This is a genomic window from Phycicoccus sp. DTK01 (assembly GCF_017312765.1).
Lineage (GTDB): Bacteria > Actinomycetota > Actinomycetes > Actinomycetales > Dermatophilaceae > Phycicoccus > Phycicoccus jejuensis.
In genome coordinates, this window is sequence record NZ_BOPU01000005.1 from 278211 (window position 1) to 330722 (window position 52512).

Below are 52512 nucleotides of genomic sequence, written 5' to 3' on the forward strand. Positions count from 1 at the left end.
TGATGAGGTGGATCTCGTACTCGGGGTGCGCCCCCCATCCGCAGATCTCGCTCGGGAAGTCGTGGGTGAGCACGCGCAGGGCGTGCTGGGGGTGCGGCGGGATGATCTCGCGCCGCGGGGCGTCGGGGTAGGGGCCGCGCACCAGGGGGGTGTCGGGCTCGGTGCCCTCGACGGCCAAGGAGGGGAAACCCGCGAGCTTGAGCCGGGGCGTGCCGGTGGACTGATACGAAATCGTCACCACTCCTCGTTGACATCCTCGTCAGGACCCCGCTCACGGTGCCGCGTGCAGCGGTGCCGCTCAGCCGTACGGTCGCCCGCACGGGTGAGCGCGGAAAAATAGTACCGAAACGACGAGGCGCATGGTCCTTGTCGCCCGGCGCGCCCGCCTTCTACGTTGCCGGTGTTCCACCGCGGCAAGGCGACGCGGAACGCTCCCCGGGCTCGGGGACCTCCTCCCGGGGACGGGTGGGGGAAAGACCTACCAAAGGAGTTAGGCATGCTCACCACGAAGCGCGCCCTGACCTTCGGCGCCGGTGCGCTGGCTTCGGCCCTCGCCCTGGCCGCCTGCTCGTCGGGGAACGTCTCCACGGACTCGGGCTCCGCCGGTGGCGGCGGGGGCGGGAACGTCACCCTCAACGTGGCCACCGTGAACAACGGCCAGATGAAGGACATGGAGAAGCTCAAGTCCGAGTACGAGAAGGCCAACCCCGGCACGACCGTCAACTTCCAGGTCATGGAGGAGGGCGACCTGCGCGCCGCCGTGACCGCGGACGTCGCGAGCGGCGCCGGCCAGTACGACATCGTCACCATCGGCGCGTACGAGACGCCGCAGTGGGGCGCCAACGGCTGGCTCGTCGACCTCACGCCGGACCTGCAGTCCGACTCGGCCTACGACGTCGACGACCTGCTCCCGCCGGTGCGCGACGTCAACACCTACGACGGCAAGCTGTTCGCGGTCCCGTTCTACGGCGAGTCCTCCATCCTCATGTACAACAAGGAGGTCCTCGACAAGGCGGGCGTCACGCTGGGCGACACCCCCACCTGGCAGCAGGTCGCGGACGCGGCCAAGAAGGTCAACTCCGCCGACATGGCCGGCATCTGCATGCGCGGCAAGCCCGGCTGGGGTGACCTCTTCGCCCCGCTGACGACGGTCGTGCAGACCTTCGGCGGCAACTGGTACGACGAGCAGTGGAACGCGACGGTCGACACCCCGGAGTGGAAGCAGGCCGTCACCTTCTACAAGACGATGCTCGACGAGTCCGGCGAGAAGGACCCGGTGTCGTACAGCTTCAACGAGTGCCTCACCGCGCTCAAGGAGGGCAAGGCCGCGATGTGGGCCGACGCCTCCGTCGCCGCGTCGATGCTCGAGGCCGACGACTCGCCGGTCAAGGGCAAGATGGGCTACGCGCACATGCCGGTCGAGAAGACCCAGCAGTCCGGCTGGCTCTGGAGCTGGAACCTCGCCATCCCGTCCTCGACCAAGCAGAAGGACGCCGCGCTGAAGTTCGTCAAGTGGGCGACGAGCAAGGACTACATCAAGCTCGTCGGTCAGCAGATCGGCTGGTCCAACGTGCCCCCGGGCTCGCGCACCTCGACCTACGAGATCCCGGAGTACAAGGAGGCCGCGGCCGCCTACGCCCCGATCACGCTCGACGTCATGAGCTCGGTCAACCCGAAGCAGCCGGGCGTCAACCCGCAGCCGTGGGTCGGCATCCAGTACGTCTCGATCCCCGAGTTCCAGGACGTCGGCAACCAGTGCGCCCAGCTCGTGGCGGACTACCTCGCCGGCCGCTCGTCGGTCGACGACGCCCTCGCCAAGTGCCAGTCGCTCGCCCAGGCCGCCGGCGACAAGCACAAGAGCTGACCCGCAGCACCCCGTGAGCGACGGGTGCCGAGGCCGGTCCACCCGGCCGGCCTCGACACCCGTCGCCACATCCCCGCCAGACCGCTCGCACAAGGGAGTGCCCAGATGACCGTGACCGAGCTCGACACGGTGGAGGCCGAGACCGCCACCGAACCCAGGCGGGTGAACAAGAAGGAGCTGCGGACCGCGCGCGGGCTGCTGCTGCCCGCCGTCATCTTCCTGATCCTCCTGACGCAGGTCCCGTTCGTCGTGACCATCGTCTACTCGCTGCTCCGCTGGAACCTGCTGTACCCCAACGACCGCGGGTTCACGGGTCTGTCCAACTACGCGTCGGCGCTGACCTCGGGGGACCTCTGGCCCTCGGTGCTGGCGACCGTCCTCATCACGGCCTTCTCGGTCATCCTCTCGGTGGCCCTCGGGATGATCTTCGCGATCCTCCTCGACCGGCCCTTCCGCGGCCGGGCCATCGCCCGCACGCTGATGATCACGCCGTTCCTCGTCATGCCGGCGGCGGCCTCGCTCATCTGGAAGTACTCGATGTTCGACACGAACATCGGCATCCTCAACTGGCTCTCCCGCACGCTGGGCCTGCCCGTCGTGTCGTGGTCGACCGAGCACCCGATGCTCTCGGTCGTCATCGTCCTCACGTGGCAGTTCACCCCGTTCATGATGCTCATCCTCCTGGCCGGGCTGCAGGGCCAGGACAAGGGCATCCTCGAGGCGGCGCAGGTCGACGGCGCCGGCACGTGGCGCACCTTCACGTGGATCACGCTGCCCCACCTGCGGATGTACGTCGAGATCGGCGTCCTCCTGGGGGCGGTCATCATCCTCCAGGTCTTCGACCCCATCGCCATCCTCACCAAGGGCACCGGCGGCACGAAGACGCTGGCCTACCTGCTCTACGAGCGGGCCTTCATCGGCCTGGACGTCGGGCAGGCCGCGGCCTACGGCGTCGTCACGGTGATCCTCACGATCATCGTCGCGACCGTGGCGCTGCGCACCCTCTTCAGGGTCTTCATGGCAGGAGGCAGCCGATGAACCGCTCGCTCCGTGGCTCCCTGGTCACCGCGCTCACGTGGGTGCTCGTGCTCGCGTTCTTCTTCCCCGTCTTCTGGATGATCCTCAACGGCTTCAAGCCCGAGTCGGTCGCCTCGTCGGTCAACCCGAAGCTGTTCTTCTCGCCGTCGACCGAGGGCTACCAGCTCGCGATGGACCGCGGGATGAAGGGCTACCTGCTCAACTCGGTGACCGCGGCGGTGACGGCGACGATCATCGCGGTCGTCCTCGCCATCCCGGCGGCCTACGCCCTGTCGATCCGCCGGGTCAAGAACGTCGAGAACGCGCTGTCGTTCTTCATCTCGACGCGGTTCATGCCGCTGGCCGCCGTCGTGCTGCCGCTGTTCATGATCCTCAAGACGCTCGGGCTGCTCGACAACATCTACATGCTCGCCGTCGTCTACGGCGCGGTGAACCTGCCCGTGGCGGTGTGGATGATGCGCTCGTTCTTCCTCGAGGTGCCGTTCGAGATCATCGAGGCCTGCCGCGTCGACGGCGCCGGCCTCGGCCGCGAGATCTTCCGGGTCGCGCTGCCGCTCGTGCTGCCCGGCGTCGCGTCGGCCGCGCTCATCACGTTCATCTTCAGCTGGAACGAGTACTTCCTCGCGACGCTGCTCACCTCGTCGGCCGCCCGCACGACGCCGCCGTTCCTCGGCTCGTTCGTCGACGGCCGCGGGCAGTTCCTCGCGGTCCTCTCGGCGGCGGCGACCATCGCCGCTCTGCCGGTCATCGTCGCGGGCTGGGTCGCCCAGAAGCAGCTCGTCCGCGGCCTGTCGATGGGAGCCATCAAGTGACCCGAACGTCGTCCCCTGCTCGTCGGGTCGTGGTCTGATGCCCGCGCCGAGCCGCGACCTGACCGGCACGGTCGTCGCCGTCACCGGAGCCGGCGGGGGCATCGGTGGCGCGACGGTCCGGCTGGCCGTCGAGGCCGGGGCCCGTGTCGTCGCCGGGGACCTGCGTCCCGAGGGCCTGGACCGGCTCGTCGAGGAGCTGGGGTCGGACCACGTCGTCCCCGTCGTCGGCGACGTCCGCCACGAGGGGACCGCCGACCGGCTGGTCGCCGCCGGGGTGGAGGCGTGGGGCCGGGTCGACTCGGTCGTCGCCAACGCCGCCGTCGGCTTCTACGGCGGGGTGCTCGACCAGAGCGCCGACGAGGTCGAGCTGATGGTCGACGTCACGCTCAAGGGCACCATCTGGACCACGCGGGCCGCGGTGCGGCAGTTCCGCGCCCAGGGCGACGGTGGCGACCTCGTCGTCCTCGCCTCGGTCGCGGGCCTGCTCATCGGCGGTGGCAAGGAGGCGGTCTACGCCGCGACCAAGGGCGCCCAGGTGAACCTCGGCTACGCCCTCGACCGCGAGCTGCGCGGCGAGGGCATCCGGACGACGGTCATCGCGCCCGCGGGGGTCAACACCCCGTTCGCCGCGGCCGACGGACGCTTCGGCGACGGCGACCCGTCGCAGGGGCCGTTCATGGAGCCGGCCGACATCGGCGGCGCCGTCGTCCACGTGCTCCAGCAGCCGCGGCGGATGCGCACCGAGCTCTGGACGATGTGGAGCCTCGCCGAGCAGCACTGAGGCATCCCCCGAGCGACCGCCGGCCGGCGACCCTGCCCGGCCGGCCGGCGGTGCCGTCACGGGGCCCCCGGGAGTGACTGGGCCTTCCCGGGGGCCTCGTCATGCTCCTGCTCCGCGCCTGCTCCGCGCCTGCTCCGCGCCCGTCCCGCTGTCGGTACCCCGTCGAGTGAACAGGACACGCCGTGTGCGCCGGGGTGCCGGCGGCGCGTCCTGTTCACTCGACGGGTGAGGGGCGTCGGGAGACAGCGAAGTCCCCCGGGGGCGCAAGCTTCCCCGGGGGACTTCTTCGTGCGGAGGCGGAGGGATTTGAACCCTCGATGGGCGGTTAGCCCAAACCGCATTAGCAGTGCGGCGCCATAGACCGGACTAGGCGACGCCTCCAACGCTTGCACAGGGTATCCGGCACGGGACCTGCGGGCAAAAGCGCCCCGCCCGGTGACCGGCGACCCATCGGACGGACGGCCCGGGGTCGGCCGGATCGCGGGACGGAGCCCGCGGACGGCTGCCACACTGCCGCCGTGTCGAGTGCCCCGTTCCCGCAGCCGCCGTCCCCGCAGCCGGTCCATCCGCACCTCGCGGGCCCGGACCCGATGGCGCCGCCCGTGGCGCCCGCGCACGCCTCGACCGGGGGTGGCGCCGCCGTCGGGTGGGCCGTGGGGGCCGCCGTCGCGTCGGGCGTCGCGGTGGTCCTCTCCGTGGTGGCGCTGCTCCTCGCCGGCAGCGGGTTCTTCGCCGGCGCGGTCGACGACGGCGGCGGATGGGCGGAGTCGGTGCGCGGTCAGGTGACCGCCCTCCCGGACGGTGCGGCGCTGAGCGGCGACCGGCTCGAGTGGGCGGTCGGCGCCGCCGAGAGCGACTTCGGCTGGACCATCGACGACCTCAGCTGCCCCGACACCCCGGCCGTCACCACGTCGACGGTCGTCGTGTGCACGGGGACCTACGAGGACGCGGACTGGACCGGGGCCGTGCTGTTCGAGGACTCCGTCGGCGGGTTCGTCGTCGCCGAGTTCTGAGGCCCGCGCGGCGCGAAGACCCACCAGCGCATCGCGGCGTACTTGACCGCCGTCGCGGCGACGGTGGTCACGGCGACCACGCCGGTCTCGACCCACGTCGGTGCGTCCGGCGCGACGTGGGCCAGCAGCGCCAGCCCGCCCGAGGTCATCGCGAGCGTGAGGGCCAGCACGAGCAGCCCCTGCAGCTGGTGGCGTGCGACCCCCTCGCGGCCGCGGATGCCGAACGTCCAGCGCCGGTTGGCCCAGGTGTTCGCGACGGCGGCGACGAGCAGGGCGACGGCGTTGGCCACCTGGGGCGTCCCGAGGAGCGTCCGCAGGACGACGAAGCCGCCGAGGTGCAGGACGGTGCTCGCGACCCCGATGACGGCGAAGACGAGCAGCTCGCGGGGTACCGACCCCCGCGAGCGCACCGGGGCGGCGCTCGCAGGGGTCCGCACGACGGTCACTGCCCCGAGCCCGTCGTCGTCCGGGTCAGGTCGTAGAACGTCTGCCCGCCGATGGTCTGCGCGGTGAAGTGCTGCGAGACCCAGGTCGCGATCTCGCTCGAGGCGCTCGAGCCGCCCTGCTGCCCACCGAACCCACCGCCGGCGAGGAACCAGTGGATGCGTCCGTCCGCCACGTACTGCTGGAACTGCGCGAGGGTCGGGGAGGGGTCCGAGCCGTTGAACCCGCCGACGGCCATGACCGGCAGCTCGGTGGCCAGCTGCAGACCGGCCGCGTTCTGCGACCCGACGGCGGCCGCGACCCACGTGTAGCTCGACGCGTCGGCGGTGAGGGCCTCGACGACCGCGCTGTCGGGGGTGGTGGCGTCGAGCAGGCCGCCCATCCCGCCGCCTCGGGACGTCCCGCCCTGCGTGGTGCCGCCCTGTGCGGTGCCGTTGCCGAAGGGCGCGGTGCCGCCGTTGGGGTTGGTGGTGGTGCCGCCGGGTGCCTGACCGGGCGTCCCGCCCTGCCCGCCACCGGGGCCGCCCTGCGGCATGCCCCCCGGCATCCCGCCACCGCCGGGTCCGCCACGGCTGCCGGCCGGTCCGGCCGTGACGATCGACCCGCTGTGCCCGGTCGCGAGCGTCGAGGCGGAGTACGCCGCGGGCCCGGCGAGCCCGGCGACGACCGCGAGGGCGGCCACGGCGGCGAGGCCCCGGCGGTGCAGCCGACCGACGACGAGGAACAGCAGGGTCGCCGCGAGACCGAGCGCGAGGACGGTGAAGCGCAGCCACCCGCCGTACGAGGTCGTGCGGGAGAGGAGGACGAAGCCCCAGACCGACGCGGCCGCGGTGCCGGCGGCGAGGGTGAGGGCGCCGAGGGCGTCGTGCCGTCGCTCCCACGCCTCGCCGGCGCCCATCCCGACGAGCGCGGCGATCGCCGGCGCCAGGGCGACCGTGTAGTACTCGTGGAAGATCCCCTGCATGAGCGAGAACACGAGCGCCGTGACGGCGAGCCACAGGCCCATCGCGAGGTAGGCGGCGCGCCGGCCGTCGGTGCGTGGCGCCCGGCCGCGCAGCGCGAGCCCGGCGACGAGCAGGACCAGCGCGGCGGGCAGCAGCCACGAGATCTGGCCGCCGACCGCGGAGCCGAACATCCGGAGGAGGCCGACGCCGTCGGAGAAGCCGCCGGCGCCCCCGCCGCCACCGCCGACCCGGCCGACCTCGGAGCCGTCGAGCCGTCCGAGGCCGTTGTAGCCGAAGGTCAGCTCGAGGAAGGAGTTGGTCTGGCTGCCACCGATGTACGGGCGCATCGAGGCCGGCGTGAGCTCGACGACGGCCACCCACCAGCCGGCGCTCACGAGGAACGCCGCCGCCGACAGCAGGCCGCCGACGAGTCGCCGGCGGACGGGGGTGTCCGCGCAGACGAGCCAGACGATCGCCACGGCCGGCACGACGAGCAGCACCTGGAGGCTCTTCGTGAGGAAGCCGAGGCCGGTGAAGACACCGGCGAGGGCGATCCAGCGGTACGAGCCCGCCTCGACGGCCCGCAGCGTCGCCCAGATCGCAAGAGCCATGAGCAGGGTCAGGAGGGCGTCCGGGTTGTTGAACCGGAACATGAGGACGGCCACCGGGGTCAGGGCGAGCGCGACGCCGGCCAGCAGCGCCGCGCCGTGGCCGAAGCGCCGGCGCACGGTCGCATGCGTGACCCAGACGGTGCCGACGCCCATGAGCACCTGCGGCAGGAGCATCGCGAACGAGGAGAGGCCGAGCAGGCGCACCGAGAGGGCCATGACCCAGAGCGACGCCGGCGGCTTGTCGACGGTGATCGAGCTCCCGGCGTCCGAGCTGCCGAAGAGGAAGGCCTTCCACGAGACGCTGCCGGCCTGGACCGCGGCGGAGTAGAAGCTGTTCGCCCAGCCGCTCGCCGTGAGGTTCCAGAGGTAGGCGGCGGCCGTGACGACGAGGAGGGCCACGAGTGCCGGCCGGGCCCACGCGGGGTCCTCGGCCGGCCCCCGGAGGGTGCGGGCCAGGCGGCCGGTCCTCGGGGTCGTCGTGGTGGGGTGCGTCGCGAGGTCGGGGGTCCCGGGGCCGGAGGCCGTGCGCAGGGTGGCGGTGTCCATGCGTCCACGGTCCGGTCCGGGGCTGTGGCGTTCCTGTGGTCGCCCTGTCGCCGGTGGATGACCCGGTGCGAGGATCGGGAGGTGACCGTCACCGTGCGCCCCGCCCGCCCCGACGAGCTCGCCGCGGTCGGCGAGCTGACCCTCGCCGCCTACGCCGCCGACAGCGGCATGACGCGCGAGCACCCGTACGCCGCATCGCTGCTCGATGCCGAGGCGCGCCTGCGCGACGCCGAGCTGCTCGTGGCCGAGCAGGGGGGTGCGGTCGTCGGCACCGTCACCTACGTCCGCCCCGGCACGCCGTTCGCGGAGGTCGGCGGGGAGGGCGAGGCCGAGGTGCGGATGCTCGCCGTGTCGCCCTCGGCCCGGGGCGCCGGCGTCGGCCGGGTCCTCAGCGAGGCGTGCGTCGAGCGGGCGCGCGCCGAGGGGTGCCGGGCCGTCGTCCTGTCGAGCGCCTCGTGGATGCTCGCCGCCCACCGGCTCTACGGGCGGCTCGGCTTCCGGCGCCGGCCGGAGCGCGACTGGTCGCCGCGGCCCGACATCGACCTGCTCGCCTTCCGCCTCGACCTCTGACAACCCCCGCCGCTCCTCGACCCCACTGATTGCCCATCCGCCACCTCCCGGGCCGCGTCGGAGCGCTCCCGAGGTGGCGGATGGGCAAGAAGTCGGGTGGGGAGGTGGGTCAGGAGGCGGGGAGGAGGACCGAGAAGGTCGTCGCGCCCGGCTCCGAGGTCACCTCGACCCGCCCGCCGTGGGCCTGCCCGACCGCGGCGACGATGGACAGCCCGAGCCCGGTCGACCCCTGTGCACGGCTGCGCGAGTCGTCGCCGCGCACGAAGCGCTCGAACACGGTGGGCTGCAGGTCGCGAGGGATGCCGGGCCCGTTGTCCGACACCGAGATGCGCACCATGTCGGCCTCGGGTCGCAGCCTGGTGACCACCCGCGTCCCGGACGGGGTGTGGGTGCGGGCGTTGGCGAGGAGGTTCGCGAGGATCTGGTGCAGGCGCGCGCCGTCGCCGGTGACCTCGACGGGCTCCTCGGGGAGGTCGAGCTCCCAGCTGTGGTCGGGCGACGCGGCGTGCGCGTCGCTCACCGCGTTGACGGCGAGCAGTGACAGGTCCACCGGCTCGCGCTCGAGGGGGCGACCGGAGTCGAGGCGGGCCAGCAGGAGGAGGTCCTCGACGAGCTCTTGCATCCGCAGGGCCTCGGACTCGACCCGGCCGAGGGCGTGGGTGACGGTCTCGGGCACCGGTTCCCGCTCGCGCCGGGTCAGCTCGGCGTAGCCGCGGATGGACGCGAGCGGGGTGCGGAGCTCGTGCGAGGCGTCGGCGACGAAGCGGCGCACCCGCATCTCGCTCTCCTGCCTCGACTGCAGCGCCTGCTCGACGTCGTCGAGCATCGTGTTGAGGGCGAGGCCGACCTGGCCGACCTCGGTCCGGGGGTCGGCGTCCCGCTCCGGGACGCGGACGGCCAGCGACACGTCGCCGGAGTCGAGCTGGAGGGTCGAGACCCGGCGGGCCGTCGCGGCGACCCGGTCCAGCGGGGCGAGGCTGCGGCGCACCACCACCGCGCCGCCCACGCCGACGAGGACGAGCCCGACGACGGTCCCGCCGACGACGAGGGCCAGCAGCTTGCCGAGCAGCTCGTCGACCGGACGGGTCGAGACGCCGACGACGAAGGTGCCGCCGTCGCCGATGCTGCGCGAGGTCACGAGGTAGTCGCCGAGGTCGTTGCCGAGGGAGATGCGCACGGGCTCGCCGCCCTCGACGGCGCTCGCGAGGCGGCGGATCTCGTCCGCGCTCAGCGTGCCGTCGGTGTTGGAGCGGGTGACCACCTGGTTGAGCGGGTAGCCGCGCGGGTCGGTGGCCACGGCGCCGGAGGCGGTCAGCCCGAGGACGAGGGTGCGGTCGCTGCCGGGGGCCCCGGGTGGCTGGCCGTCGCCGAAGCCGCGCCCGTCGTTGTCGTCGTCGAACACGCCGCGCCGGTCGCCGGCGCGGAACAGCGCGCTCTGGAGGTCCTGGCTCAGCTGGCCGTCGAGGTAGCGCCGGGTCTCGACGACGGTCAGCGCGCTCGTCGCGAGCATGACGAGGGTGAACAGGACGAGGACGCCCGCGAGCAGCTGCGTGCGCAGGGTCCAGCGCGAGGGCCGCGCGAGGGCCGCGGGCCGGCGCAGGGCAGGTGTCATCGGCTCACTCGGCCGGCTTGAGGACGTACCCGACGCCGCGCATGGTGTGGATCATCGGGGCGCGGCCGACGTCGATCTTCTTGCGCAGGTAGGAGATGTAGAGCTCGACGACGTTGGCCTGGCCGCCGAAGTCGTAGTTCCACACCCGGTCGAGGATCTGCGCCTTGGACAGGACGCGCTTGGGGTTGCGCATGAGGTAGCGCAGCAGCTCGAACTCGGTGGCGGTCAGCTGGACCTCGACCCCGCCGCGCGTCACCTCGTGGCTGTCCTCGTCGAGCGTGAGGTCGCCGACGACGAGCACCGAGTCGCTGTCGGCGGCGGCGATCGCGGTGCGCCGCATGAGGGCCCGCAGCCGCGCGACGACCTCCTCGAGGCTGAACGGCTTGGTCACGTAGTCGTCGCCGCCGGCGGTCAGGCCGGCGACGCGGTCCTCGACGGCGTCCTTCGCGGTGAGGAAGAGGACGGGGACGTTGGGGTCGTCGGCGCGCATCCGCCGCAGGACCTCCATCCCGTCGAAGTCGGGGAGCATCATGTCGAGGACGACGGCGTCGGGCCCGAACTCCTTCGCCGCCCGCACCGCCTGGATGCCGCTCGCGGCGCTGCGGACCTCCCAGCCCTCGTAGCGCAGCGCCATCGAGAGCAGCTCGGTGAGGTTCTGCTCGTCGTCGACGACGAGGACGCGCACCGGGCTGCCGTCGAGGCGGGTCAGGGCGGGCGCAGGGGCGGGCTGCTGGCGGGTCGGCATGCGCCCACTCTGCGGCGGCCGGCTTGGCCCTCCCGATGCGTCACCTGTGCGCTTCCTGTGTGCCACCCCTTCAATCTGCCAGCCGGGTGCTGGATGCGCCACAGGTTCGTGACAGCCGCGGGTGTGAGGGTGCACGCAGCCATCCGCCCGACGAAGGAGACCCTCGATGAGCGAGCGCCGCGACGAGCACGACCCCGTGACGCCCGGTTCCCCTGCCGCACAGCCCACCCCGGCCGACCAGACCGCCGCACTGCCGGTCGCGGGCGAGACGCACGAGATGGCGCCCGCGACGGGTGCCTCCGAGCCCGTCGCGCCGGCCTGGGCAGCGCCCGGTCCGGAGGCGGCGCGACCGGTCCCGGCGAGCGGGGGACCGGGCGCGGCGTACGGCGTGCCCGCCGCGGCGGCGGCCGCTCCGGCGCCGGCGCCCGCCGCGGGCGACGGCTTCACGTGGCGTCGGCCGTGGGCCGGCTGGGGCACGCCGTCGCGGTGGTCCGGTCCCCGGACCGTCGCGTCGCTCGTCGTGGCCCTCGTCGTCGGCGCCCTCGGGGCGGCCGGTGCGACGGCGGCCATCACGCAGTCCGACGCCGGGCGCGGCGGGTTCGGGCAGGGGCGCTTCCCCGGCGGTGGCCCGGGCCAGCAGCAGGGCGGGCAGGGGTTCGGCGACCGGCACGGGTTCGGTGACCGCGATGGCGACCACGACGGTGGCCGTGGCTTCGGCGACGGCGACGGCGACCGCGGCGGCCTGCCGGGCCTCCCCGGTCAGCAGCCCGGCGCGCCGGGCCAGCAGGGCGGGACCTCCCCCGATCCGGGCGACGCGAACGGCACCTCGCCCTCCACCTGACGGCACGGCAGGGCCCCGCCGGAGCGCATGCCGGCGGGGCCCTGTCGTGTGCTGCGGCTCAGGCCTTCTCGAGGCGCTCCTCGAGGGCGGTGAGCTCGTCGGCGAGCGCGGCCGGCAGCCGGTCGCCGATGGTGTCGAACCACTCGTGGACGAGCGGGACCTCGGCCTTCCAGTCCTCGGGGTCGACGCGCAGGGCCTTGGTCACCTTCGCGGCGGCGGCGGGGTCCATCCCCGTCGTGTCGATCGCCCCGGGCGCCGGGACGAGACCGACCGGTGTCTGCACCGCGTCGGCGGTCCCGTCGAGGCGCTCGACGACCCACTTGAGCACGCGGGCGTTGTCGCCGTACCCCGGCCAGAGGAACGAGCCGTCCTCGTCGTCGCGGCGGAACCAGTTGACCTGGAAGATCTTCGGCAGCTTCGTCGGGTCGGCCTTGGCACCGATGTCGAGCCAGTGCTGCATGTAGTCGCCGGCGTGGTAGCCGATGAAGGGCAGCATCGCCATCGGGTCGCGCCGCACGACGCCGACGGCACCGGTGGCGGCGGCGGTCGTCTCGGACGAGAGGGTGGCGCCGACGAAGACGCCGTGGGCCCAGTCGCGGGACTCGTAGACGAGCGGGACGGTGGTCTTGCGGCGGCCGCCGAAGAGGATCGCGTCGATCGGCACGCCGTCCGGGTTGTCGTACTCGGCGGCCATCATCGGGGTCTGCCTCGCGGGAGTCGTGAAGCGGCTGTTCGGGTGGCTGCTCGGCACGCCGGACTCGGGCGTCCAGTCGTTGCCCTTCCAGTCGGTCAGGTGCGAGGGCGGCGCCTCGGTCAGGCCCTCCCACCAGACGTCGCCGTCGTCGGTGAGGGCGACGTTGGTGAAGATCGAGTTGCCCTTCTCGACGGTCCGGACGGCCTGGGGGTTGGTGTGCATGCCCGTCCCGGGTGCGACGCCGAAGAGGCCGAACTCCGGGTTGACGGCGTAGAGCCGGCCGTCGGGCCCGAAGCGCATCCAGGCGATGTCGTCACCGACCATCTCGGCGGACCAGCCGGCGAGCGCCGGTTCGATCATCGCGAGGTTGGTCTTGCCGCACTGGCTGGGGAAGGCGCCGGCGACGTAGTGGACTCGTCCCTCGGGCGAGGTGAGCTTGAGGATGAGCATGTGCTCGGCCATCCAGCCCTCGTCGCGGGCCATCGCCGAGGCGATGCGCAGCGCGTAGCACTTCTTGCCGAGCAGGGCGTTGCCGCCGTACCCGCTGCCGTAGGACCAGATCTCGCGGGCTTCGGGGAAGTGGGCGATGTACTTCGTCGTGCTGCAGGGCCACGGGACGTCCTGCTGCCCGGGCTCGAGCGGTGCTCCGACCGAGTGCAGGCCCTTGACGAAGGGCGCCCGCCGCTCCTCCATCGCGCGCAGCACGGGGGTGCCGATGCGCGCCATGATCCGCATGTTCGTCACGACGTACGCGGAGTCGGTGATCTCGACGCCGAACATCGGCACGGTCGCGTCGAGGTGGCCCATGACGAACGGGATGACGTACATCGTGCGACCGCGCATCGAGCCGCGGTACAGCTCGGTCATCGTCGCCCGGAGCTCGGCGGGGGCGACCCAGTTGTTCGTCGGGCCGGCGTCCTCCTCGCGCTCGGAGGCGATGAAGGTGCGGTCCTCGACGCGTGCGACGTCGGTCGGGTCCGACTGGCAGAGGAAGGAGTTGGGCTTCTTGCGCTCGTCGAGGCGGACGAACGTGCCGCCGTCGACGAGCTGCGTCGTGAGGCGGTCCCACTCCTCGCGCGAGCCGTCGCACCACACCACCTCGGCCGGTTGCGTGAGGGCGGCCACCTCGTCGACCCAGGACTGCAGGTCGGGATGGGTGGTCCGGGGGAGGGTGCTGGTCGTGGTCGTCATCGCGGGGTCCTTCCGCCGCTACCGGGTGGGGTCGGTCACCGGGCGACGGGCTCTCGACGCTGTCGGGAAGGAACCTCGGCGGCCCATCGCTCAGGGCCTCACCCCCACCGTAGGACCGTCGTCCGCGGGGGTCGAGAGGCCGCGGGGCGGCGCGCTTGTGAAACTCTTCACAAGGTCTCGGGCTTGCACCGGCGGGCGCCGAGGGGGCCGATTTCTGATGCGCCCCGGAGGTCCGGTAGTCTGCTCTCTCGTTGCGCCTCGGCGTGACGGGCGCCCGTAGCTCAACGGATAGAGCATCTGACTACGGATCAGAAGGTTAGGGGTTCGAATCCCTTCGGGCGCGCACTGTGTTGAGACAGTGAAACGGGCCCCGGCCGGCGGAAACGCGGCCGGGGCCCTGCTCTGTCCACGGGCTGGAACGGCCCTGACAGGGCTCTGGGCCCCAAAATGGGCCCCAAAAATCGCCATGGGAGGCACCCGTCGCGTCGGGTGACACTGAGGTCGTGAGCAGGACTCGTCAGGTCGCACACGACCACCGGGGCGCCGGTCGAGGCCCTTGGGCGGTATGACGATGACACCGCAGCCCCAGCCCACCCTCCTGCTCGACCTGAACGAGGTCGCGGCGCAGCTGCGCTGGACGCGCCGCAGCGTCGAGCGCCAGATCGCCGGCCACCGGCTCCGCGTCGTCCACCTCGGGCGCTCCGTACGCGTCGAACGGGTCGAGCTCGACCGCTTCATCTCCTCGCTGAGGGACGCGGATGCGGGGTAGGCCGCGCGAGTCGCCCACCGACAGCGCGACCACCAGGTACCGAGGCGCCGACGGCCGGTGGCACGCGCGGGTCACCGTCGGGCGGCGTCTCGACGGCGAGCGCGACCGGCGGCACATCAGCCGCCGGACCAAGCGCGAGCTCGACGCGGCCATCCGGGACCTCGAGAACGCGCGCGACTCGGGCCAGCAGCCGTGGCTGCTCGACAACGTCACCGTCGAGCAGTGGGTCGAGCACTGGCTCGACGAGATCCTCCCGCTCGCCGTCCGCTGGAAGACGCGCTCCGGGTACACCAGCCATCTCCGGGTCCACGTTCTCCCGTTCATCGGGGCCGTCCGGCTGACGGACCTACGTCCGGAGACGCTCGAGCGGCTCTACCGCGAGCTGCTCGACCGGGGCCGCTCCACCCAGGTGGTCCACGGCGTGCACCGCACCCTGCGGTCCTGTCTGGCCGAGGCCGTGCGGCGGCAGCGGATCCTCAGCAACCCGGCGGCGCTGGCGCGCCCTCCCCGCGTCGAGAGGACCGAGATCGAGCCGCTCAACGTCGAGGAGTGCCGGGCCGTGCTCGCTGCAGCCCAGGGTCGCTTCAACGGCGCACGATGGTCGGTGGCCCTGTCGCTCGGCCTGCGGCAGGGCGAGGCCCTCGGTCTGCTCTGGGACGATGTCGACCTCGACGCCGGAATCCTCCGGGTGCGGCGGGCGCTCCAACGGCGCACGTGGATGCACGGCTGCAGCCCTCGAACGCGCAAGGAGCCGATCTGCGGCACCAAGCGCGGCGCCGACTGCCCACAGCGCCGCGACGGCGGCCTTGTCCTGGTCGAGCCCAAGACGCGCGCGTCACGCCGCTCCGTGGCCCTGCCCGCGCCTCTCGTGGCCGAGCTACGCGCTCATCGAGCGGCGCAGAACCGCATCAAGCTCGAGCGGGCGAACGTTTGGAACCACACCCTCGACCTCGTCTTCAGCACCGACTGGGGGATCCCCGTCGACCCCGCTGCCGACCAGCGCGAGTGGAAGCAGCTGCTCCGCGACGCCGGCGTGCGGGAGGTGAGGCTGCACGACGCGCGCCACACCGCCGCCACCCTGCTGTTGTTGCAGGGCGTCGACATCCGCACCGTCATGGCCATCATGGGCTGGACCGAGATGGCCACCGCGCAGCGCTACGTCCACGCCGTCGACGAGCTCCGCCACGAAGCGGCCCGTCGGATGGGCATGACCCTTTGGACCAGCCCGAACGTTCGTTCCACGGTGCATGGTCCTCAACGCCTGACGACGGAGAAATAAGGCTTGAAGGCAACCGACTCATGGGCAGGAACCTGTTGCAGTTCGCGTTCGTACGGTTAGATCGACGAGGTTAGGGGCGCGAAGGCGATCACCGGGGTCCGGGGACAGATGGACGGATCGAGGTGCTCGAAATGCCCAGTGGAACGCGCGGGAAAAAGGGGTAGATCTACATGAATCATCTCAGCGCTTGGCCTTGCACTCGTACTTGGATTCTCCTGACGAATTTTGCGACTAACTGATGTGGCTCGATCGCTACGGACAATCATTGTCTCCACAGATCGGGAGGCCCAACCCTCGACATGACCTCAACAGCATTGAGGGCCTTCAACGGCGCGGCCAGGATCGGACCTGTTGTGCGCCGTTCTCATGTGACGGATTGTTCTGATGGCGCGTGCCATGAGGGGCGCCCTCTCTGCGTCACAGAGAGAACTAGATAGTCACCTCCTGCTCCAAGGAATCTCCACGCAAGGAGCGTACATCAGCGCGCAACGCCGTGCCCTTCGAAAATCCTTGAATCCCTTCATTCCGCGACAGGATGGCCCGCTAGAGCGCGCGACAGCCGCGAAACTTCTTGATACAGCAAGCGCAGTCATTGAGGGCGCCGTGCATCGGCAACTGAAACATCAAAACCAGGTTCCCTGGATGATTACGCTTCGAATCCTGTCGGGACCGTCTTGTCCTCCACTATTTTACGACACCGCCTGGCCGCAGACCAGATTCATGGCCGAGGCTTTCTCTGCACAATACGCCTCTAGCACTCACACGACTGCTTTCGCGGTGGGAATGTTGCAGCTTGGAAGGAGTGGAGTCGTCATTGGTGAAGCGCAGTTGCAGGATCTGGTTAAACTGTTGGTGCGCTCTGAGCAGTACGCTTGGTTACAGTCGGCTCGTCAGCACCTCAAGATGGGCGCGACGCTAGAAATAAGAAACCGCCGAATTTGCACAACGAATGATGAAGAAGCTCAGACTCTCGTTGACCTCTTTCATCGGAGAATGAGGGATCGACAGGACGAATTCTCTGGAGTCGTGGGCGCTGACCTATCCGCTAGCCACCGAGACCCCGATAACTTTATCGGAAGCCTGCTTCGCATCCATGAAATTCAGGAGCAGGGCGATGCTGCCTTGCACAGTCGGCAGTGGAGGGATCTGCTAGGCGCCGACTGGTGGTCTGCAACTACTCGCCCCCGCTTCCTTTGGGACCTTCAGAACATGGGCCCTGCAGTCGCGCTGATCAAGTCGTTAGACCAAGAACTTCCAGATCAACACTTGCGAACGTTGCAGTACTTCTTGCTCCTCGCTCATAGGTCTGTCAAGATGGCAATTGCTCCAGACGAGTGGGTATATTCCGTTCCGTTCGGTGGGTACACCGTCAGCGATGTGCAGAGCTTTAGTGGCGAGTTGGCCAACCCGCGCGTCGCATGGAGGGAGGTTATACAACAGAACTTCCCCGACAACCAACTCCTCTTCACGATGAGCGAACTGGTTGAATGCTGCGAATGGGCGCACAGTGTCTGCGGTCTCGCGGGCCTTGGCCATGTGATAAGAACGGATGGTGCTGAGGTCTTCGTAGACCTCTTTTCGTTGAGTGTTCAGCTGAGTTATCTCTTGAATATTGCCATCAATCCCGGCGGCCCGCTGGCGAACATTCGTGGAAGGATGCTTGAACAGAACATCCAGGACGCCATTAATGCCAGCAAATGGGCGCCGCCCGCCGAGTTGGCGTCTTTGCTCAACAGAAATCTGCAACTGCCAAACGGTCGCGGATTCGAGTTAGATGCCCTCGCGGTCATCGACGATGTCATCGTGATCATCGATGCGAAGAGTCGGGTCCGTACGCCTGACTACGACATGGCGAGCGCTAACACCGTTTGGAACACTTCCTTAACCACCGCGGCGGACTATCGCAAATTGTCGGATTTAGTGCTTAATCTTACGAGTCATCGTGACTCATGGCTACCGTCGCGGTATGCGAACTTTAGCATAGAAGGAATTGTTTGCATTCCCGGACCCCTCTTTCTCCATGAGGCCGAATGTGCCAGGTCTGACAATAGCCTGGGCGTTATGAACGTGTGCACCTTGGAGGAGCTCACAAAAGCCCTAGTATGAGTTGAGTGATTTGCTGCGAAGCCAAGTGCACTGAGATCACGTCGCCCTGTCGGTGCTTCCATGGCGCGCGAGCTTTCCCTGTAGCCCCTCAAATGATGCGGAAATTTCGCAGGACTGCTGCACCGATAGGTGGCAGGTTGGGTCAGGAGGCCTGAGTGGCCGGTGTGGTCGGATGGTCTCGTACTCGACGGGGGTCAACCGGCCGAGGGCGTCCTGCCGACGGCGGCGGTGGTACGTCCTCTCGATCAGGTGACGCTCGATGCCTATCTCCTCGCGGGTGGCCCAAGCGCGGCGGTACAACACGTTCTTCGCCTGGCTCGACCGTTCCACGGCGTCGACCTCGACGGAGACGGAGTGCCCGACGAGCGCCAGGCTGTCATGGCGGTGAAGGGGCCATAACGCTCCATGAAACTGCCGTGCCGTTCTCGTGGCGAGGCCGATGACGTCGATCGCGCGGAACCCGGCGACCAGTGGGTCAGCGACAGCGACGGTTGAAAGCGTCGATGAGTGTCGTCAGCGCAGAGGTGAGGGAGGCGAGGTCGCGCTCGTAGATGCGCCCTGTGTCGAGCCGGAGAGACAGCTCCAACAGGATGGCGGCGTAGGCGGCGGAGGCTCGTGGGCGGTCGGCCGCCGGTACCCCGACCTGCACCTGTTCGACGACCCGCTGGGTCTTGACGACCTCCACGACCCTTTCGACCACGTCGACGGCGCACAGCCCCGACGCGGCGGCTCGGCGCTGTTCCCATGCGCGATGTCTGCAGGTGTCGGAGCACCACTTGGGGAGGCGGCCCCGTGCCGGCACGGGGAAGCCTTTGCTGCACCACTGGCACGGGAGGGAACTCGGGCGATGGCGGCTCCTGAGCTCGGTAGGCGGTGGAGAGGTGGTCGGAGTCGGGTCGCTGTGCCGCCGCGAGGGTGACGTGTCGTCGATGTCGACCAGCGTCAGTTGCTCAAGTCCGGCCCTTTCCGAAGCGGATTCAGTCGACCCGCGTGATCCTGTCGTTGTCATGACTACCAAGGCACGTACCCACCTCCCGGTGGACGCGACGGGAGTCGTGACAACGAGTGCGTTGACCCGCGATGCATGAGGTGTGTCGTGGATGAGTTGTGGCGTTCCTGCGTCGGCGTCGGCGTCGTGCGTGGGAGTCGGGCTCGCGTGTGGCGGACGGGTCAAGGCGGCTGTCGGGCAGGGGTATGAGCGGGGCTGCGTCGGCGGTGGTGTGGTGGTCGCAGGGTGAGTCGGCGCAGTCAAAGGTGGTCGTCGGACAGTGCCCTGCGCGCGAAGGAAGTGCGTGACATCGGGGATGGCGCGGTGAGACCATCGCCCATGCGGGGTTGGGGGCGGTGTGCAGGCCGGGGGGCGGTCATGTTCCTGGCCGGCGTGTCACTGCTCGTGGCGGGCGGGTGTAGCGATGATCGGACGCCGCTGGACGTCTCGCCCACGGGTCGCCCAGAGGCGACGGCGCCATCACCTCTGGCACGCTCCAGCTGGCAACCGGGGCAGAGCGCGATGTCGGCCGCGATCTCCGGCACGCTCACGCTGGGAGACGACGGATGCGTCCGGCTCGTCGAGCAGGGTGAGGCCGGCGAATCTTGGCCCGTGCTCTGGCCCGTGGGCTGGATTGCACAGGCCGACGGCGGCGAGTTTCTCATTCGTGATCCGTCCAGGTCCGAAGCACCCGAGTACCGCACCGGCGTACCGGTGACCCTCGGAGGCGGGTTCCTCGAGTCGGACCGCTATCAGGCACAGGCGTGCGCCAGCGGACCCGCGTGGCAAGTCGTCGGATGAACGTCAGCTGGCCCGACAGCGCGACGGCCAACCGGCCCGGCGGCTCCGCACAGCACCCCTGTGACGGTTCGATCGCGGCAGGCGCTATTCGTCGAGCAAGCGCCGCCTTGACCGGCTGACGAAACCGCCCGTTCTGGGCCCCAAAATGGGCCCCAAAATTCGCTCGCAGTCTCGATTCCGTAACAATGCGACCTGCGCCGACTCGGAACGCTTCACGCGCCCTGACCTGCGAAAACGTCGCGAATCCAGTCGCCGCCCGTCGTCACGGATCGGGGCTCGTCAGGCCCGGATTGGGCCTACGGATCAGAAGGTTAGGGGTTCGAATCCCTTCGGGCGCGCACTGTGTTGAGACAGTGAAACGGGCCCCTGCCAGCGGAAACGCGGCCGGGGCCCTGCTCTGTCCGGAGGCTGGATCGACGTCGGCTCGACTCGGACGAGGTCGGCCGTCGGCTGGTGCCGGCCGTGCGACGGAGGGAGCCCTCGGGACCGACACCCCCGCCGACGGGCGCCGCACGTCGGCGCTACCCGACGCTCGTCCCACTGCGGCCGTAGGCGTCGTCGAGGCGCACGACGTCCTCGGCCCACCCCGGGGCGCAGGTCGAGGCCTCGACCAGGAGGACCTCGGTCACGGCCCGGACACGGTGACGGACGCCCGCCGGGAGGTGCACCGTGTCGCCGGGCGCCAGGCTCCGCGTCTCGCTCCTGTGGTGCTCGGCGTAGTGCTCGAGGGTGGCCTCTCCGGCCACGACGTGGATCGTCTCGTCCTTGAAGCGGTGGAACTGCAGGCTGAGCGCGTGCCCGGCACGGACGGTGAGGAGCTTGCCGACGTACCCGTGCGAGCCCCCGGCGAAGACCACCTCGTGTCCCCACGGCTTGTCCCTGCGTTCGGCGCCGTCGAACGTCGCGTGCGAACGGGGAGCGGTCGGTGTCGTCATGTGTTCCTCCAGGTGGGGCGGCGGGTGGTCAGGACATCGCAGCGAGCAGGAGACCGAGGTCGACGGTGGCCAGCCGGACCGTCTGGTCGCTGCAGCCGTAGGGGATGAGGAGGGTCTCCCCGTGGAGCGCTGCGCCACAGGAGTAGACGACGTTGGGGACGTAGCCGTCCCTCTCGGCCGCGGTGGGCGAGAGCAGGGGGTCCCGCAGTCGCCCGACGACACGGGTGGGGTCGTGCAGGTCGAGGAGGAGGGCGCCGATGGAGTACTCGCGCATGGCGCCGACGCCGTGGGTGAGCGTGAGCCAGCCGGACGGGGTCTCGATGGGCGAGCCGCAGTTGCCCAGCTGGACGACCTCCCAGGGTTCCTGGGGGGCCTGGAGAGGGCAGGGCCGCTCCCAGAAGGTCAGGTCCGTCGACCGGGTGATGCCGTTGCTCTCGCGGTCCGCCCGCGACAGCGCCACGTACTGGCCGTCGATGCGTCGGGGGAAGATCGCCAGGCCCTTGTCGTGTGCCCCCGGACCGCTGAGCGGGTGCACCTCGACGGTGCGGAAGTCCGTCGTCCGCAGGAGGTGGCTGGCCACGCGGTGGCCGTTCCAGGCGGTGTAGGTGCCGACGTGGCTCACGGCCCCGTCCTCGGCCATCCGCACCAGTCGCAGGTCCTCCATGCCCTGGTGCTCGGCCGGTCCACGGGGCATGAGCACCCGCTCTCCGAGTCGCGACCCCGCCGGGAACTCCACGGCGTAGCACGAGGCCGCCACGGCGTCGAACCGCTCGGCCGTGTGCGCGGCCGAGCCGCGCGTGAGCCGCTGGTCGTGCAGCCGTGAGAGCGCGAGGTCGAGGTCGGCGCGGACGAAGGCCGCTGGAAGCTGTGAGAGCACGAACGCGCAGTCGTTCCCGTCCTCGGTGGGATCCTCCAGCTGGTGTCGGAAGACCTCCCGCGAGTAGGGCCTCGGGGCGACCTCGCCGAGCACGCCGCGGACTCCGACCGGCGTGACGGTCACCTCGCCGCCGGCCTCGACGAGCAGCTCGCGCCATCCGATGCTCGACAGGTGCCCCTCGCCGATGGCCCGCACCGACATGACGTAGCGCGTCGTCCCGGGCTCGAGACCCGTCTGGTCGGGATGGACGACCAGCGAGGGGTTGCAGAGCGCCGCCCCCTCGATCGCGAACTCCTGCGTGAAGTAGGCGCCGATGAGCGTGTCGTGGGCTGCCGATGGCTCGTGCGGTGGGGGGAGCCGGTGGCGCACCAGGCCGAAGTGGTCGTTCCACGTGGCCTCCAGGTCGTGGTGCCGGGGCGCGAACCGCCTGACGGTCCGGGCCAAGGTCTCGGCAGCGACCTCGTCGGGCAAGGCCAGGATGCGTGAGACGACGGCGGCCGAACGCGACCCCTCGCTGCTTCCCAGCTCCTGCCCGGGCAGGAAGAGGCGGCTGACCACGCGCGCGGGGTCCGGGCGCAGCACGAGCCCCGCCACGCGGTGCGCGGTGAGGGGGTCGCCCCGGGTCACCGCCCGACCGGCGTCCTGGCGAGGAGCGAGAGCTGGAGGGTCGACAGCCAGGCGAGGGTGGACTCGGCGCCCTGGTTGAGGCTCGGGCCGTGGCGCTCGAGGCCGTCGAACCCGGCGCCGGTCTGCTCGTCACGCATGGGCTGCATCAGGTCGTTACGTCCCTCGAACCACCCGCGGCACTCCTGGACCACCTGGATCCACCCCGGGTCGCGCGTGACGAGGAAGGCCCGCCAGCCGGCTTCGGCGAGCGCGGCGACCTCGATGGGCTGCTGGGCGTACCCCGGGCCGACGCCGCCGGGGGAGCGGCCGCGCGAGGGGATCACCGAGAGGTGGCCGTCGACGAGCTGCTGGCGCACGAGCCAGGCGAGCAGGTCGAGGGCGGCACCGGCAGAGGCCGCGTCGGCGGCGTTGGCGGCGACCACGAGCATGGCCTCGGGAATCACGGCGTTGGCGTAGGTGAGGCGCTGCTCGGGCCACGGCCACGCCGTCGTGCCGAAGGAGCCGGCGAGCACGCTGCGGGCATCACGCAGGACCAGCTCCGCGGCGTCACGCACGTCGCCGTCCACGCAGGGGCGCTCGGCGTGGAGCAGGGCGGCCGCGCCGAGCGCGGCGTACGCCATGGACCTCGGCCACCGGGAGCGGGCTCGCATCGCGACGCGCGCGCCGGCCAGGGCGCGGCGGCCCGCGGTGGAGCCGTGGCCCCGCGCCGCGGCGACTCCGAGGGCCCACACCGCGCGCCCCCAGTGGTCGCCGGTGCCGGGGGAGTCCGACCACGTGCCGTTGCCGGTGCGGCGGTTGTGCATCCGGCCGTCGGGCGTCAGCGCCCCGAGGAGGACGTTGAGGTAGATGCCGCCGAGCGCGGCCGCTGCGTCCCCGCCTGTCGGGTCCCGGCTCGTGACGACGAGGGCGCGGGCGGCGTCGTCCACGCAGTAGCCGTGCTCCGTCCGGGGGGCCGACCCGAGGGCGTGCTCGTAGAGCCCGAGCCGGGTGGTCATCCGCGTGAGGTGGAGGTAGGGCAGGGGCTCGGGCATCAGGCGACCGAGGCCGACGCGGACCGGATCACGCTGCGGGCCAGGGCGAGGTGCTCCCGGGCCACCGCGGGCCACATCAGGGACGGTGCGAGCGCGCGGGCCGCATCGGCCATGCCGGCGGCGAGCCCGGGCTCGGTGAGGACCCGCCGCAGCGCCGCACCGATGGCGGCTGCGTCCTGCTGCGGGACGAGGAGCCCGGCCCCACCGGACAGGAGCTCGACCGCGTGGGGAAAAGCCGTCGCCACCACCGGCTTTCCGGCGGCCACCGCCTCGACGAGCACGCCGGACGTGACCTGTTCACGCGAGTCGTACGGGAGCAGGACGACGTCGGCGTCACGGACGAGGGCATGGAGGGCCGGCCGGGGGAGGTAGCTCGCGTCGAAGGCCACGCCGCTGTGGAGCTCCAGCTCGCCCACGATGGAGTGCAACCGCTCGCGGTAGGCCTCCCCCTCGCGCTCGACGACCCGGGGATGGGTCTGCCCGACGACGCGGTAGAGCGGGGGCGGGTCGAGATCACCGAGGTCGGCCAGGGCCCGCAGGCCCCACTCGATGCCCTTGCCCTCGCCGAGCAGCCCCCACGTGAGGACGACGGGGCGGTGGCCGACGCCGTGGAGCCGTCCCGCCTCGGTCGGGGGTGCAGCCTCCGCGCCGTGACCGATGACGACGACGCGCTCCGGTGCGATCCCCCATCCGTCGACGAGCCGGTCACGGGCCGTGCGGGTCATCGTGACGAGGACTGCGGACCCGGCGCACACGCCCGCGAGGACCCGGTGCTGGTGGGGGGTGGGACGGGCGAGCACGGTGTGCAGCACGGTGATGACGGGCACCGTGACCGACGACAGAACCTCCAGGAGGTCCTCGCCGTCCGTCCCGCCGTAGATGCCGTACTCGTGCTGGACGAGGCAGACGTCACCCGCACTGAGGGACCGGGCGACGCGCCGGGCTGCCCCGGGTTCGCCGGTCGGCCACTCGGTGGTCCCGGCCGACGAGGCCGGGCTGCGACGCTCGACCACCCGCACGACGTCGACGTGCGCCCCCTGGGCCTCGAGGTGCAGGGCGAGCGACCGGGCGAACGTGGCGATGCCGCACTCGGTCGGAGGGTAGGTGCTGAGGAGTCCGAACCGGATGGACATGGGTCTGCTTTCCCGACGCCGAGCCGCAGCAGCGTGCTGCCGTGCACGAAGGGGGATGGCTGGGACACCCCGAGGCTCCGGCCGTGGGGGAGGGAGTCGATGACCCGGCACCGTCGCCGAGTCGATCTCGCTCTTCGACCGTAACAGCGCCGTCAAGAGCCCTGCGGGCCTACGGTGGGCCTCCCACCCTCGGAGCCACCATGCGCATCGCCGTCCTCGCCTCGATCGCGCACCGCACCCCGCCTCGGGCGTACGGCCCCTGGGAGCAGGTGGCCTCCACGCTGACCGAGGGCCTCGTGGCGCGGGGGCACGACGTCACGCTGTTCGCCACCGCGGACTCGCTGACCTCGGCGACGCTGCGCGCGGTCGCACCGACGGGGTACGAGGAGGACCCGGCCGTCGACGCCAAGGTGTACGAGGCCCTCCACATCGCCTCGCTCTACGAGGACGCCGAGCGGTTCGACGTCATCAGCAACCAGTTCGACTTCCTGCCGCTCGTCTTCAGCCGGCTCGTGAGGACCCCCGTGGTCACGACGATCCACGGCTTCTCGTCCGAGCGGATCCTGCCGGTCTACCGGGCGTACGACGACGTGTGCCACTACGTGGCGATCAGCGATGCCGACCGCCGTCCCGACCTGACGTACGCCGCGACGATCCACCACGGTCTCGACCTCGAACGCTTCGCTCCCGGGTCCGGGCACCCGGGGCACCTGGTCTTCCTCGGTCGCATCCACCCGCAGAAGGGCCCCCGGGAGGCGATCGACGTCGCGCTGCGGGCCGGTGTGCCGCTCGTCATCGCCGGCACCGTGCAGGACGAGGCCTATTTCCGCGAGGTGGTCGAGCCGCTCGTCGACGGTGTCCGGGTGTCCTACGTCGGTCCGGTCGGGCCGGCGGAGCGTGAGCGGCTGCTCGGTGGGGCCCGGGCGCTCCTGCACCTCATCGACTTCGACGAGCCGTTCGGCCTGGCCGTCGTCGAGGCCCTCGCGGTGGGCACCCCCGTCATCGCGCACCGCCGGGGCTCGATGCCCGAGATCGTCCGGCACGGCGTGACGGGGTTCCTCGTCGCGGGGCCGGAGGAGGCGCTGGCTGCCGTGCACGCCGTCGGCGGGCTGGACCGGGGCGCGTGCCGCGCCGACGTCGTGGACCGCTTCTCCGCGGCCCGCATGGTCGGCCAGTACGAAGAGCTGTTCGCTCGAGTCGCCCGTCGGCCCGCGTGACACCGGCGCGGACGGCAGCCGGGTGGCGGCCTCGCCGCCTCGCTGAGCCGGTGCCTGCGGTCCCGCTCCCTGCCGGCTCGCGGGTCCACCAGGCGGCCGGTCTCTCGACGTCCCGGCGGTGATCGACGGCGACGCGGCCCTGCAGCGGTTGCGCGCCCGGGCCGTCACGCGCTCAGACGACCCGGGCGGCCAGCGACGACGCGGCGAGCACCGACTCGACGATGCGCCGGCACGTGAGCGCCGGCTGCGGCGTCCGCGGCGAGGACGCGTCCGCGACGGCCGGCAGGTGGTCGAGCACCGCGCGCAGGGACTCGCCGTCGTGGCGGTAGCCAGCGTCCATGTCCGGGCCCCTCAGCACCGAGAGCCGCCGCAGGCGGGCGACGCCGCACGACGCCATGACGTCGAGGTCACCGGCCAGGCGGGCCACCGCCGCCGGGGGGAGCGCGCCGCCCGCGACCTGCCGGGCCAGGCTGTCGACGAGGCCGCCGAGGTGGTCCAGCTCGGCGACGAGCCGCAGCTCGGACGCGGTGCGCGGCAGCGAGCGCGGCGATGGGGACGAGGCCGCCACCCGCACGCGGGCGCAACAGTCCGCCCGCCGGCACGCGAGACGGCGTCGGCCGGAGCCGCGCACGACCCTGCGGGCCGCGGTGGCGTCCCCCGAGCGGGCCGCGGCCAGCGCCTGCTCGAGACCGGTCGCCACGAGGTCGGCGGCGGTCGCCAGCATCGAGCCGGGGCCGGGGGTCGTCGGGGCGGGCCGGTGGCTCGGAGGGGGAGGAACGGTGGCGGTGGTGGCGTGTGTGGGCACGTCGACCAGCCTCCACGTCCCTCAGGTGGTGGGCGCCGTCGCGACGTGATCTTGACGCCCCCCGACGCGTCTTGACGCGGTCCTGTCGGTGCCCGCGGTTCAGGGGCGGTCGAGGGCGCGGAGGTACCGGCGAGTCATCCACCGCTGGGCGGCGCGGCCCACCGGGCCGGCGAGACGGGCGGGGAGCGACGCAGGCCGCGAGACGGCGGTGATGCGGAAGCGGAGGCGGCCGTCGTCGAGCCGCTCCAGCAGGAAGCGCTCTTCGCCGGCCTCGGGGTGGCCGACGAGCGTGCCGTAGGTGAACCCCGCGCGCTCGGGCTCGTCGACGACCTCGACGACCCGGCACGGGATGCGCAACGCCAGCGGCCCGACGCCCCACCGCATCTCCACCACGGTGCCGGTGCGCAGCGGCAGCCGCGAGGTGCGGACGCGCAGCCCTGCACGGGCCTGCACCTGCCAGGTGAGCAGGTCGTGTGCGGCGTGCTCGACGTCGGTGCGGGACAGGACGACAGACTCGTCGAGCAGCGCGAACCCGTCCGGTGGGCGATCGAGGAGGCCGGGGCGCCGTTCGTAGGACAGGTGTGCCGACGACAGCCGTGCCCGATGGCGCGGGTCGAGGAGGCCGACGGTCACGGGTCGATCCTGCCTCCTCGTGGCGGCCGGCGGTGGCAGTGCGCGAGGTTGGTCCGTCGCTCCCTCTGGCCCGGGGCCCGGCGAGGGTGTAGGCAGGGGGTGGGCGCGGCCCGCGCGTTCGCCCCCGACGAGGAGGACCCGCATGGCCACACTCGACAGCGCCCGGCTGCTCGCCGCGCTCGAGCCCACGGTGGAGGAGAACCTCAACCGCCACCTCGCCGCCGCGCAGGAGTGGATGCCCCACGAGTACGTGCCGTGGTCGCTCGGCCGGGACTTCAAGGAGCTCGGCGGGGAGCCGTGGTCGGTCGAGCAGTCACAGCTCTCGCCGATCGCCCGCACGGCCCTCGAGGTCAACCTCCTGACCGAGGACAACCTGCCGAGCTACCACCGCGAGATCGAGCGAGCCTTCGGTCGCGACAGCGCCTGGGGCGCGTGGGTCAACCGCTGGACGGCCGAGGAGGGCCGGCACGCGTTCTGCATCCGCGACTACCTCCTCGTCACGCGCGGCGTCGACCCCGACGAGCTCGAGCGTGCCCGCATGGACACGATGGAGACCGGCTACGACTCGGGCGACAAGCCGCTGCTCAACGTCTGCGCCTACGTGTCCTTCCAGGAGCTCGCGACCCGTGTCTCGCACCGCAACACGGGCCGGTTCACCGAGGAGCCCGTCGCCGAGAAGCTGCTGATCCGGGTGGCCAAGGACGAGAACCTCCACATGATCTTCTACCGCAACATCATCCAGGCGGCGCTCGAGCTGACCCCCAGCCAGACGATGCGCGCGATCACCGACGAGGTCGTGTCCTTCCAGATGCCGGGCTCGGTCATCCCCGGCTTCGGCCGCAAGGCGGTGCAGATGGCGATGGCCGGCATCTACGACCTGCGCATCCACCACGACGACATCGTCGCGCCGCTGCTGCGGCAGTGGGGCGTCTGGGAGCTCGAGGGCCTCGACGCCGACGGCGAGAAGGCTCGCGAGGAGCTCGCCGCCGCCGTGTCGTCGCTCGATGCCGAGGCGACCCGCTTCGTCGAGAAGCGGGAGGAGCGGGCCGCGAAGCTCGCCGCCCGCCAGAACGCCTGACGCGCAGCGCACCGCGCGCACCGCACACACGACCGAGGGGCCCCGTCCGGCGCGGACGTGGCCCCTCGGGGCGTGGACGGGCGGGTCAGCCCGCGGTCTGCAGCGCCTTGACCTCGTCGCGGGCGGCGACGACGTCGGCGTGCTGACGCGAGACGACCTCGCGGAAGCCCGCGCTCAGGTCCTGCTCCAGCGCCTTCTCGTACTCCTTGACCGCGTGGTCCTCGCCGGTGACGGCCGCGCCGAGCACGCTGTCGGGGCTGTCGCCGGTCACGGCGTCCTTGAGGGCGATCCAGCCACGGTGGAGGGCGGCCGCGGCCGACCCGCTCTCGTCGACGTCGTCGCCGTACTCGTGACCCATCGCGACGATCTCGCGGTGGAAGCCCGCGCGCTGCTCCGACAGGCGCTGCAGCGTCGTCGCCCACTCCGGGTGGTCGCTGTCGCGCAGCTTCTCGGCGGCGTCCGCGAACCCGCGCTCGCCGTCCTTGAGGGTCTCGACGAGCTCCTTGGCCGCCTTGGCGTCGTCCGACATGTCGTGCTCCTTCGTGTTCGAGGTGGCTGGACACCTGCGCTACCCCGGCGGCCCGCCCGCGAACCGTCCTGTCGAGGACCTTGTGCGACGGCCCCTCAGCCCGGCGGCAGGCCCGCCAGCCGGCGCACCGCGGCGAGGCCGGCCGGGCTCCCGGGCCAGTGCCGCTCGAGCGCCTCGGGTCCGGCCCGGCGGGTGACGGAGCGCAGCGCGAGGGCGACGACGACCGCGTCGTCCGCGTACCCGATGACCGGGACGACGTCCGGGACGAGGTCGACCGGCAGGGCGAGGTAGCCGAGCAGGAGCCACAGGCGCACCCGCAGGCCCCGGGGGAGCGACCGGTCACGGGCCAGCCGCGCGATCAGCCGGACGACGTCCGGCAGCAGGCGCAGCGCCTCCTTGAGGCCGGTCTCGTCGGGCCGGGCGCGCCAGAGCACGACGAGCAGCGCCGCCCAGAGCAGGACGAGCCCGGCGGCGACGGCGAGCAGCACACGTACCCATCCGTCCACGGAGCCATCCTGCCGGGAGGGGCGGGCGGGCAACGTTCGACACCTTCGTCGGTCGATGCACGGTCCGGACGCCGCGTGAGGACGGGGCGGAGCGGCTCCGGGCGGCGGTCCGTTCGGCCCCTGCCCGATGGCCGGTGCTGACAAGCAGTCGTTCCACCTGCGAGGATGACGAGCGTGGAGCCGTTCGACGGAGCGCCGCGCACGCCGCGCCTCCCCCGCCAGGTCGGTCAGACACTGACCGAGCTGGCGCACGTCACGAACGAGCTCGTGCGCGCCACGACGGTCGAGGCCGTGACGACGGTCGTCACCGAGCACATGGCGGATGCCGTCGGCGCGACGATCGCCGCGCTCGGCCTGCGGCAGGGCGAGACCGACGCCCGTCTCATCGGGGTGCGGGGGCTGCCCTCCGACGAGGCGAGCGCCTGGCGCACCTTCCCGCTGTCCTCCGGCAACTCGATGGCCCACGCCATCCGCACCGGCGAGCGCGTCGTCGTCGTCGGCGCCGACGAGATCAGCCGGCGGTTCCCCGAGATCGCCGGCCGCGGCGAGCGGACCATCATCACGGTGCCGCTGCAGGGCAGCGAGCGCACGATCGGTGCGATCCACCTGTCGGTGCCGGAGGCGGTCGCCCCGCACCCCGCGGCGCTGGAGTTCGTCGACGTCCTCGCCGACACCTGCGCGCAGGCGCTCGAGCGCATCGAGGCCGCCGCCGTCGCCGAGCGGCAGACCAGCCGCCTCGCCTTCCTCGCGGAGGCCTCCATCCAGCTGGCGAGCAGCCTCGACGTGCGAGCCACGACCGCGAAGATGGCCCGGATGACGGTGCCGCGCTACGCGGACTGGTGCGCCGTCGACGTCGTGCGACGCGGCTCGCTCCGCCGTCTCGCCTCGGCGCACACCGACCCGGCCGCGGCCGACCTCGTCGCCGCGATGCGCGAGCGGTGGCCCGAGGGCGCCGCCGACGGCTCGTGGCTCGACCGGGTCGTCGAGACCGGCCGGCCCATGCTCGTCTCCGAGGTCACCGACGAGCTCCTCGACCGCACCGCGCGCGACGCCGGCCACCGCGCGGCGCTCGCCGCCCTCGACCTGCGCAGCGTCCTCATCGTCCCGCTCTTCGTCCGGGGCCGGGTCGCCGGCCTGCTCACGTGGGGCTCGAGCACACCGGGCCGGCACTACGACGACGACGACGTCCGCTTCGCCGAGCACCTCGCCCGGCGCGCGGCCAGCGCCCTCGACAACGCCGACCTCTACGGGCAGACGCGGGCCGTCGCCGAGCAGCTGCAGCGGGCGGTCCTGCCCGAGCGGCTCACCGGCGACGACGACTTCGAGGTCGCCTGGCGCTACGAGCCGTCCGGCCGCACCGAGGTCGGCGGCGACTTCTACGACGCCTTCCCCGTCGGGGACGGCCGGCACGTGGCCTTCGTCGGTGACGTCATGGGTCGTGGGGTCGCGGCCTCGGCCGCGATGGCCCAGATGCGGGCCTCGGTGCGCGCCTTCGCCTCGGTCGACCCCACGCCGGAGTCGGTCCTCGACGCGCTCGACCGGATGGTCACCCGTTTCGACGCCGACCAGCTCGTGACCCTCGTCTACGTGCTCGCCGACGCGCGCGCCGGCACCCTGCACGTCGCGAGCGCCGGGCACCTGCCCCCGCTGCTCGCCCACCCCGACGGCAGCGTCGAGCGACTGCCCGACGCCGACGGCCCGCCGCTCGGGCTCGCCGACGGCCGGCACGGCCTCGAGCTGCCGTTCGGCCCGGGTGACTCGCTGCTCCTCGTCACCGACGGGCTCGTCGAGCGCCGCGACGAGGACATCGAGACGGGTCTGACCCGGCTGCAGAACGCGATGCGCGCCCTGCGCGGGGCGACCCTCGACGACGCGCTCTCGCGGCTGGTCCGCACCGTCGGCGACGAGTCGGCCGACGACGACGTCGCGGCCCTCGTGCTGCGCCGCACCGTCGTCTCCACCGCCGGTGGCGGCGTCGCGGCCCCCCGGATGAGCGCCTGACCCGTCCGACCGGCTGTTCGCGTCACCCGCGAAGCCGCCGCAGGTGTGGATCCCGCCCCGCGGGGTACACCCCCTCGCCGACGAAGACGAGGGCCCTGGCGGGCGGTGAGGACGGTGGGGCGTGGACGCCCGGGTGCACACGACGTGGCGGGCGCAGGAGTGGCGACGCCCCGACCTCGAGCCGGACGGGCGTGACGTCGCCGCCGGCCTCGCCGTCGCCCGCGACGAGCACCGGGTGGCCGAGGGGCTGGCGGCCGACCCGTGGCGCTACCTGTCGACCCTCGCGACGCTGGGCTCCCTCGACCTGACGCTCGCGCGCGCCGCCGAGCCCCACCTCGACGCCGTCGCGATCCTCGCGCAGGCGGGCGACCCGGACCTCTCGACGCTCGGCGTCGACGCGACGAGCAGCTTCGGGGTCTACGCGGCCCGCGCGCCCGGGGCCGTGCTGGCGGCTCGCACGGCCGGCGACGGGTCGGTGCGCCTCGAGGGCACGAAGGCCTGGTGCTCGCTCTCGTCCGTGGTCAGCCACGCGCTCGTCACGGTCGACGCGGGAGAGCGTCCCGGCCTGTACGCCGTCCCGCTGCGGCATCCCGGGGTCGTTCACGACGACGGTGGCTGGGTGCCGCGCGGCCTCGCCGCCGTCCGCACCGGCTCGATGACGCTGACCGACGTCCCGGCCGTCCCCGTCGGCGAGGGCTCGTGGTACCTCGAACGGCCCGGGTTCGCCTGGGGCGGGATCGGGGTGGCGGCGGTGTGGTTCGGCGCGGCCGCGGCGGTCGCGGGACGCCTCGTCGACGCGGCGGCGCGCCGCCCGCCGGACCAGGTCGCGCTCGTGCACCTGGGCACGGCCGACCGGCTGCTCCACGCCGCGCTGCTGGCCCTGCGCGACGCGGCGCGGGAGATCGCGGACGGCACGGCCGACGGCCCCGCCGGGGCGCTGCTCGCGGCGCGGGTGCGGGCGGTCGTCGCGGAGGCCGCCGAGGAGGTGCTGCGCCTCGTCGGCCACGCGCTCGGACCGGCGCCGCTCACCGCCGACGACGAGCACGCGGGGCGGGTCGCCGACCTCACCGTCTACCTGCGCCAGCACCACGCCGAGCGCGACCTCGCCGCGCTCGGAGCGATGGTCCTCGAGACCGGAGGGGTCCGATGACGGACCCGGTCCCGTTCCGGCACAGCGACGCCGGGACCGGTGAGAGCCGCTGGCTCGGCGACCCGCGCTGGGCGCTCGCCCCCGTCCTGGACGTGGCCGCCCTCGCCGCGGCCCACGACGAGCTGCTGGTCCTCGCGGCGCACCCGGACGACGAGACGCTCGGGGCGGGAGGCCTGATGGCGATGGCCGCCCGCGCCGGGATGCCCGTGCGCGTCGTCGTCGCGACCGACGGCGAGGGCTCGCACCCCGATGCCTCGGTGTGGGACCCCGAGCGGCTCGCCCCGGTGCGCCGGGACGAGGCCGCCGCCGCCGTGGCAGCGCTCGCGCCCGGCGCGGAGCTGCGGCACCTCGGGCTCGGCGACGGGTCGCTGGCCGACCGGCGCGACGAGCTCGACACCGCGCTGGACGGTCTCGTGCGGCCGGGCTCGCTCGTCGTCGCGCCGTGGAGCTCGGACGGCCACCCGGACCACGACGCCCTCGGGGCCGCGGCGGACGAGGTCGCCCGACGGCGCGGCGCGACGCTGCTCCAGTACCCGGTGTGGCTGTGGCACTGGGCGACTCCCGACGAGCTGCCCTGGGCCAGGGCCCACGTCGTCGAGCTCGACCGGGCCGCGCACGACCGGCGGGCCGTCGCGCTGAGCGAGTACGGCTCGCAGTCCGCCCCGCTCGGGCCGGCCGCGGGGGACCAGCCGGTGCTCCCGCCGCAGGTGCTGCGCCGGGCCTCCCGCCCGGCCGAGCTCCTCCTCGGCGACGGACGCGCCCTGCCGGAGCTCCCGCGCGGGGTGGAGCCGGGCGCCTTCGACGCGATGTACGACGACGGCGAGGACCCCTGGGGGTTCCACGGCTCGTTCTACGAGCGACGCAAGCGCGACCTGACGCTCGCCGTCCTGCCGAGGGAGCGATACGAGCACGTCCTCGAGATCGGCTGCGCCACAGGGGTCCTGACCCGTCTACTCGCCGAACGGGCCGACCGCGTGACGGCGACGGACGTCAGCGCGCGGGCCCTCGACCTCGCCCGACGCGAGGCCCCGACCCACGTCACCTGGGTCCTGGGGCGGGTGCCGGAGGCGCTGCCGGACGACGGGTCGCGGGAGGACGTCGTCGACCTCGCGGTCCTCTCGGAGGTGGGGTACTTCCTGCGGCCGACCGAGCTCCTCGAGACGCTGCGGTGTGTCCGGTCGGCCCTCTCCTCCTCGGGTGAGGTGCTCCTCGTGCACTGGCGCCACGCCACCGAGGACGTGCCCCTCGACGGCCCGCTCGTCCACGAGGTCGCGGCCTCCGTGCTCGAGGATCTCCCGCACCGGCTGCACCTCGAGGACGACGACGTGGTCGTCGACCTGTGGGGCGGCCTGCCCGGCTCGGTCGCCGAGCGCGAGGGACGCGCGTGACACCCGTGCGCCACGTCGTCGTGGCGGTCCCGGCGCGCGACGAGGAGCTCGTCCTCGGCCGCTGCCTCGCCGCGATCGGCCGGGCGGTGCGCGACCTCGCGGGTCACCGCCCCGGGATCGGTGTCGACGTCGTCGTGGCCCTGGACCGCTGCCGCGACGCGTCGGCGTCCGTCGTCGAGGAGCACCCGGCCCTCGCCGTGACGCTCGACGCCGGTGCGGCAGGTGCCGCGAGGCACCTCGCGGTCACCGTCGGGCGGTCGCTCCCCGGGGCCTCGCGCGCGGGGAGCACCGCGACGTGGCTGGCGTCGACCGACGCGGACTCCGAGGTGCCGGTGCACTGGCTGAGCGAGCAGGTCCGGCTCGCCGACGCCGGCCACGACCTCGTCGTCGGCACGGTCGAGCCGCACCCCGACCTGGCGCCCGGCGCCGCCGCCGCGTGGCGCGCCCGTCACGTCCTCGAGGAGGGCCATCCCCACGTCCACGGGGCGAACCTCGGCGTCCGCGCCGACGCCTACGACGAGGCCGGTGGCTTTCCTCCGTGGCCCACCCACGAGGACGTCGAGCTCGTCCGCCGGGTCCGGGCGGCCGGGCGGGCGTCGGTCGCCACCGACCGGCTGCGGGTTGTCACCTCGGCCCGGCTCGTCGGCCGGTCGCCGGGCGGGTTCGCCGCGTACCTCGGCGACCTCCTCGTCACGCCGAGTGCCGAGGTCGGGGTCGAGCCGGCCTGAGCCGCAGCGCGGTCCGGGGTCAGCGTCGGCGGCGCCGCACCGCCATCCCGACCCCCGTCGCGGCCGCGGCGAGGAGCCCGGCCGCCGCCGTCAGCTCCCGCGGGGACGAGCCGGCGGCCGCACGCAGCACCGCCGACGCGGCGGTCGCGGTGCTGTCGCCCTCGCCGCGCTCGACGAGCGCGAGACGCACCGGGCTGCCCTCGGTGCGCAGCTCCTCGGTGACGGACTCGTGGAAGCCGCGGACCGCGGCCTCCGCGCCCGACCGGGCCGACTGCCCGGCCCGGCCGCGCCGGGCGGCCGCCGACGTGACGTGGACGATCGTGCCCCGGCCGCGCTCGCGCATCCGCTCGAGCACCGCCATCGTCGTGTGGACGTGCCCGAGGTAGAGCTGCTCGGTGATCGCCCGGAACTCGCGCGGCTCGTGGTCGCGGAAGCTGCGGTCGCGCGGGTCGTCGGCCGTGTTGACCCAGACGTCGACCGGCCCCAGCTCGACCTCGATGCGGGCCACGGCGGACTCGACGGCGTCGGGGTCGGTCGTGTCGACGACGACCCCCATCGCGTCGGCCCCCGAGCGGCGCAGCGCGGTGACGAGCTCGTCGACCGCGATGGGGGTGCGTGACAGCAGCGCGATGCGGTCGCCCCGTCCGGCGAAGCGTGCGGCCGCCTCGACCGCCGTCCGCGAACACGCTCCGGTGATGGCCACGACCCTGGGCACGACGCTCCTTCCGGGGCGGCCGCCTGCTCGGCGCCCCGGGTCATCATGGCAAGGCGGCGCCGCTCGGGCGACGACTCCGCCCGACCCGTCCCCAGCGATGTCTCAGCGCAGGTCGTCGAGGCCGTAGTGGCTGATCTTGCGGTAGAGGGTCGAGCGGCTCATCCCGAGCTCGGTCGCGGCCTGCTTGACGGTGACACCGGGCGCGGTGAGGGTGCGCGCGATCTCGTCGCGCTCGAGCGACTCCAGCCGCGAGAGGCGGTGGCCGCGGGTGGCCGTCAGCTCTCCGGGCAGGTGTCGCACGTCGACGGTCTCGGCGCGGGTGGCGGCCCCGTGGACGACCCGCACGAGCTCGTCGACGTTGCCCGGCCACGCGTACGTCGTGAGGACGCGCTCGGCCGCGGGCGTGAAGTGGACCTCGCGCATCCGCGTCTGGTGGCCGACGTACCGGGCGAGCGGCATGACGTCGTCAGGACGCTCGCGCAGCGGTGCGACCCGCACGGCCGAGGCGACGAGCCCGGCCAGGGGCGCCGGCACCGCCTCGAGCGACTCGGTGGTGACGGCCCACGCGAGGTCGGACGGCTCGCCCGAGGGGGAGGATCGCAGGGCGTCGACGGCCCGCCGGTGCAGCTCGGCCGCGGCCCACGCGGGGAGGGTGTCGACGTTCTCGACGACGACGGCGGTGTCGGGCTTGGTCAGCTCCGGGGTCCACAGCGACAGCCAGGTTCCGACGTCGTCGGGGGCGGGCGCCGCGGCGCTGAGGATGCGGTGGTGCGGGTGGGCCCGGCGCAGGGCCTGGGCGACCAGGGTGGCGCGGCCGGCGCCCGGTTCTCCCACCGCGGCGACGACCCGGCCCGCGGCCAGCCCGGCGGTCGCCTCCTCGAGGGCGCGGACCCAGGGGCCGGAGACGCTGCGCAGCGTGCCCGCGCCCGGCTCGAGGCGCCCGCGCTGCACCCGGAAGACACCGCCCTTGGGCGGGGTCCGCGGCGCGCGACCCCGCGAACGCGCGAGCATCATCGCGCTCGTCGTGCTCGCGGCCGACTGCGCGAGGGCGAGCAGCAGGTCGGCCGACGAGCGGGCCCACGTCGTGATGTTGACGCTGCCCTCGAGCCGGCCGCTCACCGGGTCGAGGACCGGGACGGCCGCGCACGTGTACGTGCACAGGCTCGCGCTGTAGTGCTCCTCGGCGCGGACGAGCGAGGGCGTGCGGTCGGCGAGGGCCAGGCCCAGCCCGTTGGTCCCCGCCTCCCGCTCGGAGAAGGCGAACCCCGGCGCGAGGTGCACGGCGTCGAGGGCGCGCAGCAGCGAGGTGTCGCCGGAGAAGCGGTTGAGGACCAGCCCGTCCGGGTCGGTGAGCATGAGCGAGAGCGGCTCGTTGGCCAGCGTGCGGTACAGGTCGGTGAGCACCGCGCCGCCGCACTCGGCGAACAGCGACCCGTCGGCGACCGGCCCGACCCAGACCGGCTCGACGGACTCGAGCGACACGCCGTACTCCTCGCTGCGGCGCCACGAGGCGAGCAGCCGGTGGTCGACGGCCGACCCCGGGGCACCGAAGGGCGCGGACGCCCGCTCCGGGAGTGGTGCCCCGCCGCTCGGCCCCATCGCCGACTCCTTCCGACCTCCCGACGGTAACCCCGCACCGTCCGGGCGGCCAGCGATCCGTGTCCCAAAGTGGGACACGAGGGGTCTGGGACGCCTCCGGGGGGCCGACCTAGCGTCGGTGGGGTCCACGACGACGAGGTCGTGGGGAAACGGAGACATCGGGGATGTACACCAAGGACGGCGAGAGCTACTTCATCGTCGACGCGCACATCGCGCTCTGGGACGCGCGGGCGGAGAACCTGCGCAACGTCCACGGCAAGCAGTTCATCGACTGCTTCTACGACTACCACCGCAACCTGTCGCCGGAGAGCGAGGTGTGGACCTACGACGAGTACCTCTACCAGGGCGGTCAGCGCCTCATGAAGGACCTTTTCGAGGACGGCTACGTCGACCACGCCATCTTCCAGCCGGCAGCCCTGACCGAGTTCTACCGCAACGGTTTCGGTCAGACCGAGGAGGCGTACGAGCTCGCCGCCGCGAACCCCGGCCGGCTGACGTACAACCACAACTGGGACCCGCGCAACGGCGAGCAGGGACTCGAGCAGCTCCGGGCCGACCACGAGAAGATGAAGTTCACCGGGGTCAAGCTCTACACCGCCGAGTGGCACGGGGAGTCGCGCGGCTGGAAGCTCACCGACCCGTGGGCCTACCGCTACCTCGAGGCCTGCCGGGAGCTCGGCGTCACGAACATCCACATCCACAAGGGCCCCACCATCCGGCCGCTGGACCGCGACGCCTTCGACGTCGCCGACATCGACCACGTGGCGACCGACTTCACCGACCTCAACTTCATCGTCGAGCACGTCGGCCTGCCGCGCCTCGAGGACTTCTGCTGGATCGCCACCCAGGAGCCGAACGTCTACGGCGGGCTCGCCGTCGCGATGCCGTTCATGCACACCCGGCCGCGCTACTTCGCGCAGATCCTGGGCGAGCTCCTCTACTGGATCGGCGAGGACCGCATCTTCTTCTCGAGCGACTACGCGATCTGGACGCCGAAGTGGCTCGTCGAGAAGTTCGTCGACTTCCAGATCCCCGAGGACATGAGCGAGTACGCGCCCGTCACGACGGCGCAGAAGAAGAAGATCCTCGGCCTCAACGCCGCGAAGATGTACGGCATCGACGTGCCCGCCGAGCTGCGCCTGCCCGAGGCCGACGCGACCGAGACCGGCCCGCGCGACCCCGAGGCCGCCGACCTGGCGACGGTCTGATGACCGCCCTCGCCACGCGGGACGTCACCGACGCCGACGTCCGGGCCGCGCTCTCCGGCGTCCTCGACCCCGAGCTCGACGAGCCGATCACCGACCTCGGCTTCGTCCGCTCCGTCGAGGTCGACGGCGGCGACGTCACGGTGCACCTGCGCCTCCCGACGTCGTTCTGCTCCCCGAACTTCGCCTACCTCATGGCCTCCGACAGCAAGGACGCCCTGACCGGCCTCGCGGGGGTCGGGCGGGTGGTCGTCGAGCTCGACGACCACCATGACTCCGACCTCATCAACCGCGGGCTCGCCGCGGACGCGGGGTACCGGGGGACGTTCGGGCACGAGGCCGAGAAGGACCTCGAGGAGCTGCGGGCCACCTTCCGCCGCAAGGCCCACACCGCCGCCATGGAACGCTGCCTGACCGCCCTGCTGCGGGCGGACTCCACTCTCGCGGAGGACGGGCTGGGGTCGGTGCGCCTGCGCGACCTGCCGGCCGGCCGGGAGCGCGACGCGCTCCTGTCCCGTCGGTCGGCGCTCGGGCTGCCCGACGCGCCGGACGCGCCGGTCCTCGTCGACCACGAGGGCCGGCCGCCGGTGGCCGGCGACACGGCGATGTTCCTGCGCCGGGCCCGCTCGACCCGCATCAGCATCGACGGCAACGCGCACTTCTGCCGCGGCCTGCTGCGCACCCGCTACGAGGGCTCCGGCGCCGACCAGGCGCCCCGGCCCGACGGGGCGGAGCCCGCCGACCACCACCTGCTGCTGCCCCTCACCCCCGTCACCCGCGGCACCGCTGTCGCCGACGCCACCCCGAAGGAGTCCTACCCATGAGCACCATGCGAGCCGTCCAGGTGGTCGGCTACCACGAGAAGCTCGAGATGACGGAGAAGGCCGTCCCGGAGGCCACCGGCCCGTGGGACGTCGTCGTCCGGATCGGCGGGGCGGGCGTGTGCCGCACCGACCTCCACATCCTCGAGGGGCAGTGGGCCGAGAAGTCACAGGTCGCGCTGCCGTACACGATCGGCCACGAGAACGCCGGGTGGGTGCACGCCGTCGGGTCGGCGGTCACCAACGTCACGGAGGGCGACAAGGTCATCCTGCACCCGCTCGTCACGTGCGGCCTGTGCCGCGCGTGCCGCTCGGGCGACGACGTGCACTGCGAGAACAGCGCGTTCCCGGGCATCGACACCCACGGCGGGTACGCCGAGTACCTGCTGACCTCGGCGCGCTCCTGCGTCCGGATCGACGACTCGCTCGAGCCGTCGGACGTCGCGGCCCTCGCCGACGCGGGGCTCACCGCCTACCACGCGGCCGCCAAGGCGGCCCGGCGCCTCACGCCCCGCGACACCTGCGTCGTCATCGGCGCAGGAGGGTTGGGGCACATCGGGATCCAGGTCCTCAAGGCCCTGACGCCGGCCCGGATCGTCGTCGTCGACCGCATCCCGGCCGCGCTCGACCTCGCCCGCTCGATCGGGGCGGACGAGGGGGTCGCGGCCGACGGCAACCAGGTCGAGGCCGTGCTCGACCTCACCGGCGGCCACGGGGCCGAGGTGGTCGTCGACTTCGTCGGGGAGAACGGCTCGACGGCCGAGGGCCTCGCGATGACCCGGCAGGCCGGCGACTACCACGTCGTCGGCTACGGCGAGAACGTCGACGTCCCGACGATCGACCTCATCTCGAGCGAGAAGAACGTCATCGGCAACCTCGTCGGCTCGTACAACGACCTCCAGGACCTCATGGCGCTCGCCGCCAAGGGGCTGGTCACGCTGCACACGCAGAAGTACGCGCTCGACGACTTCCAGCAGGCCGTCACCGACCTCGACAACGGCGCCGTCCGCGGCCGCGCCATCCTCGTGCCCTGACCGGGCGCGACCCCCCCTCACCTCCCGGACGAAGGAGTCCGTCGTGAAGAGCTACATCGGAGTCGCCGTGTCCATCGGCGTCCTCGCGGGCATCTGGACGCAGGTCAGCGTCGAGCTGGGCCTGGTCACCTGGATCGCGTTCGTCGTGTGGGCCGGCTTCTACGCCGCCGGCGGCAACCGGGACGGGTTCGTCCGCATCCTCGCCTCGGCGCTGTCCGGCGTCGTCTACGGCTGGCTGGCCGTCTGGTTCGCCGGCGTCGCCACGTTCCCCGGCGCGCTCGCGGTCGCGGTCGCGGTCATCGCCGCCGCGATGTGCCTGCAGGCCGGCTGGTTCGTCCTGTCGTTCATCCCCGGCGCGTTCTTCGGCGCGGCGTCGTACTTCGGCAACGGGGCGTCCTTCTGGTCGACCGTCGTCGCCGTCGTCGTCGGCGCCGTCCTCGGGTGGGCCTCGGCGGTCGCCGGTGCCCGCATCCAGGCGCTCGTCGACGGGCGCTCGGGTGCCGCCCGGCCGCCGGCCGCGGAGCCCCCCGCCGCCCCGGCGGCCCTCTGATCCGGCGACCCGTCCGACCCGGCTGCTGCGGGCCGGACGGGTCGCCACCACCGCCGCGCCCCTACCGTGGAGCCGGTACGGACCCCCCCGGCAGAAGGAGAGCCCCTTGATCCTCATCACCGTCAAGTTCCCGATCCGCGAGGACCGGCTCGAGGAGTGGAAGGAGCTCTCGCAGTACTACGTCGAGCACGTCACGGCCGAGCCGGGCAACGTCTTCTTCGAGTTCTCCGAGAGCGTGCACGAGCCGCGCACGTTCGTCTGCATCGAGGGCTTCCGCGACGACGCGGCCGGCAAGGAGCACATGGCGCAGCCGCACGTCGAGCGGTTCATGCGCGAGATGCCCGACATCGTCTCGGCGCAGCCGCAGATCATCTACGTGGACGCCGAGGAGGTCGACGGCTTCGGCCCGATGGGCGAGATCCAGCCCCGCGGCTGACCCCGTCCCCCTCGCCCCGTCGACCCCGGGCGCCGGCCTCCCACCCCTCCGGGAGGCCGGCGCCCTCGTCGCGCTCCGGCCGGCGCGTCCGGGAGGATGGACCCGTGATCGGTGACCGCTGGGGCGTGACGGACGACGAGGTCGCCTTGCGCTACGGGTGCGACGCGATCGTGCCCCGGCCGGCGCTGCAGGCCTGGCGCGGCGTGACGGTGGACGCTCCGCCCGAGCGGGTGTGGCCGTGGGTGACGCAGCTGCGGGTCGCGCCCTACTCCTACGACTGGGTCGACAACCTCGGGCGCCCCTCGCCCCGGGAGCTCCTCGACCTCCCGCCGCTCGCGGTCGGCGACCCGTTCACGAGCACCGCCGGCCGCCCGGTGGGCCGGGTCGTGGCCGTCGCACCCGGGCGCGAGCTGACCGGGCGCATCCTCGGTGCGGTCATGAGCTACCGGCTCGAGCCCACCGGTGATTCCTCGACGCGGCTGCTGCTCAAGCTCGTCATGGCGCGGGGACGCCTGCTCGCGCCCGCCGTCGCGGTCGGCGACCTCGTGATGGCCCGCCGCCAGCTGCTCACCTGGAAGGCCCTCGCCGAGTCCTGAGAGGCCGGCCGCTCGGCGCGGCCGTGGACGGCGCCCGGCGCCCTACGCTGGGGCTCCCCGAGCAACGGAGACCCCCATGGCCGAGCTGCACGTCGTCGCCACCATCCCCGCCGCGCCCGAGCACGTCGAGCCGCTCCGTGCGGCGCTGCGCACGCTCGTCGAGGCCACCCGGCAGGAGGAGGGCTGCCTCGCGTACGACCTCTACGAGTCGGCCTCCGCCCCGGGCGTCTTCGTCACCGTCGAGCGCTGGACCGGGCAGGAGGCGCTCGACGCGCACATGGCCTCGCCGCACATCGCCGCGGCGATGGGGGCCGCGCAGGGCGCGCTGGCCGGCGACATCGCCATCCACCCGCTCGTGCCGGTCGACGCCGGCTGACCGACGCCGACCCGGGGGTCAGTTGAGCGGTCGGGTGCCCTCGGGCAGGCCGCGGCCCTCGTGCACGCCCTCGACGAGCTGCTGCAGGGCGGTGAGCGCCACCCGCTGCGACCACGGCCCGTACGAGACGCGGGCGACCCCGAGCTGCTCGAGCTCGGCCAGGGGGAGGGTGCCCGGGACGCCGATGAGGGTCAGGCGCTGCGGGCCGAACGCCTCGACCAGCGCCTCGACGTGCGCGCGCTCGGTGGCCCGGGGGACGAACACCAGCGGGGCGCCGGCGTCGAGGTAGGCCCGGCCGCGCTCGATGGCCGCGTCGAGGCACTCCTGCGGGCTGCGGCCCTCGGCCTTGACGAACGCGTCGGTGCGGGCGTTGAGGCAGAAGTCCGGCACGCCGGCGTCACGGGCGGCGCCCATCGCGGCCTCGACGGCCCGGACGGAGTCGGCGAGCGGGCGCATCCCGTCCTCGAGGTTCGCCCCGACGACGCCGAGGTCGACCGCGCGGACGACCGTGCCGGCCGGGTCGCCGTACCCGGACTCGAGGTCGGCCGTGACCGGCAGGTCGGTGGCACGCACGATGCGCTCGACCGCGGCCAGCATCTCGTCGACCGGGATGTTCTCGCCGTCCTCGTAGCCGAGCATCGCGGCGATCGAGTGCGATGCCGTGGCGATGGCCCGCGTGCCGGGCACGTCCGCCACGACGGTGGTGGAGACGACGTCCCAGACGTTGACGACGGTGAGCAGCTCCGGGGCACGGTGCAGCTCGAGGAGGTGGGTGGCGCGGGCGGCGGTGTCGGTCACCGGCCCATCCTCACCCGGGACACAGGCTTCGACAAGCGCTCGCCGCCCGGGAAGAGGGCCCGCCCGTCGGGTGTTTCCGCCCGTGACCGGGAGCGCCCGGCCGCAGACCCACGCGAAGGAGCGGACATGAAGGCCATCTGGAACGGGACCGTCGTCGCCGAGAGCGACGACACCGTCGTCGTCGAGGGCAACCACTACTTCCCCGCCGAGTCGGTCCGCGAGGACCTGATGCGCCCCTCGGGCACGACGACGGTCTGCCCGTGGAAGGGAACCGCGAGCTACAAGAGCCTCGAGGTCGACGGCACGGTCAACGCCGACGCCGCCTGGTACTACCCGGAGCCGAAGGACGCCGCCCGCGAGATCACCGGCCGCTACGCCTTCTGGAAGGGCGTCGAGGTCACCGCCTGACCGACCGGCGCCGAGACCTAGAGTGATGGCGGCCCGACCGGGCCACGGCCCGGGCTCGCCGGGCCACCCCGCCGGTGCGCGGGGCGACTGACGGGAGCGGGATGGACCTCGACCTCGGGATGCTCGTGCTGCGGCTCGCCCTCGGGCCGATGCTCGTCCTCCACGGCGTGAACAAGGTGTGGGGCGGCGGTGGGCTGTCCGGCACGGCCGGATGGTTCGAGTCGCTCGGCCTGCGCCCGGGGTGGCTGCACGCGCGGCTCGCCGCCGGCACCGAGATCGTCGCCGGCGTGCTCGTGACCCTCGGCCTGCTCACCGGTCTCGCCGCCATGGCCTTCGTCGGGCTCATGGCCGTCGCCGCCCTGACCGACCACCGCGGCAAGGGCTACTTCGTGTTCAAGGGCGGCTGGGAGTACGTGCTCCTCGTCGCGATGGCCGCCGTCGCGCTCGCGGTCGTGGGCCCGGGCGGCTGGTCCGTCGACGCCGCCGCGGGGCTCGACCTCGCCGGCGCGTGGTGGGGCCTGGCCGCGGCCGTCGGTGGTCTGCTCGCGGCCGGTGGCCTGCTCGCCGTCTTCCGTCGTCCCACCCCCGGCGGGGCCTGATGCCGGTCCGCACCGTGAGCGGCCCCGGGCCGTCGGTCCCCGACCTGCTCGCCGCCAAGGGCGCCACGACCGTCTCGGTGGTGATCCCCGCGCGGGACGAGGAGGCGACCGTCGGCGACGTCGTGGCCGGGGTGCGCCGGGCGTGGGTGGAGGACGTGCCGCTGGTCGACGAGCTCGTCGTCATCGACTCCGACTCCACCGACCGCACCGCCGAGGTCGCGCGCGCCGCCGGCGCTACCGTGCACGCGGCCGCCGAGGTCCTGCCCGGGCTCGGGCCGGCCCGCGGCAAGGGCGAGGCGCTGTGGAAGGCCCTGCACGTGACCAACGGCGACGTGCTCGTCTTCCTCGACGCCGACCTTGTCGAGTGGGGGACGCACTTCGTGAGCGGCCTGCTCGGCCCGCTGCTCACCGACCCGGGGGTCGCCCTCGTCAAGGCCGTCTACGACCGGCCGCTCCTCGACGCCGAGGGCCGGGAGGCCGAGACGGGCGGTCGCGTGACCGAGCTCGTCGCCCGGCCGCTCCTCGCGCTGCACCACCCGGAGCTCGCGGGGCTCGTCCAGCCGCTGGCCGGCGAGTGGGCGGTGCGGCGCTCCGCCTTCGAGCGGTTCTCGGTGCCGGTCGGCTACGGGGTCGAGATCGCGGCTCTCGTCGACACCGCCGCCCTCCTCGGGGCGGACGCCGTGGCGCAGGTCGACCTCGGCCGTCGCACGCACCGGCACCACCGCCACGACACGCTCGGTCCGATGGCCGTCCAGGTGCTGGCCGCGGTCGAGGCCCGGCTCGGTCGGGGCGTCGAGGCGGCGGCCGGCGTCGCGGACGGCCGCGCCACCCTGAAGCAGTACGAGCGGACGGCCGAGGGTTTCACGCCACGGCCCCGCGAGGTCGACCTCGCCGAGCGGCCGCCGGCCGTGACGGTCGAGGGCTACGCCAGCAGGACGGAGACGGTGCGATGAGCGGGTCCGCTGCGGGACGTGGGGCGGTGCTCCGGCTGGGTCGGCACGAGTACCCCGCCTCGGCGCGCCTGGTGATGGCGATCGTCAACCGCACGCCGGACTCGTTCTACGACAAGGGCATCAGCTGGGCCGAGGACGCTGCCCTGGACCGCGTCCGGATGGTCGCCGAGCAGGGCGCCGACATCGTCGACATCGGCGGCATCAAGGCCGCACCCGGGGTCGAGATCGACGCCGCCGAGGAGAAGCGACGGGTGGTCGGCTTCGTCGAGCGCGTCCGCGGCGAGTACCCCGACCTCGTCATCAGCGTGGACACCTGGCGCAGCGAGGTCGCCCGCGCCGTCTGCGAGGTCGGGGCCGATCTCATCAACGACGCGTGGGGCGGGGCTGATCCCGAGCTGCCCACCGTCGCAGCCGAGTTCGGTGCGGCGCTGGTCTGCACGCACACCGGCGGAGTGACGCCGCGGACCCGGCCGCACCGCATCGAGTACGACGACGTCGTGGCCGACGCGCGGTCGTCGCTGCTGCGCCAGGCCGAGCGCGCGGTGTCGATGGGCGTGGAGCGCGAGCGGGTCATCATCGACCCGGCGCACGACTTCGGGAAGAACACGTGGCACTCGCTCGAGGTGACCCGGCGGCTCGACGAGCTGACGTCGCTCGGCTGGCCGACGCTGGTCTCGTTGTCCAACAAGGACTTCGTGGGTGAGTCGCTCGACCTGCCCGTGGGTGAGCGGCTGACCGGCACGCTCGCCGCGACGGCGCTCTGCGCGTGGCTCGGGGCCCAGGTCTACCGCGTGCACGAGGTCGTCGAGACGCGTCAGGTGCTCGACATGGTGTCCGTCGTCGCTGGAGACCTGCGGCCGGCCCGTACCGTCAGGGGGCTCGCGTGAGGCGCTCGGTCGTCGTCGTCCCCAGCGCGCCGATGCTGCTGCCCGAGTACACCGGGCGCACCGACGCCGTGGCCGACCTGCGCTCGTGCGCCGTCGAGGTGCTCGCCGCCGCCGTCCCGGACGCCGGGTCCGTCGTCCTCGTCGTCGCCACCGACCGCGAGCAGCGCGGCACCCGGCCGCCGCTCGGGGAGCGCGTCGGCCGGCACCTCGCCGGCCTGGCCGGTCTCCCCGTCGCCGAGGTCGTCGTCGTGCCGTGGGACGCGCCCGTCGACCGCTGCGTGGCGGCGGGGGAGGCCCTGGCGGCGTCGCATCCGGAGGCCTCGGTCGTCGTCGTGGCCGACGGCAGCGCGCGCCGGGGCGAGAAGGCCCCCGGGCACCTCGACGAACGGGCGTTCGCCGTCGACGAGGCGCTCGTCGCGGCGCTGCGCGCGGCCGACCCCGAGGCGCTGCTGGCGCTCGACCCCGCGCTCTGCGCCGACCTCCTCGTGCACGGCCGCGCCCCGCTCCAGGTGGCCGCCGGTGTCCTCGGCAGGCTCGATGGGCCGGGGCGCGCACGCTGCGAGGCACTGCTCACCGAGGACCCGTTCGGCGTCCTCCACGTCGTCGCCCGCCTCACCCTCCCCTAGCGCCTCCACATCTCGGGGTCACCCCGAAATGTCCACGAGACCCCGGTTCGGAACCGGGGTCTCGCGAACGAGCTCGTGCGTCGAGCCGGCGGCGGACGCGCTCAGCGGACGGTGACCACCAGCGTGCCGACGACGTCCGAGCGGGTGTCGCCCGCGAGGACCGTCACGGTGTAGGCGCCGGCCGCGGCCCAGGTGTGCCGCCCCGAGAGGCGCACGGCGCCGTCGGAGCCCGCAGCGAGCGTCGCGTCCTCGGTCACGCTGCCGTCGCCCCACTGCACGCGAGCCGTGTAGGCCTCGCCGGGCACGCCGCCCGACACCGTGCCGAGCGGCACCGTCGTCGCGCTGCCGCGCCGGGCGGTCGTCGCCCCGGCCGCGTCGAGGGCGACGGGGGCACCGTCGTCGGCGACGGCGAACACGTGGACGCGTCCGGCCGTCTGCGGGTCGCCGGTCTGCTCGGGCATCGTCACCGACACCACGGACCGGCCGGACGGCACCTCGAGCGGCGCCGTGGCGAACAGCTTGAGGCGGCACGGGTCCGTCCCGGTCCCGTTCGTCCGGTAGGCCAGCTCGACGGCCACGGTGTTGCCGAACTTCGCCGAGCCGCACCAGTCGCCGTACTGCAGCGGGTAGTCCGCGGTCGAGCCGTCGTCGAACGTCACCGTCGCGGTGGTGTCCTGGTCCTTCTGCGTCGCGGTGCCGATGAGCGACATCCGCGTCGCGCCGGGAGCCAGGGTGACGGCGAGGGTCTGCCCGGCGCCCGACGCGCTGTCGGGCTCACCCGCCGGCACGGCCGGCAGCGACCAGCGCAGGTCGGTGCCCGGGACGGTCTGCACCCGCCCGGGGACGACGCCCTCGTCGGCCAGGGCCTGACGGGCGATGCCGGACCGGCCGCCGTCACAGGGGACGGCCGTGCCGACGTCACCGATGCACTGCAGGTCGAAGCCCTTCGCGTACGACGGGACGACGGCCTGGTGCACCGTCACGGCGGCCAGCCCGCTCGCGGACTCCTTGCCGGAGGTCACCGTGACCCGCGGCTGGTAGAAGCCCGGCTCGGCCCACGTGTGCGACCCGCTGACCGTCGAGGTGCCGAGGTCGCCGACCTTGACGCGGCCGGGGGACGAGGTGCCGTCACCCCAGTCGACCGTCACCGTCGGCGTCGACTCCTGACCGCTACGCCCACCGGCGAAGGTCGCCAGCGTGCCCGACCACTCGCGGCCGACGGAGGTCTCCGCCGCGTCGGCACCGGTGACCGACAGGGGTCCTCGCGCCGCCTTGGTGCCGTCGGTCAGCAGCTCGACCTCCGAGAGGTTGACCGCACCGTTCGCCGCGGTGACGACGAGCCGGTAGCTCGCGTACGCGCCGGGGTGGCGGATCTCGAACGGCCGGGTCTGCACCCGCCACGGGAAGGTCTCGCCGGAGCGCCGGTCGAGGGTCTTCCAGTGCTTGCCGTCCTTCGAGCCCTCGAGCCGCCAGGCCGTCGGGTCGCCCTTCTCGGGACCGGAGGTGAGCGTGTACCAGGTGGCGCGCTGCCCGGGGCCGGAGAGCGTGTACGACACCGTCGGTCGCCTGGTGGTGAACGTCGCGGCGGTGCGCGAGGTGTCGTCGAACAGCGACTTGGCGCTGCTGCCGTCCGCGAGACCGGTGGCCGTGGCCGAGCCACGCCCGGCGCCGGTGGCGTCGCGCAGCGGGTTCGGCGCGTCCGTGCCCTTCGTCAGCGACGGCGGCAGGTCCTGCGGCCGCGAGCCGAACGACGAGGGACGCGTCCCCATCGCGAACCGGACGGTCGTGCGGCCGGCCAGCTGCGACTGGTCGATCGACACGCCCGACTGGCGCTTGCCGTCGATGCTCACGCCCTGGACGTAGATCGCCCGCTCCGAGTTGCCGGGCGCCTCGACGACGAGGTCACCCTGCGTGCGGTGGACGGTCGTCTTCGTGAACTTCGGTGAGCCGATGGCCCACTGCGAGGACCCGACCTGCAGCGGGTAGATGCCGAGGGACGAGAGCAGGTACCACGCCGACATCTCGCCGTTGTCCTCGTCGCCGGGGTAGCCCTGCCCGATCTCGCCGCCCACGTAGAGACGCCGCATGATCTCGCGGACCTTCTCGGCCGTCTTCCACTGCTGGCCCGTCCAGTCGTACATGTACGGGATGTGGTGCGAGACCTGGTTGCTCTGACCAAGCATCCCCATCCGGACGTCGCGGGCCTCGAGCATCTCGTGGATGACCCCGCCGTAGCCGCCGGGCTTCGTCGCGGTCTCCGGCGTCGCGAAGAACTCGTCGAGCTTCTTCGCGAGGCCGTCCCGTCCGCCGTAGAGGTTGGCCAGGCCGACGCCGTCCTGCGGTGCGTGGAAGGCGAAGTTCCACCCGTTGGTCTCGGTGAAGTCGCCGCCCCAGTCCTCCGGGTCGAAGGACGCCGCGTCCGGGAAGTCGCCGTCCGCCGCGCGGCCGCGGAAGAAGCCGGTCTCGCGGTCGAAGCTGTTGACGTAGTGGGTCGCCCGCTCGAGGAAGTACGCCGACTCCTCGCGCAGGTGGGCCCGTCGGTCCTTCGGGGTCCTGCGGTCCGTCGCGAGCTTCTTCGCCATCTGGCCGATGCCGTAGTCGTTGACGAAGCCCTCGAGCCCCCACGACACCGACTCGTGCGTGGCGTTGCTCGTGTAGCCCTTGAAGGTCGAGGTGTCGATGCCCTTGCGGCCGACCGCGCTCGAGGTCGGCAGCACCGTGGCGTTGCGCACGGCGGCGTCGTAGGCCGCGAGCGGGTCGGGCAGGTCGACGCCCTTGACGTAGGCGTCGGCGAACGCCACGTCCGAGCTCGTGCCGGTCATGAGGTCGGCGTAGCCCGGCGAGGACCAGCGCGCGACCCATCCGCCGTCCCGGTACTGCTGGACGAAGCCGTCTGCCAGCTCGGCGGCGACCTCCGGGTAGAGGAGGCTGTACGCCGGCCACACCGTCCGGTAGGTGTCCCAGAAGCCGTTGTTGACGTAGATCTTGCCCTTGACGACCTTCGCGTTGGTGCGGGTCGCGGTGGCGTCACCGTCCTTCGGCGACACCGGGCTCGCGTAGGCGTACTTCGGCGAGCGGGCCGTCCCGGTGTTCTCGAACTGGCTGTTGGGGTAGAGGTTGAGCCGGTAGAGGTTCGAGTACAGCGTCGAGCGGTCGGTGTCGTTCGCGCCCTCGACCTCGACGACCCCGAGCCGCGCGTTCCACGCGGCGTTGGCGGCCTGGCGGACGCGGTCGAAGCCACGCCCGGCCAGCTCGAGCGCGTGGTTGTGCTTGGCCTGGTCGAGCGAGATGAACGAGGTCGCGAGCCGCAGCGTCACGGCGCGGTCGGTGCTCGTGTCGAAGGTGGCGTAGCGAGTGCCGTCGTGCCCATCGAGAGCGGTGCCCGCGCCGGTCGGCTTCTGCGAGAACGTGCCGTAGACGAACATCCGGCTGCGGCCGGCCGAGAGGCCGCTGCCGTTGTCGACCCAGCCGGTCACCGTGTTCGTGCCGGCTTGCACGGTGAACTCGCCGTCGTCGTCGACGGTGTCGAGGACGAGGTGGCCGGTGGCGGTGCCCTTCGGGAAGGTGAAGCGGAAGACGCCACCGTGGTCGGCCGGGGTCTGCTCGGCGACGGTGCCGTCCTCGAGCACCGCCCGGTAGTAGTCGGGGTGCGCGATCTCGGTCTCGTGGTCGAAGGCCAGGCCGCGGGCGTCGGCGTCCCCGGTGGGCGTGCCGGACGCGGTCGACGGCATGACCGACAGCTGGTTGCGGTCACCCATCCACGGGCTCGGCTCGTGCGAGACCGCCAGGCCCTGCAGGACAGGGCGGTTCTGCTCGTCGTTGGCCGACTGGTAGTAGTACTGCCACGACTGGGAGGTCGCGTCGGTGACCGGCGTGAGGAACGTGAACCCGTTGGGCAACGCGCTGATCGGCAGGTTGTTGCCGCGCGAGAAGCTGCCCGAGGCGTTCGTGCCGCGTCGGACGTCGACGAAGTTGGTCAGGTCGCGGCCGTCGACGACGGCGGGCTTCCCCTCGATGCTCACGTCGTCCAGCCAGCCGCCGAAGCGGGCGTCGGCTGCCGCCGTCGGGTTGTCGTAGCCGAGGAGGATCGCGTCGACCGTGCGCCCGGCGGCCACCCGGCCGAGCTCGACCGTCACGGCGTTCCACTGGTTGGCGTAGAGGATCTTGCCGCGTCCCTGACCGCTCGGGCTCGCCTCGGTGCCGTGGGCGTCGGTGGCCCGCAGGTCCGAGAGGAAGGTGCCGTCGGTGAAGCGCAGGTCGACGGCCGTGTACGTCGACGGGTAGGTCAGGTCGCCGCTCACCATGTCCGGGAAGATCTTGTACGTGAGGCGGCTGGCGTGCCCGACGGGGACGTCGACGTCGAACAGCCGGTTCCAGGCGTAGCCCCGGCCGGCCGCGGTGTGGCCGCCGGAGTAGCGCAGGGCCTTGACGCCGGTCCAGCCGACGAGCGGCCTGATGTTGAAGCCCGAGATCGGGCCGGGACCGGTGCGCGTCACCATCGGCGAGACGGTGCCCGGGCCGGTCGTGCCGTCGCTGATGTCCCAGTCGGCGAGCTGCACGAGGCCGCCGGAGTGGTTGGCCGTCACGTCGAGCCGGTAGAAGCGGTACTCGGCGGGGGCGTCGACCTCGAAGTCGAGGGTCGCGAAGCGCTGCGGGAAGTCGAGACCGGTCTCGCGGTCGAGGTCGGTCCACGTCGTGCCGTCGGCGGAGCCCTGGAGGGTGACGTCCTTCGGGTCGCGCTCGGGGGAGTCGTTGGCCGAGGTCATCGACCACTTCACGACGGTCGCCGGCTTCGCGAGCTCGTAGCGGACCCAGCCGGAGGGCTCGAAGGCGAGCCACTTGGTGTCGGGGTTGGCGTCCGCGAGGCTCGAGGCGGCCTCGTTCGGGGCGTTCTCGGCGCTGGCCGTCACGTCGGTGACCTGGCCGAGGAGGCTGCCGTCGGTCGACGCCGTGCCGGTGACGTTCTGCTGGAGCGGGCCCTTCGGCCCCTGCTCGACGCTCGAGTCGGCCGGCTGCGGCTGGCCCTCCTCGAAGGAGGTCGAGAAGTCGCCCGGCGCCGGGGCAGCGGCGCTCGGCAGCGCCGCCCCCGACACCGTGGCGGCCGCGACCGCGAGGACGGTGGCCCCCGCGCGGAACCTCGTCATGACACCCATCGGTCCTCCGTGCTCGCCCGCGTCGGGCGTCGTGCCGGCTGTCCGGGGCGGCGACGACGCGGCAGGTGAGGCCGTCGAGGGGGCGTCGCTGCCCACCGGTGCGGCGAGCCTCGGTGGGGGCGCGGCGGCCGGCAAGCCGGGACGCGGGCTTGTCCGGTCAGGACATCCGACCGGACAACGGGGTGTCGGGCGGGGTGGACGTCGCGCCCGCCTCGCTGGTCGCGGCGCCGTGTGGTGTCATGACGCGGTGACAGCGATGTCGGCCAACCGGACACCGGGGCGCCCCACGATGGCCGAGGTGGCCGCGGAGGCGCACGTGTCGGTCAAGACCGTGTCGCGGGTCGTCAACCACCAGGCCGGCGTGCGCCCGGACACCGCCGAGCGGGTGAGAGAGGTCATCCGGCGCACCGGTTTCCGCCGTGCGGGTGGGCTCGCGACCATCCGGGAGGGACGGACGTTCACGATCGGGCTGGCCGTCGAGGAGCTCGCCAACCCCTTCTACTCGCAGATCGCGGCCGGGGTCGAGCGCGAGGCCCGGATGCACCAGTACCACCTCATCACCGCGTCGGCCGAGAACTCCCCGAACCGCGAGCGGGCCGTCATCCGGGCGCTGCTGGCCCGTCGGGTCGACGGCATCGTCGTCGTCCCCGCCGGCGAGACACCGGTGGCCGACCCCGAGGTCGAGGGGGCCGGGGCGCCGATCGTCCACCTCGACCGGCCGGTCCGCGGCGCGACCTGCGACACGGTCCTCAGCGACAACGTCGGCGGGATGCGCAGCGCGGTCGAGCACCTCGTCGCGCACGGGCACCGGCGCATCGGCTTCCTCGGCGACGACCCCGAGTTCTGGACGGCGCGCCAGCGACGCGAGTCCTTCCTCGCGACCCACGTCTCCCTCGGGCTGCCCCGCACCCCGCCGGTCGCGATGGGGCCGCACTCGGCCGAGTCGGTGCGCACAGCGCTGGGGGAGTGGGCGGCCGACCCCGAGCCGGTCACTGCCGTCGTCACCGGCAACAACCGCGTGACGGTGCTGACGCTCGTCGCGCTGCGCCACCTCGGGCTCGACCTGTCGCTCGTCGCGTACGACGACTTCGAGCTGGCCGAGCTCGTCGACCCACCGGTCACCGCCGTCCACCAGGACCCCACGGCGATGGGCGAGAAGGCCGCGCAGGTGCTCTTCGCCCGCCTGCTCGGGGACGAGTCGCCGCCGCGGACCATCGTCCTGCCGACACGCCTCGTCGTCCGCGGCTCCGGCCGCCGCCGCTGACCTCCCCGCCGCCTACACCTGCCACCCCCTCGCCGCCGCCCCCTCCCCTGCCACCCCCTCCCCTGCCACCCCCTCCCCGCCGCCCCTCCTTCCGCGCGAACGTGTGTTGACTCGCCGAGGAGCCCCGGTGTCATGTGCCAGGACATCGCTGACACAAGTGTCATCGTGGGCCTGACAGTAGGGACTTTCGGGGGCGGCCGGGAGG

At 72.9% G+C, this 52512-nt stretch carries 49 protein-coding genes, 2 tRNA genes and 1 pseudogene (1 of these 52 cut by a window edge); 31 read left to right on the top strand and 21 right to left on the bottom strand.

The genetic code is table 11. The features are described from left to right. Positions 1–238, bottom strand: the start of a protein-coding gene (locus J3473_RS13195; protein WP_242525856.1) for an AraC family transcriptional regulator. It extends 794 nt beyond the left edge of the window; only the first 238 of its 1032 coding nucleotides appear in the window; its start codon is at positions 236–238; its stop codon lies off the left edge, out of view. Between the two features lie 258 nt (positions 239–496). Here J3473_RS13195 and J3473_RS13200 point away from each other — a divergent pair, with 258 nt between their 5' ends. The 4 genes from J3473_RS13200 to J3473_RS13215 all read left to right on the top strand — a co-directional run bounded on the left by J3473_RS13200 (position 497) and on the right by J3473_RS13215 (position 4495). Further along, positions 497–1864: a sugar ABC transporter substrate-binding protein gene (locus J3473_RS13200; protein ID WP_207024091.1), complete on the top strand. Its 1368-nt coding sequence runs from the start codon at positions 497–499 to the stop codon at positions 1862–1864. 105 nt (positions 1865–1969) lie between these two features. Beyond that, positions 1970–2902, top strand: a complete 933-nt coding sequence (locus J3473_RS13205; RefSeq protein ID WP_207024093.1) for a carbohydrate ABC transporter permease — start codon at positions 1970–1972, stop codon at positions 2900–2902. Continuing rightward, positions 2899–3714 carry a carbohydrate ABC transporter permease gene (locus J3473_RS13210; RefSeq protein ID WP_030526995.1) on the top strand — a complete coding sequence of 272 codons (816 nt, stop codon included), beginning with the start codon at positions 2899–2901 and terminating at the stop codon, positions 3712–3714. The genes J3473_RS13205 and J3473_RS13210 overlap by 4 nt, the downstream gene beginning before the upstream one ends. A 37-nt stretch (positions 3715–3751) precedes the next feature. Then, positions 3752–4495 carry an SDR family oxidoreductase gene (locus J3473_RS13215; RefSeq protein WP_207024095.1) on the top strand — a complete coding sequence of 248 codons (744 nt, stop codon included), beginning with the start codon at positions 3752–3754 and terminating at the stop codon, positions 4493–4495. A gap of 291 nt (positions 4496–4786) precedes the next feature. Here J3473_RS13215 and J3473_RS13220 read toward each other — a convergent pair. Next, positions 4787–4876 (bottom strand) — tRNA-Ser (locus J3473_RS13220). Positions 4877–5013: 137 nt separating this feature from the next. Here J3473_RS13220 and J3473_RS13225 point away from each other — a divergent pair. Beyond that, positions 5014–5508: a hypothetical protein gene (locus J3473_RS13225; protein ID WP_207024097.1), complete on the top strand. Its 495-nt coding sequence runs from the start codon at positions 5014–5016 to the stop codon at positions 5506–5508. On the opposite strand, the gene J3473_RS13230 is transcribed toward J3473_RS13225, so the two are convergent. Both J3473_RS13230 and J3473_RS13235 read right to left on the bottom strand, forming a co-directional pair. Beyond that, a complete protein-coding gene (locus J3473_RS13230) occupies positions 5433–5954 on the bottom strand; it encodes a GtrA family protein (protein WP_242525857.1) in 522 nt (173 codons plus the stop codon). The two genes, J3473_RS13225 and J3473_RS13230, sit on opposite strands and share 76 nt — an antisense overlap. Beyond that, on the bottom strand, positions 5951–8053 hold the full coding sequence (locus J3473_RS13235) for a glycosyltransferase family 39 protein (protein ID WP_207024099.1): 2103 nt from the start codon (positions 8051–8053) through the stop codon (positions 5951–5953). The genes J3473_RS13230 and J3473_RS13235 overlap by 4 nt, the downstream gene beginning before the upstream one ends. A gap of 81 nt (positions 8054–8134) precedes the next feature. Here J3473_RS13235 and J3473_RS13240 point away from each other — a divergent pair, with 81 nt between their 5' ends. Beyond that, positions 8135–8623: a GNAT family N-acetyltransferase gene (locus tag J3473_RS13240; protein ID WP_368857118.1), complete on the top strand. Its 489-nt coding sequence runs from the start codon at positions 8135–8137 to the stop codon at positions 8621–8623. 109 nt (positions 8624–8732) lie between these two features. On the opposite strand, the gene J3473_RS13245 is transcribed toward J3473_RS13240, so the two are convergent. Continuing rightward, the gene (locus J3473_RS13245) at positions 8733–10235 is read right to left on the bottom strand and encodes a HAMP domain-containing sensor histidine kinase (protein ID WP_207024103.1); all 1503 of its coding nucleotides are present in this window, start codon (positions 10233–10235) and stop codon (positions 8733–8735) included. Between the two features lie 4 nt (positions 10236–10239). Then, positions 10240–10980 (bottom strand): response regulator transcription factor, encoded by a 741-nt coding sequence (locus tag J3473_RS13250; RefSeq protein ID WP_306790186.1) that lies wholly within the window; start codon positions 10978–10980, stop codon positions 10240–10242. A gap of 166 nt (positions 10981–11146) precedes the next feature. Here J3473_RS13250 and J3473_RS13255 point away from each other — a divergent pair, with 166 nt between their 5' ends. Continuing rightward, positions 11147–11821: a hypothetical protein gene (locus J3473_RS13255; protein ID WP_207024105.1), complete on the top strand. Its 675-nt coding sequence runs from the start codon at positions 11147–11149 to the stop codon at positions 11819–11821. A gap of 58 nt (positions 11822–11879) precedes the next feature. Here the strand turns inward: J3473_RS13255 and J3473_RS13260 are convergent, their stop codons facing one another. Beyond that, positions 11880–13706, bottom strand: coding sequence for a phosphoenolpyruvate carboxykinase (GTP) (locus J3473_RS13260; RefSeq protein WP_207024107.1), 1827 nt, complete (start codon positions 13704–13706; stop codon positions 11880–11882). A gap of 270 nt (positions 13707–13976) precedes the next feature. Between J3473_RS13260 and J3473_RS13265 the strand changes: the two genes are divergently transcribed. From J3473_RS13265 to J3473_RS13280, 4 genes are all read left to right on the top strand, one after another. Continuing rightward, positions 13977–14049, top strand: a tRNA-Arg gene (locus tag J3473_RS13265). Positions 14050–14277: 228 nt separating this feature from the next. Next, complete coding sequence (locus J3473_RS13270) at positions 14278–14475, top strand: helix-turn-helix domain-containing protein (RefSeq protein ID WP_207024109.1); 198 nt, start codon at positions 14278–14280, stop codon at positions 14473–14475. Beyond that, a complete protein-coding gene (locus J3473_RS13275) occupies positions 14465–15754 on the top strand; it encodes a site-specific integrase (protein WP_207024111.1) in 1290 nt (429 codons plus the stop codon). Before J3473_RS13270 ends, J3473_RS13275 begins: the two co-directional genes overlap by 11 nt. A gap of 720 nt (positions 15755–16474) precedes the next feature. After that, positions 16475–17860: a hypothetical protein gene (locus J3473_RS13280; RefSeq protein ID WP_207024113.1), complete on the top strand. Its 1386-nt coding sequence runs from the start codon at positions 16475–16477 to the stop codon at positions 17858–17860. Between the two features lie 171 nt (positions 17861–18031). Here the strand turns inward: J3473_RS13280 and J3473_RS19535 are convergent. Both J3473_RS19535 and J3473_RS13285 read right to left on the bottom strand, forming a co-directional pair. Beyond that, positions 18032–18169, bottom strand: a pseudogene (locus J3473_RS19535) (IS3 family transposase); the annotation flags it as partial. Positions 18170–18335: 166 nt separating this feature from the next. After that, positions 18336–18545 carry a hypothetical protein gene (locus tag J3473_RS13285; protein ID WP_207024115.1) on the bottom strand — a complete coding sequence of 70 codons (210 nt, stop codon included), beginning with the start codon at positions 18543–18545 and terminating at the stop codon, positions 18336–18338. A gap of 825 nt (positions 18546–19370) precedes the next feature. Here J3473_RS13285 and J3473_RS13290 point away from each other — a divergent pair. Continuing rightward, entirely contained in the window at positions 19371–19649 is a 279-nt protein-coding gene (locus J3473_RS13290) for a hypothetical protein (protein WP_207024116.1), read from the top strand. 521 nt (positions 19650–20170) lie between these two features. On the opposite strand, the gene J3473_RS13295 is transcribed toward J3473_RS13290, so the two are convergent. Genes J3473_RS13295 through J3473_RS13310 form a run of 4 tightly spaced genes read right to left on the bottom strand, consistent with a single transcriptional unit; the run spans position 20171 to position 24252 of the window. Continuing rightward, positions 20171–20584, bottom strand: coding sequence for a cupin domain-containing protein (locus J3473_RS13295; protein WP_207024118.1), 414 nt, complete (start codon positions 20582–20584; stop codon positions 20171–20173). A gap of 28 nt (positions 20585–20612) precedes the next feature. Further along, positions 20613–22088, bottom strand: a complete 1476-nt coding sequence (locus J3473_RS13300; RefSeq protein ID WP_207024121.1) for a glycosidase-like protein — start codon at positions 22086–22088, stop codon at positions 20613–20615. Continuing rightward, complete coding sequence (locus J3473_RS13305) at positions 22085–23119, bottom strand: glycosyltransferase (protein ID WP_207024122.1); 1035 nt, start codon at positions 23117–23119, stop codon at positions 22085–22087. Before J3473_RS13305 ends, J3473_RS13300 begins: the two co-directional genes overlap by 4 nt. After that, the gene (locus J3473_RS13310) at positions 23119–24252 is read right to left on the bottom strand and encodes a glycosyltransferase (RefSeq protein ID WP_207024124.1); all 1134 of its coding nucleotides are present in this window, start codon (positions 24250–24252) and stop codon (positions 23119–23121) included. Before J3473_RS13310 ends, J3473_RS13305 begins: the two co-directional genes overlap by 1 nt. A gap of 200 nt (positions 24253–24452) precedes the next feature. Between J3473_RS13310 and J3473_RS13315 the strand changes: the two genes are divergently transcribed. Next, positions 24453–25469, top strand: a complete 1017-nt coding sequence (locus tag J3473_RS13315; RefSeq protein ID WP_207024126.1) for a glycosyltransferase family 4 protein — start codon at positions 24453–24455, stop codon at positions 25467–25469. Between the two features lie 172 nt (positions 25470–25641). Here J3473_RS13315 and J3473_RS13320 read toward each other — a convergent pair whose 3' ends face one another. Together J3473_RS13320 and J3473_RS13325 are read right to left on the bottom strand one after the other, a co-directional pair. Further along, positions 25642–26274 (bottom strand): hypothetical protein, encoded by a 633-nt coding sequence (locus tag J3473_RS13320; RefSeq protein ID WP_207024128.1) that lies wholly within the window; start codon positions 26272–26274, stop codon positions 25642–25644. A gap of 99 nt (positions 26275–26373) precedes the next feature. Further along, positions 26374–26907 (bottom strand): DUF1990 family protein, encoded by a 534-nt coding sequence (locus tag J3473_RS13325; protein ID WP_242525858.1) that lies wholly within the window; start codon positions 26905–26907, stop codon positions 26374–26376. A 142-nt stretch (positions 26908–27049) separates the two neighbouring features. On the opposite strand from J3473_RS13325, the gene J3473_RS13330 reads away from it, so the two are divergent. Further along, the gene (locus J3473_RS13330) at positions 27050–27985 is read left to right on the top strand and encodes an acyl-ACP desaturase (RefSeq protein ID WP_030526980.1); all 936 of its coding nucleotides are present in this window, start codon (positions 27050–27052) and stop codon (positions 27983–27985) included. A gap of 85 nt (positions 27986–28070) precedes the next feature. On the opposite strand, the gene J3473_RS13335 is transcribed toward J3473_RS13330, so the two are convergent. Together J3473_RS13335 and J3473_RS13340 are read right to left on the bottom strand one after the other, a co-directional pair. Beyond that, entirely contained in the window at positions 28071–28514 is a 444-nt protein-coding gene (locus J3473_RS13335; RefSeq protein WP_207024132.1) for a PA2169 family four-helix-bundle protein, read from the bottom strand. A 95-nt stretch (positions 28515–28609) separates the two neighbouring features. After that, on the bottom strand, positions 28610–29020 hold the full coding sequence (locus tag J3473_RS13340; RefSeq protein ID WP_207024134.1) for a DUF1232 domain-containing protein: 411 nt from the start codon (positions 29018–29020) through the stop codon (positions 28610–28612). Positions 29021–29194: 174 nt separating this feature from the next. Here J3473_RS13340 and J3473_RS13345 point away from each other — a divergent pair, with 174 nt between their 5' ends. From J3473_RS13345 to J3473_RS13360, 4 genes are all read left to right on the top strand, one after another. Then, positions 29195–31021: a GAF domain-containing SpoIIE family protein phosphatase gene (locus J3473_RS13345; RefSeq protein ID WP_207024136.1), complete on the top strand. Its 1827-nt coding sequence runs from the start codon at positions 29195–29197 to the stop codon at positions 31019–31021. 121 nt (positions 31022–31142) lie between these two features. Further along, positions 31143–32171 (top strand): acyl-CoA dehydrogenase, encoded by a 1029-nt coding sequence (locus tag J3473_RS13350; protein WP_242525859.1) that lies wholly within the window; start codon positions 31143–31145, stop codon positions 32169–32171. After that, complete coding sequence (locus tag J3473_RS13355; protein ID WP_207024138.1) at positions 32168–33559, top strand: bifunctional PIG-L family deacetylase/class I SAM-dependent methyltransferase; 1392 nt, start codon at positions 32168–32170, stop codon at positions 33557–33559. Before J3473_RS13350 ends, J3473_RS13355 begins: the two co-directional genes overlap by 4 nt. Next, on the top strand, positions 33556–34287 hold the full coding sequence (locus J3473_RS13360; RefSeq protein ID WP_242525860.1) for a glycosyltransferase family 2 protein: 732 nt from the start codon (positions 33556–33558) through the stop codon (positions 34285–34287). The genes J3473_RS13355 and J3473_RS13360 overlap by 4 nt, the downstream gene beginning before the upstream one ends. Positions 34288–34306: 19 nt before the next feature. Here the strand turns inward: J3473_RS13360 and J3473_RS13365 are convergent, their stop codons facing one another. After that, complete coding sequence (locus J3473_RS13365) at positions 34307–35002, bottom strand: SDR family NAD(P)-dependent oxidoreductase (RefSeq protein ID WP_207024140.1); 696 nt, start codon at positions 35000–35002, stop codon at positions 34307–34309. A 102-nt stretch (positions 35003–35104) separates the two neighbouring features. Then, entirely contained in the window at positions 35105–36601 is a 1497-nt protein-coding gene (locus J3473_RS13370; protein ID WP_207024142.1) for a helix-turn-helix domain-containing protein, read from the bottom strand. 164 nt (positions 36602–36765) lie between these two features. Here J3473_RS13370 and J3473_RS13375 point away from each other — a divergent pair, with 164 nt between their 5' ends. From J3473_RS13375 to J3473_RS13405, 7 genes are all read left to right on the top strand, one after another. Beyond that, positions 36766–37809: an amidohydrolase family protein gene (locus J3473_RS13375; protein WP_030526971.1), complete on the top strand. Its 1044-nt coding sequence runs from the start codon at positions 36766–36768 to the stop codon at positions 37807–37809. After that, on the top strand, positions 37809–38630 hold the full coding sequence (locus J3473_RS13380; protein WP_207024144.1) for an iron-sulfur cluster assembly protein: 822 nt from the start codon (positions 37809–37811) through the stop codon (positions 38628–38630). The genes J3473_RS13375 and J3473_RS13380 overlap by 1 nt, the downstream gene beginning before the upstream one ends. Next, positions 38627–39661 carry an NAD(P)-dependent alcohol dehydrogenase gene (locus tag J3473_RS13385; RefSeq protein WP_207024146.1) on the top strand — a complete coding sequence of 345 codons (1035 nt, stop codon included), beginning with the start codon at positions 38627–38629 and terminating at the stop codon, positions 39659–39661. Before J3473_RS13380 ends, J3473_RS13385 begins: the two co-directional genes overlap by 4 nt. A 43-nt stretch (positions 39662–39704) precedes the next feature. Continuing rightward, the gene (locus tag J3473_RS13390) at positions 39705–40211 is read left to right on the top strand and encodes a DUF1097 domain-containing protein (RefSeq protein WP_051750222.1); all 507 of its coding nucleotides are present in this window, start codon (positions 39705–39707) and stop codon (positions 40209–40211) included. Between the two features lie 106 nt (positions 40212–40317). Next, entirely contained in the window at positions 40318–40647 is a 330-nt protein-coding gene (locus J3473_RS13395; protein ID WP_207024148.1) for a putative quinol monooxygenase, read from the top strand. Positions 40648–40751: 104 nt separating this feature from the next. After that, entirely contained in the window at positions 40752–41243 is a 492-nt protein-coding gene (locus J3473_RS13400; protein ID WP_207024150.1) for an SRPBCC family protein, read from the top strand. A 76-nt stretch (positions 41244–41319) separates the two neighbouring features. After that, positions 41320–41619 carry a putative quinol monooxygenase gene (locus J3473_RS13405; RefSeq protein WP_030526965.1) on the top strand — a complete coding sequence of 100 codons (300 nt, stop codon included), beginning with the start codon at positions 41320–41322 and terminating at the stop codon, positions 41617–41619. An 18-nt stretch (positions 41620–41637) separates the two neighbouring features. On the opposite strand, the gene J3473_RS13410 is transcribed toward J3473_RS13405, so the two are convergent. Further along, positions 41638–42417: an isocitrate lyase/phosphoenolpyruvate mutase family protein gene (locus J3473_RS13410; RefSeq protein ID WP_207024152.1), complete on the bottom strand. Its 780-nt coding sequence runs from the start codon at positions 42415–42417 to the stop codon at positions 41638–41640. A gap of 126 nt (positions 42418–42543) precedes the next feature. Here J3473_RS13410 and J3473_RS13415 point away from each other — a divergent pair, with 126 nt between their 5' ends. The 5 genes from J3473_RS13415 (at position 42544) to J3473_RS13435 (ending at position 45890) form a co-directional block, all read left to right on the top strand. Continuing rightward, positions 42544–42825 (top strand): DUF427 domain-containing protein, encoded by a 282-nt coding sequence (locus J3473_RS13415; protein ID WP_030526963.1) that lies wholly within the window; start codon positions 42544–42546, stop codon positions 42823–42825. Between the two features lie 101 nt (positions 42826–42926). Next, positions 42927–43424, top strand: a complete 498-nt coding sequence (locus J3473_RS13420; protein ID WP_030526962.1) for a DoxX family protein — start codon at positions 42927–42929, stop codon at positions 43422–43424. Next, on the top strand, positions 43424–44377 hold the full coding sequence (locus J3473_RS13425) for a glucosyl-3-phosphoglycerate synthase (RefSeq protein ID WP_207024154.1): 954 nt from the start codon (positions 43424–43426) through the stop codon (positions 44375–44377). Before J3473_RS13420 ends, J3473_RS13425 begins: the two co-directional genes overlap by 1 nt. After that, positions 44374–45264, top strand: a complete 891-nt coding sequence (folP, locus tag J3473_RS13430) for a dihydropteroate synthase (protein WP_207024155.1) — start codon at positions 44374–44376, stop codon at positions 45262–45264. The genes J3473_RS13425 and folP overlap by 4 nt, the downstream gene beginning before the upstream one ends. Beyond that, positions 45261–45890, top strand: a complete 630-nt coding sequence (locus tag J3473_RS13435; protein ID WP_207024157.1) for a hypothetical protein — start codon at positions 45261–45263, stop codon at positions 45888–45890. The genes folP and J3473_RS13435 overlap by 4 nt, the downstream gene beginning before the upstream one ends. A gap of 101 nt (positions 45891–45991) precedes the next feature. Here J3473_RS13435 and J3473_RS13440 read toward each other — a convergent pair whose 3' ends face one another. Continuing rightward, positions 45992–51034 (bottom strand): GH92 family glycosyl hydrolase, encoded by a 5043-nt coding sequence (locus J3473_RS13440; RefSeq protein ID WP_242525861.1) that lies wholly within the window; start codon positions 51032–51034, stop codon positions 45992–45994. Positions 51035–51299: 265 nt separating this feature from the next. Between J3473_RS13440 and J3473_RS13445 the strand changes: the two genes are divergently transcribed. Further along, complete coding sequence (locus tag J3473_RS13445) at positions 51300–52307, top strand: LacI family DNA-binding transcriptional regulator (protein ID WP_242525864.1); 1008 nt, start codon at positions 51300–51302, stop codon at positions 52305–52307. The last annotated feature ends 205 nt before the right edge of the window (positions 52308–52512 follow it).

Coding starts and splice junctions, on each gene's coding strand:
- J3473_RS13200 (WP_207024091.1), top strand. CDS start 497: ATGCTCACCACGAAGCGCGCCCTGACCTTCGGCGCCGGTGCGCTGGCT.
- J3473_RS13205 (WP_207024093.1), top strand. CDS start 1,970: ATGACCGTGACCGAGCTCGACACGGTGGAGGCCGAGACCGCCACCGAA.
- J3473_RS13210 (WP_030526995.1), top strand. CDS start 2,899: ATGAACCGCTCGCTCCGTGGCTCCCTGGTCACCGCGCTCACGTGGGTG.
- J3473_RS13215 (WP_207024095.1), top strand. CDS start 3,752: ATGCCCGCGCCGAGCCGCGACCTGACCGGCACGGTCGTCGCCGTCACC.
- J3473_RS13235 (WP_207024099.1), bottom strand. CDS start 8,053: ATGGACACCGCCACCCTGCGCACGGCCTCCGGCCCCGGGACCCCCGAC.
- J3473_RS13245 (WP_207024103.1), bottom strand. CDS start 10,235: ATGACACCTGCCCTGCGCCGGCCCGCGGCCCTCGCGCGGCCCTCGCGC.
- J3473_RS13250 (WP_306790186.1), bottom strand. CDS start 10,980: ATGCCGACCCGCCAGCAGCCCGCCCCTGCGCCCGCCCTGACCCGCCTC.
- J3473_RS13255 (WP_207024105.1), top strand. CDS start 11,147: ATGAGCGAGCGCCGCGACGAGCACGACCCCGTGACGCCCGGTTCCCCT.
- J3473_RS13260 (WP_207024107.1), bottom strand. CDS start 13,706: ATGACGACCACGACCAGCACCCTCCCCCGGACCACCCATCCCGACCTG.
- J3473_RS13270 (WP_207024109.1), top strand. CDS start 14,278: ATGACACCGCAGCCCCAGCCCACCCTCCTGCTCGACCTGAACGAGGTC.
- J3473_RS13275 (WP_207024111.1), top strand. CDS start 14,465: ATGCGGGGTAGGCCGCGCGAGTCGCCCACCGACAGCGCGACCACCAGG.
- J3473_RS13280 (WP_207024113.1), top strand. CDS start 16,475: ATGGCCGAGGCTTTCTCTGCACAATACGCCTCTAGCACTCACACGACT.
- J3473_RS13290 (WP_207024116.1), top strand. CDS start 19,371: ATGTCGGCCGCGATCTCCGGCACGCTCACGCTGGGAGACGACGGATGC.
- J3473_RS13295 (WP_207024118.1), bottom strand. CDS start 20,584: ATGACGACACCGACCGCTCCCCGTTCGCACGCGACGTTCGACGGCGCC.
- J3473_RS13305 (WP_207024122.1), bottom strand. CDS start 23,119: ATGCCCGAGCCCCTGCCCTACCTCCACCTCACGCGGATGACCACCCGG.
- J3473_RS13310 (WP_207024124.1), bottom strand. CDS start 24,252: ATGTCCATCCGGTTCGGACTCCTCAGCACCTACCCTCCGACCGAGTGC.
- J3473_RS13315 (WP_207024126.1), top strand. CDS start 24,453: ATGCGCATCGCCGTCCTCGCCTCGATCGCGCACCGCACCCCGCCTCGG.
- J3473_RS13330 (WP_030526980.1), top strand. CDS start 27,050: ATGGCCACACTCGACAGCGCCCGGCTGCTCGCCGCGCTCGAGCCCACG.
- J3473_RS13335 (WP_207024132.1), bottom strand. CDS start 28,514: ATGTCGGACGACGCCAAGGCGGCCAAGGAGCTCGTCGAGACCCTCAAG.
- J3473_RS13355 (WP_207024138.1), top strand. CDS start 32,168: ATGACGGACCCGGTCCCGTTCCGGCACAGCGACGCCGGGACCGGTGAG.
- J3473_RS13370 (WP_207024142.1), bottom strand. CDS start 36,601: ATGGGGCCGAGCGGCGGGGCACCACTCCCGGAGCGGGCGTCCGCGCCC.
- J3473_RS13375 (WP_030526971.1), top strand. CDS start 36,766: ATGTACACCAAGGACGGCGAGAGCTACTTCATCGTCGACGCGCACATC.
- J3473_RS13380 (WP_207024144.1), top strand. CDS start 37,809: ATGACCGCCCTCGCCACGCGGGACGTCACCGACGCCGACGTCCGGGCC.
- J3473_RS13385 (WP_207024146.1), top strand. CDS start 38,627: ATGAGCACCATGCGAGCCGTCCAGGTGGTCGGCTACCACGAGAAGCTC.
- J3473_RS13405 (WP_030526965.1), top strand. CDS start 41,320: ATGGCCGAGCTGCACGTCGTCGCCACCATCCCCGCCGCGCCCGAGCAC.
- J3473_RS13415 (WP_030526963.1), top strand. CDS start 42,544: ATGAAGGCCATCTGGAACGGGACCGTCGTCGCCGAGAGCGACGACACC.
- J3473_RS13420 (WP_030526962.1), top strand. CDS start 42,927: ATGGACCTCGACCTCGGGATGCTCGTGCTGCGGCTCGCCCTCGGGCCG.
- J3473_RS13425 (WP_207024154.1), top strand. CDS start 43,424: ATGCCGGTCCGCACCGTGAGCGGCCCCGGGCCGTCGGTCCCCGACCTG.
- folP (WP_207024155.1), top strand. CDS start 44,374: ATGAGCGGGTCCGCTGCGGGACGTGGGGCGGTGCTCCGGCTGGGTCGG.
- J3473_RS13440 (WP_242525861.1), bottom strand. CDS start 51,034: ATGACGAGGTTCCGCGCGGGGGCCACCGTCCTCGCGGTCGCGGCCGCC.
- J3473_RS13445 (WP_242525864.1), top strand. CDS start 51,300: ATGTCGGCCAACCGGACACCGGGGCGCCCCACGATGGCCGAGGTGGCC.